This window comes from Janthinobacterium sp. BJB426, from assembly GCF_002735705.1.
Lineage (GTDB): Bacteria > Pseudomonadota > Gammaproteobacteria > Burkholderiales > Burkholderiaceae_D > Janthinobacterium.
Genome location: NZ_PDZL01000003.1, coordinates 282,868 through 338,733, shown reverse-complemented (window position 1 = coordinate 338,733; position 55,866 = coordinate 282,868). Strand labels below are relative to the sequence as shown.

The 55,866-nt window shown below is 61.9% G+C and carries 52 protein-coding genes and 1 tRNA gene (2 of these 53 cut by a window edge); 22 read left to right on the top strand and 31 right to left on the bottom strand.

The genetic code is table 11. From position 1 onward, the window contains the following. The 3 genes in view from CSQ93_RS07045 to wrbA are tightly spaced (at most 11 nt apart) and all read right to left on the bottom strand, a layout consistent with a single transcriptional unit that may run on beyond the window. Window positions 1-317, bottom strand: the 5' portion of a protein-coding gene (locus CSQ93_RS07045) for an FAD-binding oxidoreductase (RefSeq protein WP_199534294.1). It extends 1,099 nt beyond the left edge of the window; 317 of the gene's 1,416 nt are visible here — the first part of the coding sequence; its start codon is at window positions 315-317; the stop codon falls past the left edge of the window. Window positions 318-328: 11 nt separating this feature from the next. Then, complete coding sequence (locus CSQ93_RS07040) at window positions 329-739, bottom strand: DUF2069 domain-containing protein (RefSeq protein ID WP_442778303.1); 411 nt, start codon at window positions 737-739, stop codon at window positions 329-331. Then, window positions 739-1,347: an NAD(P)H:quinone oxidoreductase gene (gene wrbA, locus CSQ93_RS07035; protein WP_099377573.1), complete on the bottom strand. Its 609-nt coding sequence runs from the start codon at window positions 1,345-1,347 to the stop codon at window positions 739-741. The genes CSQ93_RS07040 and wrbA overlap by 1 nt, the downstream gene beginning before the upstream one ends. Before the next feature lie 67 nt (window positions 1,348-1,414). Here wrbA and CSQ93_RS07030 point away from each other — a divergent pair, with 67 nt between their 5' ends. Next, entirely contained in the window at window positions 1,415-2,791 is a 1,377-nt protein-coding gene (locus tag CSQ93_RS07030) for a YihY family inner membrane protein (RefSeq protein WP_099377413.1), read from the top strand. 7 nt (window positions 2,792-2,798) lie between these two features. On the opposite strand, the gene CSQ93_RS07025 is transcribed toward CSQ93_RS07030, so the two are convergent. Genes CSQ93_RS07025 through CSQ93_RS07005 form a run of 5 tightly spaced genes read right to left on the bottom strand, consistent with a single transcriptional unit; the run spans window position 2,799 to window position 8,730 of the window. Next, entirely contained in the window at window positions 2,799-3,113 is a 315-nt protein-coding gene (locus CSQ93_RS07025; protein ID WP_099377412.1) for a hypothetical protein, read from the bottom strand. Between the two features lie 21 nt (window positions 3,114-3,134). Next, complete coding sequence (locus CSQ93_RS07020; RefSeq protein ID WP_099377411.1) at window positions 3,135-5,147, bottom strand: DUF6630 family protein; 2,013 nt, start codon at window positions 5,145-5,147, stop codon at window positions 3,135-3,137. Window positions 5,148-5,176: 29 nt separating this feature from the next. Further along, window positions 5,177-6,571: a PoNe immunity protein domain-containing protein gene (locus CSQ93_RS07015; protein WP_099377410.1), complete on the bottom strand. Its 1,395-nt coding sequence runs from the start codon at window positions 6,569-6,571 to the stop codon at window positions 5,177-5,179. A 34-nt stretch (window positions 6,572-6,605) separates the two neighbouring features. Beyond that, window positions 6,606-7,418, bottom strand: a complete 813-nt coding sequence (locus tag CSQ93_RS07010; protein WP_099377409.1) for an alpha/beta fold hydrolase — start codon at window positions 7,416-7,418, stop codon at window positions 6,606-6,608. A gap of 1 nt (window position 7,419) precedes the next feature. Then, complete coding sequence (locus CSQ93_RS07005) at window positions 7,420-8,730, bottom strand: O-acetylhomoserine aminocarboxypropyltransferase (protein WP_099377408.1); 1,311 nt, start codon at window positions 8,728-8,730, stop codon at window positions 7,420-7,422. Window positions 8,731-9,014: 284 nt separating this feature from the next. Between CSQ93_RS07005 and CSQ93_RS07000 the strand changes: the two genes are divergently transcribed. Both CSQ93_RS07000 and CSQ93_RS06995 read left to right on the top strand, forming a co-directional pair. Then, window positions 9,015-9,638, top strand: a complete 624-nt coding sequence (locus tag CSQ93_RS07000) for a 2OG-Fe(II) oxygenase (protein ID WP_099377407.1) — start codon at window positions 9,015-9,017, stop codon at window positions 9,636-9,638. A gap of 128 nt (window positions 9,639-9,766) precedes the next feature. Next, window positions 9,767-10,213: a CBS domain-containing protein gene (locus tag CSQ93_RS06995; protein ID WP_010398828.1), complete on the top strand. Its 447-nt coding sequence runs from the start codon at window positions 9,767-9,769 to the stop codon at window positions 10,211-10,213. A 69-nt stretch (window positions 10,214-10,282) separates the two neighbouring features. Here CSQ93_RS06995 and CSQ93_RS06990 read toward each other — a convergent pair whose 3' ends face one another. Next, window positions 10,283-12,544, bottom strand: a complete 2,262-nt coding sequence (locus CSQ93_RS06990; RefSeq protein WP_099377406.1) for a putative bifunctional diguanylate cyclase/phosphodiesterase — start codon at window positions 12,542-12,544, stop codon at window positions 10,283-10,285. Window positions 12,545-12,978: 434 nt separating this feature from the next. On the opposite strand from CSQ93_RS06990, the gene aroC reads away from it, so the two are divergent. Further along, window positions 12,979-14,073, top strand: coding sequence for a chorismate synthase (gene aroC / locus CSQ93_RS06985; RefSeq protein WP_099377405.1), 1,095 nt, complete (start codon window positions 12,979-12,981; stop codon window positions 14,071-14,073). 151 nt (window positions 14,074-14,224) lie between these two features. On the opposite strand, the gene CSQ93_RS06980 is transcribed toward aroC, so the two are convergent. Further along, window positions 14,225-15,721, bottom strand: a complete 1,497-nt coding sequence (locus CSQ93_RS06980) for an HDOD domain-containing protein (RefSeq protein ID WP_099377404.1) — start codon at window positions 15,719-15,721, stop codon at window positions 14,225-14,227. Further along, window positions 15,718-17,457: a putative bifunctional diguanylate cyclase/phosphodiesterase gene (locus CSQ93_RS06975; protein WP_099377403.1), complete on the bottom strand. Its 1,740-nt coding sequence runs from the start codon at window positions 17,455-17,457 to the stop codon at window positions 15,718-15,720. The genes CSQ93_RS06980 and CSQ93_RS06975 overlap by 4 nt, the downstream gene beginning before the upstream one ends. Window positions 17,458-17,854: 397 nt before the next feature. Here CSQ93_RS06975 and CSQ93_RS06970 point away from each other — a divergent pair, with 397 nt between their 5' ends. The 4 genes from CSQ93_RS06970 to CSQ93_RS06955 all read left to right on the top strand — a co-directional run bounded on the left by CSQ93_RS06970 (window position 17,855) and on the right by CSQ93_RS06955 (window position 21,220). After that, window positions 17,855-19,537, top strand: a complete 1,683-nt coding sequence (locus tag CSQ93_RS06970) for an isovaleryl-CoA dehydrogenase (RefSeq protein WP_099377402.1) — start codon at window positions 17,855-17,857, stop codon at window positions 19,535-19,537. A gap of 145 nt (window positions 19,538-19,682) precedes the next feature. Then, entirely contained in the window at window positions 19,683-20,333 is a 651-nt protein-coding gene (gene upp, locus CSQ93_RS06965) for a uracil phosphoribosyltransferase (RefSeq protein WP_010398816.1), read from the top strand. A 22-nt stretch (window positions 20,334-20,355) separates the two neighbouring features. After that, window positions 20,356-20,718 carry an Hpt domain-containing protein gene (locus CSQ93_RS06960; RefSeq protein WP_099377401.1) on the top strand — a complete coding sequence of 121 codons (363 nt, stop codon included), beginning with the start codon at window positions 20,356-20,358 and terminating at the stop codon, window positions 20,716-20,718. Window positions 20,719-21,016: 298 nt separating this feature from the next. Then, window positions 21,017-21,220 (top strand): cold-shock protein, encoded by a 204-nt coding sequence (locus CSQ93_RS06955; protein ID WP_010398811.1) that lies wholly within the window; start codon window positions 21,017-21,019, stop codon window positions 21,218-21,220. A gap of 219 nt (window positions 21,221-21,439) precedes the next feature. Here the strand turns inward: CSQ93_RS06955 and CSQ93_RS06950 are convergent, their stop codons facing one another. Continuing rightward, window positions 21,440-22,351 (bottom strand): LysR family transcriptional regulator, encoded by a 912-nt coding sequence (locus CSQ93_RS06950; protein WP_099377400.1) that lies wholly within the window; start codon window positions 22,349-22,351, stop codon window positions 21,440-21,442. Between the two features lie 216 nt (window positions 22,352-22,567). On the opposite strand from CSQ93_RS06950, the gene aceB reads away from it, so the two are divergent. Continuing rightward, complete coding sequence (gene aceB / locus CSQ93_RS06945; RefSeq protein WP_099377399.1) at window positions 22,568-24,166, top strand: malate synthase A; 1,599 nt, start codon at window positions 22,568-22,570, stop codon at window positions 24,164-24,166. 79 nt (window positions 24,167-24,245) lie between these two features. On the opposite strand, the gene gloB is transcribed toward aceB, so the two are convergent. After that, window positions 24,246-25,055 (bottom strand): hydroxyacylglutathione hydrolase, encoded by an 810-nt coding sequence (gene gloB, locus CSQ93_RS06940; RefSeq protein WP_099377398.1) that lies wholly within the window; start codon window positions 25,053-25,055, stop codon window positions 24,246-24,248. Between the two features lie 19 nt (window positions 25,056-25,074). Between gloB and CSQ93_RS06935 the strand changes: the two genes are divergently transcribed. From CSQ93_RS06935 to CSQ93_RS06920, 4 genes are all read left to right on the top strand, one after another. Continuing rightward, window positions 25,075-25,851: a class I SAM-dependent methyltransferase gene (locus CSQ93_RS06935; RefSeq protein ID WP_099377397.1), complete on the top strand. Its 777-nt coding sequence runs from the start codon at window positions 25,075-25,077 to the stop codon at window positions 25,849-25,851. Then, entirely contained in the window at window positions 25,844-26,293 is a 450-nt protein-coding gene (rnhA, locus tag CSQ93_RS06930; RefSeq protein WP_099377396.1) for a ribonuclease HI, read from the top strand. Before CSQ93_RS06935 ends, rnhA begins: the two co-directional genes overlap by 8 nt. A gap of 87 nt (window positions 26,294-26,380) precedes the next feature. Beyond that, entirely contained in the window at window positions 26,381-27,097 is a 717-nt protein-coding gene (gene dnaQ / locus CSQ93_RS06925) for a DNA polymerase III subunit epsilon (RefSeq protein WP_099377395.1), read from the top strand. Between the two features lie 81 nt (window positions 27,098-27,178). After that, window positions 27,179-27,253: transfer RNA gene (locus CSQ93_RS06920), tRNA-Val, on the top strand. A gap of 103 nt (window positions 27,254-27,356) precedes the next feature. Here CSQ93_RS06920 and CSQ93_RS29395 read toward each other — a convergent pair. Then, window positions 27,357-27,515, bottom strand: a complete 159-nt coding sequence (locus CSQ93_RS29395) for a tyrosine-type recombinase/integrase (RefSeq protein WP_233516087.1) — start codon at window positions 27,513-27,515, stop codon at window positions 27,357-27,359. Window positions 27,516-27,532: 17 nt separating this feature from the next. Next, window positions 27,533-27,799, bottom strand: coding sequence for a hypothetical protein (locus CSQ93_RS29390; protein ID WP_233516086.1), 267 nt, complete (start codon window positions 27,797-27,799; stop codon window positions 27,533-27,535). A gap of 150 nt (window positions 27,800-27,949) precedes the next feature. Here CSQ93_RS29390 and CSQ93_RS29385 point away from each other — a divergent pair, with 150 nt between their 5' ends. Next, window positions 27,950-28,651, top strand: coding sequence for a major capsid protein (locus CSQ93_RS29385; protein ID WP_324847114.1), 702 nt, complete (start codon window positions 27,950-27,952; stop codon window positions 28,649-28,651). 16 nt (window positions 28,652-28,667) lie between these two features. Here the strand turns inward: CSQ93_RS29385 and CSQ93_RS29380 are convergent, their stop codons facing one another. Next, window positions 28,668-29,330: a PEP-CTERM sorting domain-containing protein gene (locus CSQ93_RS29380; protein ID WP_233516084.1), complete on the bottom strand. Its 663-nt coding sequence runs from the start codon at window positions 29,328-29,330 to the stop codon at window positions 28,668-28,670. Window positions 29,331-29,432: 102 nt separating this feature from the next. Here CSQ93_RS29380 and CSQ93_RS06900 point away from each other — a divergent pair, with 102 nt between their 5' ends. Continuing rightward, window positions 29,433-29,945 carry a DnaT-like ssDNA-binding protein gene (locus CSQ93_RS06900; RefSeq protein WP_099377394.1) on the top strand — a complete coding sequence of 171 codons (513 nt, stop codon included), beginning with the start codon at window positions 29,433-29,435 and terminating at the stop codon, window positions 29,943-29,945. A 678-nt stretch (window positions 29,946-30,623) separates the two neighbouring features. On the opposite strand, the gene CSQ93_RS06895 is transcribed toward CSQ93_RS06900, so the two are convergent. The 8 genes from CSQ93_RS06895 to CSQ93_RS06855 form a co-directional block, all read right to left on the bottom strand. Then, the gene (locus tag CSQ93_RS06895; RefSeq protein WP_099377393.1) at window positions 30,624-31,013 is read right to left on the bottom strand and encodes a hypothetical protein; all 390 of its coding nucleotides are present in this window, start codon (window positions 31,011-31,013) and stop codon (window positions 30,624-30,626) included. 693 nt (window positions 31,014-31,706) lie between these two features. After that, window positions 31,707-31,973 carry a PEP-CTERM sorting domain-containing protein gene (locus CSQ93_RS29660; RefSeq protein WP_099377391.1) on the bottom strand — a complete coding sequence of 89 codons (267 nt, stop codon included), beginning with the start codon at window positions 31,971-31,973 and terminating at the stop codon, window positions 31,707-31,709. Further along, window positions 31,891-33,054 (bottom strand): MFS transporter, encoded by a 1,164-nt coding sequence (locus tag CSQ93_RS06880; RefSeq protein ID WP_099377390.1) that lies wholly within the window; start codon window positions 33,052-33,054, stop codon window positions 31,891-31,893. Before CSQ93_RS06880 ends, CSQ93_RS29660 begins: the two co-directional genes overlap by 83 nt. Window positions 33,055-33,145: 91 nt before the next feature. After that, complete coding sequence (gene vioE / locus CSQ93_RS06875) at window positions 33,146-33,727, bottom strand: violacein biosynthesis enzyme VioE (RefSeq protein ID WP_099377389.1); 582 nt, start codon at window positions 33,725-33,727, stop codon at window positions 33,146-33,148. A 10-nt stretch (window positions 33,728-33,737) separates the two neighbouring features. Further along, on the bottom strand, window positions 33,738-34,856 hold the full coding sequence (locus CSQ93_RS06870; protein WP_099377388.1) for a tryptophan hydroxylase: 1,119 nt from the start codon (window positions 34,854-34,856) through the stop codon (window positions 33,738-33,740). Next, the gene (locus tag CSQ93_RS06865) at window positions 34,856-36,145 is read right to left on the bottom strand and encodes an FAD-dependent oxidoreductase (protein ID WP_099377387.1); all 1,290 of its coding nucleotides are present in this window, start codon (window positions 36,143-36,145) and stop codon (window positions 34,856-34,858) included. Before CSQ93_RS06865 ends, CSQ93_RS06870 begins: the two co-directional genes overlap by 1 nt. A 1-nt stretch (window position 36,146) precedes the next feature. After that, complete coding sequence (gene vioB, locus CSQ93_RS06860) at window positions 36,147-39,164, bottom strand: iminophenyl-pyruvate dimer synthase VioB (RefSeq protein WP_099377386.1); 3,018 nt, start codon at window positions 39,162-39,164, stop codon at window positions 36,147-36,149. After that, window positions 39,161-40,471, bottom strand: a complete 1,311-nt coding sequence (locus CSQ93_RS06855; protein WP_099377385.1) for an FAD-dependent oxidoreductase — start codon at window positions 40,469-40,471, stop codon at window positions 39,161-39,163. The genes vioB and CSQ93_RS06855 overlap by 4 nt, the downstream gene beginning before the upstream one ends. Here CSQ93_RS06855 and CSQ93_RS29370 point away from each other — a divergent pair. After that, window positions 40,452-40,721 carry a hypothetical protein gene (locus CSQ93_RS29370; RefSeq protein ID WP_233516083.1) on the top strand — a complete coding sequence of 90 codons (270 nt, stop codon included), beginning with the start codon at window positions 40,452-40,454 and terminating at the stop codon, window positions 40,719-40,721. The two genes, CSQ93_RS06855 and CSQ93_RS29370, sit on opposite strands and share 20 nt — an antisense overlap. Window positions 40,722-41,002: 281 nt before the next feature. On the opposite strand, the gene CSQ93_RS06850 is transcribed toward CSQ93_RS29370, so the two are convergent. Further along, window positions 41,003-43,156 (bottom strand): TonB-dependent receptor, encoded by a 2,154-nt coding sequence (locus CSQ93_RS06850; protein ID WP_099377384.1) that lies wholly within the window; start codon window positions 43,154-43,156, stop codon window positions 41,003-41,005. A 364-nt stretch (window positions 43,157-43,520) separates the two neighbouring features. Here CSQ93_RS06850 and CSQ93_RS06840 point away from each other — a divergent pair, with 364 nt between their 5' ends. Next, window positions 43,521-45,752, top strand: a complete 2,232-nt coding sequence (locus CSQ93_RS06840) for an NADP-dependent isocitrate dehydrogenase (protein ID WP_099377382.1) — start codon at window positions 43,521-43,523, stop codon at window positions 45,750-45,752. Window positions 45,753-45,845: 93 nt separating this feature from the next. Here the strand turns inward: CSQ93_RS06840 and CSQ93_RS06835 are convergent, their stop codons facing one another. The 3 genes from CSQ93_RS06835 to CSQ93_RS06825 form a co-directional block, all read right to left on the bottom strand. Continuing rightward, window positions 45,846-46,289 carry a DUF411 domain-containing protein gene (locus CSQ93_RS06835; RefSeq protein ID WP_099377381.1) on the bottom strand — a complete coding sequence of 148 codons (444 nt, stop codon included), beginning with the start codon at window positions 46,287-46,289 and terminating at the stop codon, window positions 45,846-45,848. 70 nt (window positions 46,290-46,359) lie between these two features. After that, window positions 46,360-46,746, bottom strand: a complete 387-nt coding sequence (locus tag CSQ93_RS06830) for a hypothetical protein (RefSeq protein WP_099377380.1) — start codon at window positions 46,744-46,746, stop codon at window positions 46,360-46,362. 49 nt (window positions 46,747-46,795) lie between these two features. Next, window positions 46,796-48,139, bottom strand: a complete 1,344-nt coding sequence (locus CSQ93_RS06825) for a sensor domain-containing protein (protein ID WP_099377379.1) — start codon at window positions 48,137-48,139, stop codon at window positions 46,796-46,798. Between the two features lie 256 nt (window positions 48,140-48,395). Between CSQ93_RS06825 and CSQ93_RS06815 the strand changes: the two genes are divergently transcribed. Further along, window positions 48,396-50,018: a hypothetical protein gene (locus CSQ93_RS06815; RefSeq protein ID WP_158301157.1), complete on the top strand. Its 1,623-nt coding sequence runs from the start codon at window positions 48,396-48,398 to the stop codon at window positions 50,016-50,018. Window positions 50,019-50,096: 78 nt separating this feature from the next. On the opposite strand, the gene CSQ93_RS06810 is transcribed toward CSQ93_RS06815, so the two are convergent. After that, the gene (locus tag CSQ93_RS06810) at window positions 50,097-51,461 is read right to left on the bottom strand and encodes an amino acid permease (RefSeq protein WP_099377376.1); all 1,365 of its coding nucleotides are present in this window, start codon (window positions 51,459-51,461) and stop codon (window positions 50,097-50,099) included. 153 nt (window positions 51,462-51,614) lie between these two features. Continuing rightward, window positions 51,615-52,055, bottom strand: coding sequence for an acyl-CoA thioesterase (locus tag CSQ93_RS06805; RefSeq protein ID WP_199534293.1), 441 nt, complete (start codon window positions 52,053-52,055; stop codon window positions 51,615-51,617). Between the two features lie 136 nt (window positions 52,056-52,191). Here CSQ93_RS06805 and CSQ93_RS06800 point away from each other — a divergent pair, with 136 nt between their 5' ends. Further along, on the top strand, window positions 52,192-52,914 hold the full coding sequence (locus CSQ93_RS06800) for a GntR family transcriptional regulator (protein WP_099377374.1): 723 nt from the start codon (window positions 52,192-52,194) through the stop codon (window positions 52,912-52,914). Then, the gene (locus tag CSQ93_RS06795) at window positions 52,901-53,668 is read left to right on the top strand and encodes an SDR family NAD(P)-dependent oxidoreductase (RefSeq protein WP_233516082.1); all 768 of its coding nucleotides are present in this window, start codon (window positions 52,901-52,903) and stop codon (window positions 53,666-53,668) included. Before CSQ93_RS06800 ends, CSQ93_RS06795 begins: the two co-directional genes overlap by 14 nt. Before the next feature lie 41 nt (window positions 53,669-53,709). Here the strand turns inward: CSQ93_RS06795 and CSQ93_RS06790 are convergent, their stop codons facing one another. Continuing rightward, complete coding sequence (locus tag CSQ93_RS06790; RefSeq protein WP_099377373.1) at window positions 53,710-54,183, bottom strand: heme-degrading domain-containing protein; 474 nt, start codon at window positions 54,181-54,183, stop codon at window positions 53,710-53,712. Between the two features lie 94 nt (window positions 54,184-54,277). Here CSQ93_RS06790 and alkB point away from each other — a divergent pair, with 94 nt between their 5' ends. Both alkB and folE2 read left to right on the top strand, forming a co-directional pair. Then, window positions 54,278-54,940: a DNA oxidative demethylase AlkB gene (alkB, locus tag CSQ93_RS06785; RefSeq protein ID WP_099377372.1), complete on the top strand. Its 663-nt coding sequence runs from the start codon at window positions 54,278-54,280 to the stop codon at window positions 54,938-54,940. 90 nt (window positions 54,941-55,030) lie between these two features. Beyond that, window positions 55,031-55,866, top strand: the 5' portion of a protein-coding gene (gene folE2, locus CSQ93_RS06780) for a GTP cyclohydrolase FolE2 (protein ID WP_199534292.1). 85 nt of this gene lie beyond the right edge of the window; only the first 836 of its 921 coding nucleotides appear in the window; its start codon is at window positions 55,031-55,033; its stop codon lies beyond the right edge, outside the window.

Below are 55,866 nucleotides of genomic sequence, written 5' to 3'. Positions count from 1 at the left end.
ACGGGATCGAGCGCGCGGATGCTGTTCAGGCGCGCCAGCGACAGCACGACGGCCGTGCCAGCGGCGTCCGGGATGCTGCCCAGGACCAGGCCCGTGTTGCCGCCTTGCGGCACGACGGGAATCTGCCATTGCGCGCAGGCGCGCAGCACGCCGGCCACCTGCTCCACCGTGGCGGGGCGCAGCACGGCCAGGGCCTTGCCCGTAAACCTGTCGCGCCAGTCGGTGAGGAAGGGCGCCGTGTCGGCGTCCAGGGTGAGTACGTAGGCGTCACCGAGCAGGTCGCGGCAGGCGGCGAGAAAATCTGTTTGGTCAGTCATGGACTTGTCGCTCATTTCTTGATGCTCACTTTCGTCACTTTTTCCAGCAGTTCCCTGGCCATGCGCTTGGCCGCCTTTTTATACGGGCGCAGATACAGCACGGCGCAGACAAAATAGATGCAGACGATGGCCGCTTCGCCCCAGGCCATCAGGGCCGAGGTGGGGTTCGTGTCGCTGTAGCCGCGCACCACGCCTTCCGTGAAGTACAGCAGGATCACCATCGACGACCATTGCAGGGTGTAGACGTCGCGCTTGATGACGCCGTACAGGGGAATGAGCAGGGGCGCGGCCTTCAGGACGACCCAGGAGCCGCCCGGCTGCAGCGGGGCGACGACGGTTTCCCACAGCACGCACCAGACGATCAGGGTGACGAGGCTGGCGATGGCGCCCCAGTGAAAATACTTGTGCAGTACGCCGTGCATCATGCGCCTGCCAGTTTCGCGGCGTTTTCCGCCAGGCGCCGGCCCAGGGCGATGGCCAGGCGTTTTTCATCCTCGCTCAAGGCCTTGTCGCCATCGATTCCCGACCAGTGCGTGGCGCCATAAGGCGAGCCGCCAGTCGATGTTGTCATCAGTTCAGGATGCGTGTAGGGCAGGCCCATGACCAGCATGCCGTGGTGGAAAAGGGGGATCATCATCGACAGCAGGGTCGATTCCTGGCCGCCATGCAGGCTGCCCGTGGACGTGAACACGCAGGCGGGCTTGCCGGACAGGCTGCCGGCCAGCCAGTCGCTGGCCGTGCCGTCCCAGAAGTACTTCATGGCGGCGGCCATGTTGCCGAAGCGCGTGGGCGAACCCAGGGCCAGGCCTGCGCACTCCTGCAAGTCTTCCAGTTCCACGTAGGGTGCACCGTCAAGCGGCACTTCCGGCGCCGTCGCCTCCGTCACCGTCGAGACGGCGGGCACGGTGCGCAGGCGCGCATCGCAGCCCGGCACACTTTCCACTCCCTGGGCTATCAGCTCGGCCAACTGGCGCGTGGCGCCATGGCGTGAATAAAACAATACGAGAATAATCAGATTGGTTGGCTTCATCATTGGTATTATAGGGCGCTTTACAGCCTGATACGACTGCTGTCATGGCGCCGTTCTGATTTTGCACATGTTTTCAAAATATATATTCCCGTTCTTCCAATACCTGTGGCGCGCCCTGAGCATCGGGCTGGCCGTCGTGCGTGGCCTGACCTGGTCCGAAACGCGCGACCTGCTGCAGTTCGCGCGCCGCCGCGTGCGCGAGGAAAGCCTGCCGCAAGTGGCCGGCAGCCTGACATTTGCCACCGTGTTCGCGCTGGTGCCGCTGCTCACCCTGGCCCTGGCCATCTTCACCACTTTCCCGCTATTCAATACCTTCCGCCATGCGCTGGAAGATTATTTCGTGCAAAGCGTGATGCCCAAGGGCATATCGAACACCATCCTCGATTATCTGACCACGTTCGCCTCGAAGGCCACGCGCCTGTCGGCCATCGGCGCGGGCGCGCTGATCGTCACGTCGGTGGGCATGATGGGCTTGATCGAACGCGTCTTCAACCGCATCTGGCGCGTGCGCCAGGAGCGCCGCTGGACCAAGCGTCTGCTGGTTTACTGGGCCATCGTCACCCTGGGGCCGCTGCTGGTGGGCGTGTCGCTGACGGTGACCTCGCGCCTCTTCATGGCCACCAGCGGTGTGGTGGGCGCCGTGCCATTCCTCGGCGCCGTGTTTTATACCCTGGTGTCGATCGGCCTGACCATGCTGGCGTTTACCTTGCTGTACATCGCCGTGCCGAACCGCGACGTGGACTGGCGCGATGCGGCCTGGGGCGGCTTGCTGGCGGCGCTGGCGTTCGAGGTGGCCAAGCGGGGCTTCGGCGAATTCATCCAGGAATTCCCCACGTATTCGCGCATCTACGGCGCACTGGCCGCCTTGCCGCTGTTCCTCGTATGGATTTACCTGAGCTGGATGATCACCCTGGTGGGCGCCTTGCTGGTGGCAGCCTTGCCCGTCGTGAAATACGAGCGCTGGTGGTACGAGGCGGCGCCCGGCAGTGAATTCGTCGACGCGGTCGCCATCCTGAAGGTGCTGCACCAGGCCTGTCACTGCGCCGATTCGGCCCTGGTGGGCGCGGCGGAAATTCGCCGCAGCACGCGCCTGGGCTTCGAAGAGATGGAAACCCTGCTTGACAAGATGGTGCAGCAGGGCTGGGTGGGACGAGTGAACGTGGATGGCGCCGTGCGGGTCCAGTGGGGCAAGCGCGTGGCCGACAGTTCCGACCACTGGGTCTTGCTGGGCAACGTCAGCCGCATCAGCCTGGCCGATGTCTACCGCTTGTTCGTCTTCGGCGGCATGCGCGTGAACTCCGGCTACCCGGCCGGCTCGACGAATGAACGCGACATCAAGGCGGCCGAAGAAGCGGCCGCCCTGGCGGCGCAGGTGGAAAACGCCGTGGAGCAGGGGCTGGGCTTGACCTTAGCCCAGCATTTTGGGGACGTGCGCTGCGCCTGACGGGCAATCAGGGGTTGAGCCGCTCGTACAGCAGGGCATCGAGCGCGCCCGTCAGCGTATTCCCCTCTTCGTCGAGCAGCGTGTAATCCTGCTGGCTATCGCCGAGCGAGGCGCTGCCCTCGATGCCGCACACCAGCTGGTACGTCGCGTCATCGATGGCCAGCTTGATCAGGGCCAGGATTTGCTCGCGCTGGCCCTCGGCCAGTGCCAGCCCGTCGAGCAGGGCGCCAAGCCGGGTCTGTCCCTCGCTTCCCTGCGCATATAGCGCCAGCAGCGACGCATTGGATGCGACGACATCATCGATGAATTTTTTCGCGTGCATGGATTCCTTGTCTTGTAAAAATCACAGCAGCACGGGCCGCAAAGCCGCCTGCAGCGCCACCTTGCTGAACGCCGCCGCATCCTGCGCCCGCACCACGCCCAGATAATACGTGTCTTCGCCGCCGTGCATGTTGACCAGGCGCAGCTGGTGCGGCGCCAGGTGGGCGGCGATGGCGGCCAGGCCCTCGGCCATCGCATCGCCATCCTCGCGTTCCTTCCAGCGGAAGTCCTGCAGCGCGGACAGCTCGATATGCTGGGCTATGCGCGGCACTTCATCGACGGCTTTCCAGTCCAGGGTGGTGCCGTGGCCCTGCGTGTGGGAGGCCGTGGACCAGAGCAGGAAGAAACAGGCCGCCTCGGGCGAGTCGCCTTCGTATTCCTCTTCCGGATCGTCCTGCGCCAGCTCTTCCAAAGTGATGTCCACGCAACGCGCGGCCAGTTCCGCATCGCCTTGCAAGAGCAGGGCGGCCATGCTGCGCAACTGCTCGCGGTCCGCCTTGGCCAGGATTTGCGCGGGCGTGAAGCTGCGGCGCTTGGCGGGCTTCTTCTCGGGATTTTTCTTGCCCAGGCCGATAGACTCGCTCAGTTGGGCCGTGATCGCCGCCTTGAAGTTTTCCATGGTGTCGAACTGTTCCAGCAACTGGCCCGTGAAATCCATGCTCCAGGCCATGCCATCCTTGACGACATATAAAAAGTCGCTTTGCACGGCCACGCCGCGCAAATGGTGGGCGGGCGGATACAGGGGCGTGAAGGCCTGTTTTCCATCGAGCGTCAGCATGCAGGCCAGCCCCTGCGCGTCGATGGCGAAGATCAGGTTCTTGCGCAGCTTGGGCGGCGACGAGGTGGTGGCGCAATCGATGGCTTCATACTGGCAGGGCGCCAGCAGCTCGCCCTGGCTATTGACCAGGCCAAACAGGAAGCGCCCGGCGATGCGCTGGCTGACGATGGCGATTTTTTTCTTCGTGCCAAAATCCTGCACGGAGCTGTAGGCGGGCGGCACCACGACCTTGCCCGTCTTGTCGAGCACGCCGTGCACATTGCGCTTGGCGTCATCGTCTGTCTGGTCTGTCTGGCGCTCGATGTCGATCAAGCCATCTTCGCGCTGGCACACGTTATCCACCCTGTCGATGAGCAGCGCACCGTCGGGCAGGCGCAGCAAGCGGCTGGCGCCGTCCGCATCGATCTGCTGCAATAAATGGGGGCTGATCACATACAGGGCGCCGGGGGCGGGCGGCAGCACCACCGTGCCGTTGAGGTCCAGCACGCCGTGCGCATCGGGGGCGTCCACCGTGGCAAAGGTGATCCAGCCATCGTCCGCATAGTACACACCCAGGTCCACATAGCGCTGCGACAGCGGCACGATCCAGCGGCCATAGGGCGTGACCAGGCCGGTGACGTCCGGTTCGCCGGCGGCGCTCACTTCATGGCACAGCACATCTTCCTCCCATCCCACCACTTCCAGGCCTTGCAGGAAAGGCAGTTCGTCCGTGCCCAGTTCCTCCACATCGGCCAGCTGCGCGACGGCCGTGGCCGACCAGTAACCGGTGGCGGGCGATGCGGCGCCGGCGGCCAGCAGAGGCGCCAGCGCTTCCCGCTCGCCGCGCAGCAGGGCAGCGTGCAAGGCTTGCGCCTCGGCGCGCAAGGCCTCGAGCCCGGCCGCGTATTCCGGCGTGCCGATATCGTGCGGGATCAGCTGCACGCAGTCGAGGATCAGCCATGGCTGGCCGCTCGCCAGCAAGGCGCTGATGGCGCTGCGCGCGACGATGGCGGCCGCGTCGCGCGGCCTATCCATCAGCGCGGACAATGCTTGCCAGCTGGCCTGCGCCTGCGCCATCGGCGTGGCCAGCACGCAGGCGCAGTCTTCGCCATCGCCATAGATGGGCCAGGCGACAGCTTGCGTACCGGCGCCGATGAGCAGCTTGAACAGCGTAGGTACGTCCAGCCGCCATTCGGCCAGGCCCGTGATCGTCTCGGTGTCGAAGCCGGCCTGGCCGGGCAGGAAGGTGGTGCTGAACAGGGCTGCGGTATTGATCATTGATATTTGTCTAAAAGTGAACGGGGGATTCAGGGCGCTGGCGGCATGACCCAGTGCGCCAGCGCGCTGCGATCGAGGCCCAGCTGTTTGGCCGCGGCAGCCGCTTCGAAGGCCCACAAGCCGTAGTAGCCGCCCAGGCCGTGTGCACGCAAATGGCCGTTGAACCAGTCTTCGCGCACCAGCGCGCCATGCCAGCTGGCCAGGTACTGCCGCAGGTGTTCCAGCTGCTGTGCGGCATCGTCCGTATCCAGGCACTCGAACAGGGCCGAGTAGGGCTCGGCGAAATACCATTCGTCGACGGCGGGACGCTGGGGATCGATGGTCGACAGCAGCGCCTCGTACACGGCGTCTTCGCCATCGAAGGCCGTCTGCAGGGCGGCCAGGCGGGCAGCCAGGTCGTGGCGGCCGAACAGCAGGGCGGCGCCCAGCAACTGCAGGGTGCGCGCGTAATCCGTCAATTGTTCGAAATCAAAGGCGGGCAAGGCATCGTCATCGTAGGCTGCGGCCAGGGCGGCGCGCGCCGTTTCGCAGGCGGCGACGGCCGTTTCCAGCGCCGGTTCCACGTCAGGCAAGGGCAAGCCTGCCGTGTAGCGCAGCGAGAAGACCTGGTAAGCCGTGCTGGCGGCGGCGCACGCCCAGTAGGCATCATCGCCGCCATCGATTTCCGCCTGCGCCTGCGCGCGCCCGTAGGCGGCCAGCAGGGCGTCGAGGTAAGCGAGATTGCGGCTAAAGTCGAACGGGGCGGGCGGCACCTGGCGCGGCGCGTGGGGCCAGGGCGTGGATGAAACCGGGCAGGTGGCGGCGCATTCGCGCTGGATGGCCCAGTCGGCGAAGATTTGCTGCATATACTGCGCCGTTTCGTCGTCGTGGACGATGGCGCCGACGCCCACAAAGGTCGTGCCCAGCAGGGTGTAGCCAGGGAAGCGGCTGCTCTCGTAGGCGATGGTGGTCACGCTCTGGATGGTCCTGCCGTCGCTCAGGTCGCGCACGCGGAAGTACACATCGTCCCAGCCGGCCAGCGGTGCCGCTGGCGGTTCATTCGGCAAGGTCGCCCAGCTGCCGTCCTCCTGCTCTTCATAGGCGTCGAGCAGTTCGTCGAGGCCGCCGGGGCGGTCGATGCGGTTGTTGGCGTCGTATTGCAGGTCCAGTTCGGCCGCGAAGGCTGCCGCGTGGCGGCCCTCGAAGACCAGGTACTGGGAGCTCGTGGTGCCGACCAGCAGATCCGTGTGCTGGCCCGCCACGACGAGCGCCTGCGGCAGCCGGCACCATTGGTAGTATGGAATGCCGGCCATGGGACCGCCTTCGTCCGCCAGCGGGTTAGTGAAGCGCAGCTGTTCCAGCCATTTATAGCGTTCGTGCCGCTCCGCTTCCGTGCCGCTGCCGCGGCCAGTCAATTCATCGTGCAGGGTATTCAACAACATCATTCGTCTATCCTAAAAAAGTCCGCGTGGCGGGTGCTTATGCTGCTGCCGTTTGCGCAAACGCAAACAACGCGTCGAGCACGGCGTCCGGCTGCTCGGCCATCAATTCGTGCCCGCTGTCGACCTGCACCACCGTGCCATGCGCGATGGCAGACGTGAGCAAGCGGGTCGATTTGGGCGGCGTCATCATGTCGCGCGCGCCAAAAATAAATAAAGTCGGGCAGTGTACCGAAGCGGCGGCGATTTCGCCGTTCGCGTAGGCATTGCAGGCGAAAAAATCCGTGTGAAACACGTGATCGGGGTTGAGGGCGGCGATGCGCTGTTTCAGACGCCGCGCGCCGCCCATGGCATAAAAGCCGGGGCCGGGGAACGACGGCTTTTGCGCGATCGACGAGTGCGACCAGATATTGACCATGTCGATGGCTGCCTGTTCATCGTTGAGTGACGTTTCCAGGAGGGCCGGCGAGACCTTCATCGGGTAGGTGGAGCCCAGCATGGCCAGGTGGCTGGCGCGCCCGGGCGCCAGGAATGCTGCTTCCAGCGCGATCAATGAACCCATGCTGTGGCCGATCAGCATGGCCCTGGCCGCGCCGGCCGCATCCAGCACGGCCAGTATCCAGCGCGCCAGCTCTTCCACCGTGGTTTTCGCCGCGCCCAGGCTGCGGCCGTGGCCCGGCAAATCGACGGCCAGCACGTTCCAGCCGTGGTGGGCAAAATAGCGCGTCTGCAGGGCCCACACGGAATGGTCATTCTGCGCGCCGTGGATGAAGACGGCCGTCGGCTGGCCCGGGTTGAATGGTTTGCCGCCCGTGTAGCAGTAAGCCGTGGTGTTCTCGATGGTGAGCAGCATCTCAGGCGCCTTTCTGCGACAGTTTCAGGCCACGGGCCAGGTCTTCGATCAAATCATCCGCGTCTTCCAGGCCGACTGACAGACGCATGGTGCCCTGCGTGATGCCCGCCTGTTCGAGTTGATCGTCGGGCACGCGGAAATGCGTGGTGGAGGCGGGGTGGATGACGAGCGACTTGGCGTCGCCCACGTTGGCCAGGTGCGAGAAGATCTTCAGGCTGTCGACAAAGCGCTGGCCGGCCGCGCGGTCGCCGCGCAGCCTGAAGGTGAACACGCCGCCCGCGCCTTTCGGCAGCAAGGTTTTCGCCAGCTCATAGTCGGGATGCGACGGCAGTTCGGGGTAGGACACGGATTCGACGGCTGGATTGGCCAGCAGAAAATCGATCACCTTGCGCGTGTTGGCCACGTGGCGGTCCATGCGCAAGCCCAGGGTTTCGATGCCTTGCAGGATGGCGAAGGCATTGTGCGGGCTCATGACGGCGCCGAAATCGCGCAAGCCTTCGCGCCGCGCGCGCAGGGCGAACGGCGCCACCGTCGATTCCTCGGCGAAGACCATGCCGTGAAAGCCGTCATACGGCTCGCACAGTTCGGCGAAACGCCCCGTCTTGTCGTATGCCGCCTGCCAGTCGAAGGTGCCGCCATCGACGAGCAAGCCGCCGATGGCCGTGCCATGCCCGCACAGGAATTTGGTGGCCGAGTGGAACACCAGGTCGGCGCCATGCTCGAAGGGGCGCAGCAGATACGGGGTGGTAAACGTCGAGTCGAGCATCAGCGGCAGTTGGTGTTCGTGCGCCAGGGAGGCAATCTGGGGGATGTTCAGCACGTCGAGGCCGGGATTGCCCAGGGTTTCCGCAAACAGCACGCGGGTAGAGGGCCGGATGGCGGCGCGCCAGGCGTCCACGTCGCGCGGGTCGACGAAGGTCGTCTCGATGCCGAAGCGTTTCAAGGTGTAGGCCAGCAGGTTGTGCGAGCCGCCGTACAGGGCGCGCGAGGCCACGACGTGCGATCCGGCGCCGGCGATGGTACATAGGCCAAGGTGCATGGCGGCCTGGCCGCTGGCCGTGGCGATGCCGGCCATGCCCCCTTCGAGGGCGGCGATGCGCTCTTCCAGCACGGCATTGGTGGGATTAGAGATGCGCGAGTACACGTGGCCGGCCCGCTCCATATTGAACAGCGAAGCCGCGTGTTCCGAACTCTTGAAGGCAAACGAGGACGTGAAATGGATGGGCGTGGCGCGCGCGCCCGTGGCCAGGTCGGGCGCCGCGCCCGCATGCAGGGATAAAGTATCGAAACCGGGGTATTTCGGGCCGCTCATGGTGTCTCCGCCAAGTTTTATAGTGGCAAGATCGTAACCTGATTTGCAGCTGAGCAAAAGGGCTCCTGTGCAGGGCGCATGGCGCCGTGCTGGCGGGCCGCGCGTGTAACCTGCAGTGTAAAAAAAGTGACCGGCACGGTGCGGCGGTGGTAGGATACCGGATCAGCGATATTCGGGCTGTTTGACTTGTGCGCGTGCGCCGCGCCGCAGGGAAGGCTGCTACGTTCCAGCGAAATCCTGGGCTTCAGGCGAACTCTCATCGCATGTCCACCAGGAAAGATTTTATGCCCGCAATATCGTTCGACGGCGCCCTTGCCGTACCCGGACCTTCTATCGTCGACGGCCTGTGCCACGCAGGCTGGCTCATGCAAGAGCATTTCATCTCCCCTGAACTGAGCCGCCAGCTGGCCGCCGAATGCGTGCAATCCATGCTCAGCGGCAAGATGAAGGGCGCCGGCGTGGGCAGCGGCCATGCACCGCTGCTGCAGCCGGACATCCGCGGCGACCATATCGAATGGCTGGAAACGGGCCGCTCAGCGGCATGCGACCGCTACCTGGAACACATGGAAGCGCTGCGCTGCGTGCTCAACCGCGAGCTGTTCCTGGGGCTGGAAGAGTACGAAAGCCATTTCGCTCTGTATGCACCGGGCGCCTTTTATCGTGCCCATCTGGACCGTTTCCGCGATGACGACAAGCGCACCGTGTCCGTCGTGCTGTACCTGAACGACGACTGGCTGCCAGAGCACGGCGGCGCCCTGCGCCTGCACCCGCAAGGCGGGCCCGTGGTGGACGTCTTGCCGCAAGCGGGACGCATGGCCATGTTCATGTCGGGCGAGATGCTGCACGAAGTGTTGCCGACAGCGCGCGAACGCCTGTCCATCGCCGGCTGGTTCCGCCGCAGAGCGTAACGAAAAGGTGCGCGCAATCCCCCTCGATTTGATTGCGCGCAAGGCTGGATTTTTCCGCAGGCATAGGCTACAGTCGCAGTAAGGGCTAGAATAACTAAAATACCAATCACGCGGACAGGACGGCCAATATGAAAGTATCTGAAATTCTCCAAGTCAAGGGCAATATCCTCTACACGGTCACGCCTGACCAGCCCCTGCTTGACGCGGCCAATACCATGGCTGAAAAGGACATCGGTTCGCTGGTGGTCATGGAATTTGGCGACCTGGTCGGCATGCTGACCTTCCGCGAAGTACTCAACGCGCTGCATGAAAACGCGGGCCAGATCGGCGGCGGCACCGTGCGCAAGCACATGGATGACCACCCGATCACCGTGACCCCGGATACGGAAGTCAACGAAGTGCGCCGCATCATGCTGGAAAAACACGCGCGCTACCTGCCCGTCATGAACGCCAAGACCTTGCTGGGCGTCATTTCCTTCTACGACGTGGCGCGCGCCGTGCTCGAAGCGCAAAGCTTTGAAAACCAGATGCTGAAAGCGTATATCCGCGACTGGCCGGCCGAAACCACTGATTAAGCTTCGCTCATCCAGTAAAAACAACGCCGGCAACTGCCGGCGTTTTGCATTGCGTATGCAAGGTGACGTCTATGCCGCGCCCTGCAGCGCTTCGTTGTTCAGCCAGGTACCCAGCGCCGTGGCCGTCATCGGGCGGGCGAACAGGAACCCTTGCGCCATGGGGCAGCCCAGCGCCTGCAAAATTTGCGCCTGCCGCTCGTCTTCCACGCCTTCCGCGATCACGGCCAGGCCCAGGTTGCGGCCCAGCTGGATGACCATTTCGGCGATGCTGCTGCCGCGCGCGGAACCCGTGATCTCGGTGACGAAGGCGCGGTCGATCTTCAGGCGGTCGACTTGCAGGCGCTGCAAATAGGACAGCGAGGAAAAACCTGTGCCGAAGTCGTCGATGGCGATGCTCACACCCGTTTGCTTGATCTGCCACAACATCTTGATCAATAAATCGGGCTCTTCCATAGCCATCGATTCCGTGATTTCCAGCTCGATGAATTCGGGCGGCGCCTGCGTCTCTTCCAGCGCCGCGCGCAACATTTCCAGGAACAGCGGGTGGCGGAACTGCACCTGCGACACGTTGACGGACATGACGAAGTTGCGGTGGCCCTGCTCGCGCAGCAGCACCAGTTCGCGGCATGCCGTGCGCAGCACCCATTCGCCGAGGTCGATGATGATGCCCGAATACTCGGCAATCGGGATGAAGCGGTCGGGCGAGATGAATTTGCCGTCCGGCGTCTGCCAGCGCAGCAGCGCTTCGGCGCCCACGGGGCGGCGCGTGGTCAGGTCGATCTGCGGCTGATACACGACAAACAGCTGGCCCTGGCTGAAAGCCGTGCGCAGCGCGTGCATCATGCGCACTCGTTCGCGGATTTCGATGCCCATGCTGCGCGAGAAGTAGAAATGCCCGGCGCGCTGCTGGCTTTTCGCCCGTTTCAGGGCGATATCGGCATCCTTCAGCGCATCGGCGCCCGTGCCCGCGTGTTCGCCCAGCCGCACCAGGCCCAGGGTGGCGGACAATTGCACGTCCTGGCCATCGATGCTGAACGGCGCCTGGAACAGGGCCAGGATCTTGGTCGGATTGACTTGCGACGAGTCGCCCAGCACGCAGAAGATGTCGCCGCCGAGGCGCGCCACCGTCAGTTGCGGGCCCAGCTGGGTTTGCAGGCGTCCCGCCACGGCCACCAGCAGCATGTCGCCGAACTGGTGGCCCAGCGCGTCGTTGGTTTCGGCAAAATGGTCGAGGTCCACCAGCGACAGGGTGGCGTCGTCGCGCGCGGGGCCGGCCAGGGTGGCGTCGAGGATTTCCACCAGGCGCGTGCGGTTGGGCAGCTTCGACAATTGATCGTAGAAGGCGGCGTTGTGCAGGTGCGACACCAGCTCGACGTTGTCCAGGCCCACGGCGACATTGCTGCAGAAGACTTCCAGCAGGCTTTCATCGATGGCCGACAGGGGGCGCGGCAGCACCAGGTAGGCGGCCGCGTCGCGGCTGGCCTTGCCCGCGAAGTACAGCGTGGCATAGTCGTGCGCGTACACATTGCGCCGCTGCGCCAGGGTGTGCTCGATGGCGGCCATCACGCGCGGGTTTTGCAGGCCGCACAGGGCGCTGTGCGGCAAGCTGGAAAAGCTGCCCGTGCAGGCCGAAACGAGCAGTTCCCGTGCGCCATTGTCCTGCAGGTCCTGCACGCACAGCACGCCGTCGGCGCGGATGCCCAGCAGGTCGGCGATCTGCGCCAGCACGCCGGCCGAGAAGTTCTGCACGCCGTGCAGCGCCATCAGCTGCGTGCTGGCGTGGACGATACGGTCCAGGCCGCGCCGGCTGCTGCTGATCGAACGGATCTGCTCGTACGAGCGGATGGCGGCCGTCACCGTAGTAAACAGCTTGATGCGCGTCAGTTCGGACTTGGTCTTGTAGTCGTTGATGTCGAAATCGCGGATGGCGTCGATTTCCGGGGCGTAGCCAGGCTGGCCCGTGCGCAGGATGATGCGCACGTCCGTCATTTTCAGGGTTTCGCGGATGTAGCGCACCAGGTGCAGGCCCGCGTCATCCTGTTCCATCACCACGTCGAGCAGGATGACGGCGATGTCGTCTTCATGCTTGAGCAGTTCGCGCGCCTGGCCGGCTGAATACGCATGCACGAATTCCAGCGGGCGGTGCTGCATTTCCAGGTTGCCCAGGGCGAAAGTGGTGGTGGAGTGGACGTCTTCATCGTCGTCGATGATCATCACCCGCCAGACGCTGCGCGGTGCGACGGCCAGCGGCGGCGCTGGTTGCTCATCGAGGAATACCAGGTCGTCGTGATCGTCCTTGTTGGCGTCAAGGGGGATGATCGGTGCGGGCATGTATAGCTTCTCCAGGATGACTCGGAACGAGATGTGAGCACATCAGAAATGTCCATGGCGTTGTTGCAGCGCCTCGCCGTACTTGCGTACTGTCTTCGGCGCCGCGCCTAGCCCTGACCATTTCTGATGCACTCAGGGCGCATCGAAAATGTAGCGCTCAGGTGCTGCCGAGGTTCGCACATTTTCTGATGGTCCATCGTCCAAGTATATAGCTATTTAATAAGCAAAATGTTTTTTTAAGTCTATTCCGTCGAGCAATATTTCTTGTATTGCATGATTGCAACTCATATTTGGTATTTTTTATATGAAAAAATACGCGGGATTTTAAAATGGCGAGGCGGGTGGGGGAATATCGGTCCCTGGCGGGGCATTAGCGGCATGGCATGCCCCGCAGGCTGGTAGAATTGAGTTTTCCAGTCCTCACACTTCCTACTATGTCCGGCAATTCTTTTGGCAAGCTGTTTACTGTTACCACTTTCGGCGAATCGCATGGCCCGGCCATCGGCTGCGTAATCGATGGCTGTCCTCCGGGATTGGTCCTGTCGGAAGCCGATATCCAGCCCGAGCTGGACCGCCGCAAGCCGGGCACGTCGCGCCACGTGACGCAGCGCCAGGAATCCGATACGGTCGAGATTCTGTCCGGCGTGTACCAGGGCGTGACGACGGGTACGCCCATCGCGCTGCTGATCCGCAATGAAGACCAGCGCAGCAAGGATTACGGCAATATCGCGGAAAGCTTCCGCCCTGGCCATGCCGACTACACCTACTGGCATAAATACGGCGTGCGCGATCCGCGCGGCGGCGGGCGCTCCTCGGCGCGCCTGACGGCGCCCGTGGTCGGCGCAGCGGCGATCGCCAAGAAATGGCTGCTGCAGCAGTACGGCACCACCTTCAAGGGCTGCATGAGCCAGCTGGGCGACATTCCCGTGCCGTTCCAGTCGTGGGAGCACGTGCATGCGAACCCGTTCTTTGCCGCCAGCGGCGATGCGGACCTGATCGCGCGCATGGAAGAGGCGATGGACCAGTTGCGCCGCGACGGCGATTCCATCGGCGCGCGCATCGACGTGATCGCGCAAAACGTTCCCGTCGGTCTGGGTCAGCCCATCTACGACAAGCTTGACGCCGACATCGCCTACGCCATGATGGGCATCAATGCCGTGAAAGGCGTGGAAATCGGCGCCGGTTTCGATTCTGTGGCGCAAAAGGGTTCCGAGCATGGCGACGAACTGACGCCGGAAGGCTTTATCGGCAATAACGCCGGTGGCGTACTCGGTGGCATCTCGACGGGGCAGGATATCAGCGTCTCGATCGCCATCAAGCCGACCTCGTCGATCCGCACGCCGCGCCGTTCGATCGATAAGGAAGGCAATCCCGTGATGGTGGAAACGTTCGGCCGCCACGACCCGTGCGTGGGCATCCGCGCCACGCCGATCGCCGAAGCCATGCTGGCGCTGGTGCTGATCGACCACGCCCTGATGCACCGCGCGCAATGCGGCGATGTGTCGGTGAGTACGCCGAAGTTGAAATGATTAATTTTGTCGCTTAACAAAGACGCTTGCGACACCTGACAAAACCGTAGCGAGCGGAAGGGAGAGGTGGCTAAGAAGCGCAACCGTACGAAGGTACGGTGAGCATCGCAGGCCGCCTATACCGACGCGCAGTAGGTTTGGTCAGGTGTTCTCATGCCACCTTATTCGCCACCAATTCCAATTGATGGCGCATCTCCACCGACTGCACCAGCAACGCCCGGATATCGTTTATCAGGTTGAATTCCGTCTGATTCAATTGAATCGGCGGGAAGCTGTCGTCCCAGTCGCCATATAAAAATCCCGTTGGGTGGCCGTTGGCCGACAGGGGCAGCACGACGAAGCTGCGCGCTTCCGACAATGTCGCTTTCCACCATTGCGGCAGCTTGGCGGCAAATTTCGGGTCGCGCGCGTTGTCGATGAAGATCACGCGGTCGCTGTTGAGGGCCGCGTGGAAGACGTTCGGTTCATACGCATCGCCAAACACCATCAGGTCCTGCAGGTCGGCCATGCCTTCGCCCATGCTGATGCGCGCCGAATACAAATGATCCCTGTGGTTGCGCACGAACGCCACCGAACGCGAAAAATCGAAGCCCTGGTGCAGCGTTTCAAGCGCCATCGAGACCATCTGGCCCGGACTGGCGCTGCCGATGGCGCCGCGCAGGTCGGCCAGGCCGCCGATCAATACGCGGTTGCCTTCGGCGCGCATGCGTGTCGAGGCCAGCTGGCGCGCGCGCCGTTCGGCCGGTTTCGACAGGGGCGCGATCGACAGATCGGCCGCCGCCATCGCCTTGGCCTTGTCCACCGCCACCACCAGGTCCGTCGCGGTGATACCCAGGGTGCCCGCGTAGTCGTCGATCAGCGCGTGCACTTGCGCCGCGCCGGCAGCATCGTCATGCCACAGCGAGTCGGCGCAGCGCGCCGCCATCGTTGACAGTCCGGCCATCCAGTCGGCGCCGCTGACGGGAGAATTGTCCGGCGACGGGTCCATCGGACGCATGCCGTTGATCAGGTGCTGCGGCAAGCCCCAGTGGGCGGCCGTGGCATAGCCCACTTCCGGCAGAGACAGGCCGAGGATTTCGCGCGCGGCGGCTGCCTCGTTGCCGGGACCCGCGTGCGCCTGCATGCGCGCCCAGAAGTCCGTCATGTAGAACGTCACCATCATGCGGCCCAGGGTGTGCAGCATCGAGCAGACGACGGCCTGCTCCGCCTGCAGGCTGCCGGCGCTGGTGGCCACCTGCTGCGCCACCATCCCGGCCAGCACGGCCTTTTCCATTTCCACGTGGGCGCTGACGGAATCGGGCGACGCCTGCGACAGTTCCTCGATCAGTTTCAGGCCCAGCGCCAGGTGGCCGATGGCGTCGATGCCCAGCACCAGCACGGCCTTCGAGACCGTGTTGACGCGCTGGCCGAAGGCCGAATACATGCCGCTGTTGGCCAGCCGCAGCACCTTGTGCGTGAGGACAGGGTCGGACAGCACCGTTTGCGTGATGTCGAATTCGTGGTCGTCCTCGCCGCGCATGGCGCCCAGGATGGCGCTGATGGCTTTCGCGAAGCCGGGCATGTCGCCCTGCTGGCGCGTGCGCGCCCACAGCAGGTCCAGGGTGTTTTTGCCGAGCTGTGTCGGCGCCGTGAAATGACCTGGATTCATTGCACCCCTCCGCGCGGTTCATTGGCAGACGGCGCAGGCACCAGCGCCGCATAGGTTTTGTCGCTCAAGGCCGATAGCGCGGCGTGGGCGGGCATCGGTTTGCCCGTCAGGTAGCCTTGCACATACTGGCAGCCGCGCGACTCCATGAAGTGCATCTGCTCTTCGGTTTCCACGCCTTCGGCCACCACGGACAGGTTCAAATGCTTGGCCAGGTCGAGAATGGTGTTGCAGATGGCCGCATCCTTGCTCGATTCGGGCAAGTCCTTGATGAAGGTGCGGTCGATCTTCAGCACGGAAATGGGGAAGCGCTTCAGATACGCGAGCGAGGAATAGCCGGTGCCGAAATCGTCGATGGCGATGCGCGCGCGGCGCTCCGTCATCTTGACGAGGATGGTTTCCGCATGCACGGGGTCGATCATCAGGGTGCCTTCCGTAATTTCCAGCACCAGGTGTTCGCCGGACAGCCCCGAAAACGCGATGGCGTCATCGAGCACGTCGAGGAATTTGTCGTTGCGGAACTGGCGCGGGCTGATGTTGACGGAGATGTACAGCGGCCGCTTGGCCATTTCCTGGAATTGCTTGAGCTGCACGCAGGCCGCTTTCAGCGCCCAGGCGCCCAGCAGGTTGATCAGGCCATTGGCTTCGGCAATCGGGATGAAGCGCACGGGCGGCACCAGGCCCAGGGTCGGGTGCTTCCAGCGCATCAGGGTTTCGAAACCCTGGATTTGCCGCGTGTGCGCATCGACGATGGGCTGGTAAAAGAGTAAGAACTCGCCTTCACGCACGGCCTGGAACATGGCCGCTTCCAGCGAAATATCGTGTTCCGACGGGCCGTTCAGGCGCGGGCTGTAGACCAGGCAGCGGGCCTTGCCCGTTTCCTTGGCGCGCGACATGGCCGCATCGGCCAGCGCCACCAGGCGCACTTCATCTTCCGCGTGCAGCGGATAGATAGCCACGCCGACCGAGGCGCCCACGTAGATCGTGTGGCCATCGACTTCGAACGGCGCCTGCAGGGTGGCCAGCAGGCGGCCCGTCACCAGCTTGATCTGCGCATCCGTGGCGCTGCCTGGCAGCACGGCGACGAATTCATCGCCGCCCACGCGGGCCAGGGTGTCGCTGTCGCGCAGGGTCTTGCGCAGGCGCGCCGCGGCCAGGCGCAGCACGGCGTCGCCGACCGGGTGTCCCAGGCCATCGTTGACCTTTTTGAAGCCATCGAGGCCGATGGTGGCGACGGAAAAGCCCTGGCCCGAACGCGCGGCCTGGGCGATCACCATGCGGATGCGGTCCGACAGCAGCAAGCGATTCGGCAAGCCCGTGAGCGCATCGTGCGTAGCCATGTGGCGCAGCCGTTCTTCCGTATTGTGCTGGGCCGACGTGTCGCGCCCGACCACCAGCAATTCGGCTACGCCGGCCGCGTTCATATAAGAAGACAGGCGCAGTTCGAACCAGATTTCCTGATCCGGCGTTTGCAGCCGCACTTCCAGGCGGCCCGGTTCTTCCAGGGCGTCTTCCAGCGCCGCTTGCAGCGCCGCGCGCGATGCTTCGGCGGCCAGCGGCAGCAGCAAATGGCCGGACAGGCCCGAAGGTGCGCCAAACAGGGTGGCCGCGCGCTTGCTGGCGAACAGGATCAGGCCGTCCGTATCGAGCCGGAACACGACGTCGCCTGCCTCTTCCATGAGGTTGTCCAACTCGTGACGAGCCTCGCGGTGGGCGGCGGATGGGGTACTGGAAAACATCGTGCTGGCTTTTACCTTTTTTGTTATCAGTGCCGGCGCTCGCTGCAGGGCAGGGCGCCAACGGAAAGAGTGCATCGTGCATGATGCGTGCCATAGGGGCCGAAAGGGCGGCTATCGGAACGCGATCCACACGAAATGTATCATTGAAAAGCACCCGATTACATGAAATAGAGCAACATTGCTTCAGGTTTTGTAAATATTCCTGCCTTCCATGAAAAAAATCATGTCGCGCGGGGCATGTGGGCATTTTCATTCCACATGGAAACATTTATCTGCGCCTGCTTCCACTGGCGCGCTTGCCCCGCCATGCGCTTTGCGCTAGTCTGGCTGGCAGACGGTGTTGACGGTGCGCCAGCGACGGCAAGGGCGCCATGATAACAAATCGCGGGAGACTCCCATGAATGCCTTTGACACGCATGAAGTTTTCAATCAGGCCACGCCCTTTGAAAACGTCAATCTGTTCGCCTGCGACCCGGCGCTGATCGAAGCGCTGCTGCGCGAGGGCGGCGGCGCGGCGCTGCAGGAACTCGACGCGCTGGGCGAAAAGCTGGGCCGCGCCGAAACCTATGCGCTGGCGCGCCTGGCGAATATCCACACACCCGAGCTGCAGCAGTTCGACCGGGCCGGCCGCCGCATCGACGAGGTGCTGTTCCATCCGGCCTGGCATGAACTGATGGCCATCCTCGTGGGCGCCGGCGCGCATGCTTCGCCCTGGGCCTCGCCCGGTCCCGGCGCCCAGGTGGCGCGCGCGGCGGCCTATCTATTAGTGGGGCAGGTGGAAAACGGCACACAGTGTCCCGTGACGATGACGTATGCCTCGGTGCCGGCCTTGCGCCAGGCCATTGAGCTGCCGCAAATCGCGCAGCGCTGGCTGCCGAAAATCCTCTCGCGCGACTACGATCCCCGCTCCCTGCCCGTGGAGCAGAAGCGGGGCGCCCTGGTCGGCATGGGCATGACGGAAAAGCAGGGTGGCTCGGACGTGCGCAGCAATACCACGCGCGCGACGCAGGTGCCGCCGGCCGAGGCGCGTACCCTGTTCGGCGGCGAGGCCGGCGGCGCCTGGCGCATCGTCGGCCACAAATGGTTTTTTTCGGCGCCCCAGTGCGACGCCCATCTGATCCTGGCGCAGGCGGACGAGGGGGGATTGTCGTGCTTCTTCCTGCCCCGCTACCTGCCCGACGGCAGCCGCAACGCCATCCGCGTGCAGCGCCTGAAGGATAAGCTGGGCAACCGCTCGAATGCCTCGTCGGAAGTGGAGTTCACCAATGCCTACGGCTGGCTGGTAGGGCAGGCGGGGCGGGGCATACCCACCATCCTGGAAATGGCCAGCCACACGCGCCTCGATTGCGTGCTGGGCAGCACCGGTATCATGCGCGCCGCCCTGACGCAGGCGCTGCACCACGCGCGCCAGCGGGCCGTGTTCGGCAAGCCGCTGGCCGAACAGCCGCTGATGCAGAACGTGCTGGCCGACCTGGCGCTGGAATCGGAAGCTGCCACGGCCTTTGCACTGCGCCTGGCCCGCTGCTTCGATGAAAAGGAGGATGCAGGGCAAGCCATGCTGGCGCGCGTGCTCACGCCGGCCGGCAAGTACTGGATCTGCAAACGCGGTCCCGGTTTCGGCTTTGAAGCGATGGAAGTGCTGGGCGGCACCGGCTATGTGGAAGACGCGCCGCTGGCGCGTTTATATAGAGAGCTGCCCGTCAACTCGATCTGGGAAGGCTCGGGCAACGTCATGTGCCTTGACGTCTTGCGCGCCTTCGGCAAGTCGCCGGCCGCGCGCGACGCCCTGGCTGTCGAGCTGGCGCTGGCCGGCGATGACGATGCCATTTTCGCGGGCTACCGCGCGCGGCTGCTGGCCGACCTGGACGGGCCGCAAACGGATGAATTTGGCGCCCGGCAATTATCCGAACGCATCGTGCTGGCCGTGCAGGCCGGCTTGCTGCTGCGCCATGCGCCACCGTTTGTTGCGCAAGCGTTCCTGCAGTCGCGGCTGGTGCAAGCGCCGGGCGGCGTGTATGGCCGCTTGCCGGCCGGCACCGACTGCAAGGCCATCCTGGCGCGCGCGCTGCGCGAGTATTGATTTCAATAAATCCGATTATTTCGAAAATTCCGGCCACAGGCGGGCTGGGGGCTGGGATAATGCTGCAATCCATCATTTTATCGATACACAGCGCGCTTGCGGCCCAGGCTTGCCGCCGCGCCAGCTACAGAGAAAGAAAAACAAGATGAAACAAGATCCACGCTTCCCGAATTTGTTCATTACCGATCACCCTTTGATCCAGCACAAACTGAGCCACATGCGCGAGCACGACACGTCGACGCGCACCTTCCGCGAGCTGCTCAAGGAAATCACTTTGCTGATGGGCTATGAAATCACGCGCGACCTGCCGCTGACCACGCGCGAAATCAAGACCCCGCTGGTCACCATTGATGCGCCTGTCATTGCTGGTAAGAAACTGGCCATCGTGCCCATCCTGCGCGCCGGCATCGGCATGAGCGATGGCTTGCTGAACCTGGTGCCATCGGCACGCGTGGGACACATCGGCGTGTACCGCGACCCGGCCACGCATATGCCCGTGGAATACCTGGTGCGCCTGCCTGACCTGAACGAGCGTACCTTTATCCTGTGCGACCCGATGGTAGCGACCGGCAATTCGGCCGTGTATGCCGTCGATGTGCTGAAAAAACGGGGCGTGACGGATGAACAGATCATCTTCCTGGCCCTGGTTGCCGCACCGGAAGGCGTGACCGTGTTCCAGAATGCGCATCCGAACGTCAAGATGTTCTGCGCCTCGCTCGATTCGCACCTCGATGACCACGCCTACATCGTGCCAGGCCTGGGCGACGCCGGCGACCGTATCTTCGGCACCAAGTAATCCACGTCAGGCGAGTATTGCGATGGCAACCTTGATCGACCCGGATTTCCGCGCGCGTTTGCGCGCCCTGAACGAAAAATATGCGGCCGGCGTGCCGGCCCTGTTGCAAACGATTGCGCAAGCAAGCGGCCGCTGCGACAGCGAAGGCCCCCGTCTGGAGCCGTTGACGGAACTGCACCGCGCCCTGCACGCGGTGGCCGGCTCGGCCGCCACCTTCGGTTTTACCGCGCTGGGCCAGGAATGCCGGTGCATCGAACAGCTGGTGCGCGCCATGCTCAACACCCCTGCGCAAGCGGTGGCGGATTGGCCTGCCGTGCGGGCGCAGGTGGTGGCGCTACTGGATTGGGCGCGACGCGATGCTGCCGCCACCCATTTCACCGCGTAAATGACCGCGTCATAGTAATGTGGTTGCAATGATTCATTTGATACAACGCAAAGCACCCGCGTCGCAGATTAGGATATAGTGTCTCCATGCCGCTGGTACAGGGCGCCGCAAGACGGGGATTTGGCTATTAAAGTAGTGTTCGCAAGTTTATTTTGCGAAAGAATGGTTTTTCTCAGTTTTGTTGGTATAATTGGGCATCGTTGGATTCGAGGTAGTAGTGCAGTTTGTCTGTCATTTCTTTCTTGCTTCAAACGATATAACGGGCGCAAGCCCAACTTAACTGAAATAGGAAATTGTAATGGCAACTGGCATCGTAAAATGGTTCAATGATTCGAAGGGTTTCGGCTTTATTACCCCTGACGAAGGCGGCGAAGATCTGTTCGCTCACTTCTCGGCTATCCAGTCGAACGGCTTCAAGTCCCTGCAAGAGAACCAACGCGTTTCTTTTGAAGTGACCGCTGGCCCTAAAGGCAAGCAAGCTTCGAACATTCAGCCAATCTAATACGCTGGATCAAACGAAATAAAGAAATCCTCGGTCTCCGAGGATTTTTTTTCGCCTGAATTTCCGTGAAGCATGGGTTTTGCCTGCCTTATGCGTGTGGTTTTTAGCTTGCATGGCCCTTGTTCTGCGCGCCTTGAGGCAGCGTAGGTCGCGGGTGAGTCCTGTTCTGGACCGTCACGGCGCCGAGTCAGACCGTAGCGAGCGGCAGTGAGGGCGTCCTTAGATAGCCCGTTCGCGCCAGTAATCCGCTTGAGAATAGCTGTGGCGCAAGAAATCCACAAACGCCCGTATGCGCAGCGGCAAGTGACGGCGCTGGGCGAACACGGCATAAATGTCATTGCCCGGCGCTGCGAACTGGTCCAGCACCGTCACCAACTGGCCCGAGGCGATCTCGGCGCCCACTTCCCACATCGAGCGCCACGCCAGTCCCTTGCCGGCCAGTGCCCAGTCATGCAGCACTTCGCCATCGTTGCAGACCATATTGCCGGCCACCTTTAGAATCACATTCTTGCCGTTTTCGCGGAAGGTCCAGCCCCGCTGGCTGCCTTCGCTGCTGATCGCCAGGCAATTGTGCTTGGCCAGGTCGGCCGGGATGCGCGGCGTGCCCGCCCGTTTCAGATAGGTGGGTGAACCGACGAGCACGCGCTGGTTGTCCGCCAGTTTGGTGCTCACGAGCGAGGAATCGGACAGGCTGGCGATGCGGATAGCCACGTCGATGCCTTCGCCGATCAGGTCGACGAGGCGGTCGTTCAGGTTCAGCGACACCGTCACGTCGCGGTGCTCGGCGACAAAGGAGGGGATTAATGGCGCCACGTGCTGGCGGCCGAAGCCTGCCGGCGCGGAAATGAGCAAATGGCCGCTGGCTTTGACGCTGCGCACGGCCACGGCCGCTTCAGCTTCTTCCAACTCGCCGAGGATGCGCTGGCAATCTTCCAGGAAGGCGGCGCCTTCATTCGTCAGCGCCAGCTTGCGCGTCGTACGCTGCAGCAATTTGACGCCGAGGCGCTGCTCCAGTGCATCGAGGCGCCGCCCTATCATGGCCGGGGCGATGCCTTCCGCGCGGGCGGCCGCCGACAGGCTGCCCTTGGCCACCACTTCCACGAAGGTCGATATTTGTCTGAACTGTCCCATGTCGTGCTCCCGCGATGCCGTCACTTGTGATAAAAACGCATAGATGAAGTGATTTTTAATCTCGTTTCCATGCCTTATAGTGCAATACTATAGAACAAACGCGCCGCCAGGCAGAGTGTTTTTGCGCCTCTGCCCAGCTTGCCAGCGCAGTCGTTCGGCTTATACTTGGATCACCAGATTACCTTTGCTTATATTTATTAAAAACCGGAGAACTTCATGACGCAGAACACGATCGCACTTCCAGAAGGCATGCAAATCACGGGGGAAATCCAGCCCGGCTACGAACAGATCCTGACCCCGGCCGCACTGGCCCTGGTGGCCAAGCTGACGCGTGCATTCGAACCGCGCCGCCAGCAGTTGCTGGCCGTGCGCGTGGAACGGGCCAAGCGCCTCGACGCGGGCGAGCGTCCTGATTTCCTGCCTGAAACCGCGCATATCCGCGACGGCGACTGGAAGATCGCGCCGATCCCGAAGGCGCTGGAATGCCGCCGCGTGGAAATCACGGGTCCCGTCGAACGCAAGATGGTCATCAACGCCTTCAATTCCGGCGCGGACAGCTACATGACGGACTTCGAGGATTCGAACACGCCGAACTGGGATAACCAGCTGACGGGCCAGATCAATATGTTCGATGCCGTGCGCAAGACGATTTCGCTGGAGCAAAATGGCAAGTCCTACAAGCTGAACGACAAGATCGCGACACTCGTCGTGCGCCCGCGCGGCTGGCACCTTGATGAAAAGCATGTGCTGGTCGATGGCAAGCGCATTTCCGGCGGCATCTTCGACTTCGCCCTGTTCATGTTCCATAACGCCAAGGAACAACTGGCGCGCGGCGCCGGCCCGTACTTCTACCTGCCGAAGATGGAATCGCACCTGGAAGCGCGCCTGTGGAACGATATTTTCGTCATGACGCAAAACGAATTGGGCTTGCCACAAGGTACGATCAAGGCGACCGTGCTGATCGAAACCATTTTGGCGGCCTTCGAGATGGATGAAATCCTGTACGAACTGAAAGAGCACAGCTCGGGCCTGAACGCGGGCCGCTGGGATTACATCTTTTCGTGTATCAAGAAATTCAAGCTGGACAAGGATTTCTGCCTGGCCGACCGCGCCAAAGTCACGATGACGGCACCCTTCATGCGCGCCTACGCCTTGCTGCTGCTGAAAACCTGCCACAAGCGGGGTGCACCAGCCATTGGCGGCATGGCAGCCTTGATCCCGATCAAGAACGATCCGGAAAAGAACGACATCGCCATGGGCGGCGTGCGCAACGACAAGGCGCGCGATGCCACCGACGGCTACGACGGCGGCTGGGTTGCCCATCCGGGCCTGGTGGAACTGGCTATGGGCGAATTCACCAAAGTGCTGGGCGACAAGCCGAACCAGATCGAGAAGCAGCGTCCCGACATCGACGTGAAAGCGTCGGATCTGCTGAACTTCCAGCCGGAAGCGCCGATTACGGAAGCGGGCTTGCGCTACAACATCAACGTGGGCATCCACTACCTGGGCAGCTGGCTGGCTGGCAACGGTTGCGTGCCCATCCACAACCTGATGGAAGATGCGGCCACGGCCGAGATCAGCCGCTCGCAAGTGTGGCAGTGGATTCGTTCCAGCAAGGGCGTGCTGGAAGATGGCCGCAAGGTAACGGCCGAGATGGTGCGCGCCATGATTCCGGAAGAGCTGGCCAAGGTGCAGCGCGATGCGCCAGGCGGCAACGGCCCGACCTATGTGCGTGCCGGCCAGATTTTCGAGGAAATGTCGACGTCGGAATCGTTCGCCGAATTCCTGACCTTGCCGCTGTACGAAGAAATCTGATCCTGATCAAATAGCAGCATAAAAAATCCCGGCGATGCCTTAAGCATCTGCCGGGATTTTTTATTGTGGAAGAGTTTGCTTAAAAATTATTCTTCCACATTCGCAAGGCTGCAAACGCTTCCACGGGCGAGGCGTCTGCCGCCAGCTTGCCTTCCACCTTCAGGCTGCTCAAGATCGCCGGTTCGCGATAGCGCAGGAAAGGATTCGTGGCTTTTTCCAGGGCAATGGTCGACGGCACGGTCGATAAACCCTGCTGGCGCTTTTCCGTGTCGATGGCGATGCGTTCCTGCAAGGCCACATTGCCCGGCTCGACAGCGTTGGCGAAGCGCAGATTGGACAAGGTGTACTCATGCGCGCAAAATACCTCGGTATCGTCGGGCAGGGCGGCCAGCTTGCCCAAGGAATCGGCCATCTGGCCCGGCGTGCCTTCGAACAGGCGGCCGCAGCCGCCCGCAAACAGGGTGTCGCCGGAAAACAGCCATGGTGCGCCGCTGCGTTCGTCGCGCTGGCGCACATAGGCAATATGCCCCTTCGTGTGGCCGGGCACGTCGATGACGGTCAGCTGCAAGCCGAGCTCGGGCACATGGGCGACATCGCCTTCGGCAAGCGGTTCCGTGATGGCTGTGATAGCCTCATTGCGCGGGCCGAAGACGGGGATGGCGAAATGCTGCAACAATTCAGGCACGCCACCCGTGTGGTCGGCGTGGTGATGCGTGAGTAAAATGGCGGACAAGGTCAATTGATGGGCTTGCAGCGCATCGAGGATGGCCGTCGCGTCGCCGGGGTCGACCACGGCGGCATGGCGGCCGTCATGGATCAGCCACAGGTAATTGTCGGCAAAGGCGGGCACGGCAAGTACCGATAAAGCGTGTTCAGGGGATTGTGTCATGAGCAAAAGAGAAAACTGAATGGACAGTGTGGCATCCGAAAAATCCATTATAGCGCTTGACGGCTGGCTGCAGACGCCGGCCGGTCTGTATGTGCGTGCCTGGGAGCAGCAATGCCTCGACAGTCTGACGGTCGATATCTTCGGTTTTAATGCCGTGCAGATCGGCTTGCCCCAGCTCGATGCGCTGGCGGCCAACCGCATGCCGAACAAATGGTTGCTCGATGCGCGCCTGCCGTCGCGTCCGTCACAAGAGAGCCGTTTGACCCTCGTGTCGGCCTTCGACGAGTTGCCGTTCGACTCGCAAAGCCTGGACCTGGTGGTCTTGCCGCACGTACTCGAATTTGCCGCCGAGCCGCACCAGGTCTTGCGCGAGGTCGAGCGCGTGCTGATCCCGGAAGGGCGCGTGATCGTCTGCGGCTTCAATCCGGCCAGCCTGTGGGGCATGCGCCAGGGGCTGGGACGGGTCACGGGACGCCATTACCTGCCGCAGGCAGGCGAGCTGATCTCTATGCCGCGCATGAAAGACTGGTTAAAATTGCTCAACATGGGCGTCAGCCAAAGCTACTTCGGCTGCTACGCACCTGCCTGCAGGACAGAAAAATGGCTGCGCCGCAACGCCTTCATGGACAAGGCCGGTGCGCGCTGGTGGCCATATCTGGGCGCAGTGTATATAGTGCAGGCGATCAAGCGCGTCAAAGGGATGCGTTTGATCGGTCCGGCGTGGACCAAGAAACCGGCGACGGCGCCCGCAGGCGCACCGGTTACGAATAAAAGGCGGGAACAGCAAGATGGCTAAGTTTGAAGATAAGGTAGAGATTTACGCCGATGGCGCATGCAAGGGCAATCCCGGCACGGGCGGCTGGGGCGCGCTGATGGTGGCCGATGGCGCCAAGAAAGAAATTTACGGCGGGGAACTCAATACGACGAATAACCGCATGGAATTGAAGGCCGTGATCGAAGCCTTGACGGCGCTCAAACGTCCCTGCCAGGTGGTGCTGTATACCGATAGCCAGTACGTGCAAAAGGGCATCAGCGAATGGATCCACGGCTGGAAGGCGCGCGGCTGGAAAACGGCGGCCAAGGCGCCCGTGAAAAACGTCGACCTGTGGCAAGCCCTCGATGCGGCCCAGGCCGTCCATGAAGTGGAATGGCGCTGGGTGCGCGGCCACAATGGCCATCCGGGCAACGAGCGGGCCGATCAGCTGGCCAACCTGGGCGTGGAAACCGTGCGCGCGTAAGAACACCCAAGGTCGCTAGTTGTAATCGCAGGGCACAGGTTTGCTATACTGTGCCCTTCGCTTTTTGCTTTTACGAATGAATCCGCCATGCGTCAAATTGTTCTCGATACTGAAACCACCGGCCTGAACCCGCGCACGGGCGACCGCATCCTGGAGATCGGCGCGGTCGAACTGAACAACCGCATGTTGACGGGGAATAATTTCCACCATTACATCAATCCCGAGCGCGACTCGGAAGAGGGCGCATTGGCCGTCCACGGATTGACGACGGAATTCCTCAGCGACAAGCCGAAATTCGCGGAAATCGCCGAGGAGTTTCGTGCCTACATCGCTGACGCCGAACTGATCATCCACAACGCCCCGTTCGATATTGGCTTCCTGAACGCGGAATTCAAGCGCCTGAACCTGCCGCCCGTGCATGAGCAAGTGGTTGGCGTGATCGACACCCTGGTGCAGGCGAAGGAAATGCATCCGGGCAAGCGCAACTCGCTGGACGCCCTGTGCGACCGCTATGGTGTCTCGAACGCCCACCGCAAGCTGCACGGCGCGTTGCTTGACTCGGAATTGCTGGCCGACGTCTACCTGGCCATGACGCGCGGGCAAAACAGCCTGAGCATGGAAGAGGAAGTGGAAGTGGCCGCCGATGGCGCCGCCCTGGAAATCGTGCCGCTGGCCGAAGTCATCTTCCAGAGCGCCACGGCCGACGAACTCGCCGCCCACGAAGCCACCATCGCCGGCCTCGACAAGGCCGCCAAAGGCCAGTGCATCTGGACCGCCGTCATGGCCCCGCCAGCGGCCGCCTGAGAAAAAGCGCGGGTATGGTAAATTTCCTCTCGCCAGCCCTTGCAGATGCCGCAACACCTATGCGATAATTCGCCTCGCTTCGGGAGGTTAGCTCAGGGGTAGAGCACTGCATTCACACTGCAGGGGTCGCAAGTTCGAAACTTGCACTTCCCACCAAGAATTCGCAATACAATCAAGTACTTATATTAAAGCCGACACATTTATGTAGTCGGCTTTTTTATTGGGTGTAATTTACTTCGCCACCACCAGCGCCGATAGCTTATCCAGCGCCAGGCGCTGAGCATCCACACTGCAAGTGTGCGTAACGCTGGGTTGTTTGCACATTGGCATGACCGAGAATTTTGCTGATGGTGTACAGGTTCACGCCCAGGCCCAGCATGATGCTTGCGCAAGAATGGCGCAGGTCGTGGAAATTCACGTGAGGTATGCCTGCCTTCACGCGCGCGCGGCGCCACGACGACTCGCACACCGTACAAAGTCATATTCAATGGAAAATACTTCAGCCATGGCCGCCAACGCCGGAATGATCGGCACCACGCGCATACGAAGTGTTTTAGTATTGCTGGCAGGGAAGGTGGTCGAATCCTTCCCAATATGCTCACGCTGAATCTGGAACAGTTCTCCGCGGCGCGCACCGGTCAGTAGCGCCGCCCATATCGCAGCCTGCGCGATCGGCGTGCAGAAGGCGGAGATCTTCCTCACTTGCTCACCTGTGCCGCCGCAGGAGCTGCATAGCGCGCGCATTTCGGCGCAGGTGTCGGTACCGATGGTTCCGACATCATCAGCAACCTCAACACGATCAACGGCAAAGATTGCATCGAAACGACGATGCAGGTCGACTAAACCTTCGGCCTGGGCTTGAAGGGCTACACCTGGGACGAAGCTTCAGGCGGCAAATCGCCATCCGATGCTGCGCTGGGCACCGGCGCCAACTGGGACCAGGTGGCCACCAGCGACAAGCATACGGCTGGCGTGATCACCATCGGCGACGCGACCAAGTTAGCCACCGCCGCGCCTTTACACGGGGCGCGGCTTCTTCCATCAAGAAAAAGAACTGAGTTCCAAATGGAAAAAGTGCCGGCAAACATCTGGTATTTGGCAGGACCGATGTTTCAGTACAACGAGGACGTCAAGGCGCTCGCACGCCAGGCTGGCCTCAAAATCATCGATGCAAACATGGCTGTTGGCCGCGCCAATGCCGCTGAAGACATGCAGGAAGTCACGATTAAGGCTGAATACACTGATCAGGGCGCGGGAGAGCGCATGCCGACCGCAGCCGAGTTAACGGCTGCCCGTGCTGATCTGCTGGCCGCGCACGATGACCTGCAGCAACGTGAACGAGAGCTAGCAGCCGAGAAAGAGCGCGTTGCCAAGCAGGCGCATGAAAATGAGCTTGCCGCGACCTGCAACGCGGAGCAGGCTGCAGCGAACGAAGCCGAAGCCCAGCGCCTGCGCGACGAAGCCGTGAGTCTTCAGGCCGCCAAGAGCGCTGCGGCTACTGCCACTGTTGCTGCTGCCTCCGCCGAAAAGCCAGCTAAAGCGGCCAAGAATTAAGTTTTGGCCGTCACCATCAAGCCGACTTAAGCCTGCGTCGGCCAGCGAAACCGACTATGCCCAAGCCGGCCAGTAACATGGCGTAGGTTTCTGGCTCAGGAACAGGAATGGTGTTATTTGTGAAATTTGCCGTAAATCTCATGTAAACCGTCTTGTCCACACCCCAAGGCTGACTCGCGTTAAGGGGATCCTTGGCATTCGAATAAACGTGGTTCCCTGTTAAACCGCCATTGTTGTTGGATCCTTGCGGCCTAATGAAATGAACTGGATTCTCGATGCCTGCAACTGTTAAGTATGCTACGTATTCTTTATTAAGTGGCAATGCCAGATTGAGTCCAGTTGCTTCAAATGCTGCATTTTTGCCACTGTATGGCATTGGAGCACTCGTGTACAAGGCGGGACCGACGGCTTTGGTTCCGTCCCATGCTGCAATCCCGAATCCGATATAGCCGGTGCCATAATTTGAAGTGCCATAACCTGAAGACGCATAGAGGGTGAAATCGTTCAGCACTCCGCCCGGAGAAGTGAAAGTTTCTCCATAAGTAACCACACCTATTGCGCCCAAGTAACCTAATTCGCCAGAGTTGAACTCGTTGGAAAAGGTTGTTGCTTGCACGTGGAAGGAGGCGCACAAAGCAATGTTCGTAAGTGCAATTTTGATAATTGTATGTAAGCTCATCATTTTCCTTATATTGATGCAAAAAAGATATGAAAATTAATTATACGATAATTTTTTCTAAATTGCAGCAATTGAATATTTATTAAAAATGTAGGATTTCTTATGCTTACGATTGAAACTGGCGCAGGTCTGGCCGAAGCCGAATCCTATGCCAGTGTCGCCGCAGCTGATGCGCGTTGCGCCAGCCTGGGCCTGACCGCTTGGGCTGCGCTGACCGAGGCCGATAAAGAGATCGCCTTGCGCAGGGCTACGCTGTTCATGGCGACCTACCGCACGCGCTGGGCCGGCCGCCGGGTGTATCAGCACCAGGCGCTGGACTGGCCGCGTTACAACGTGGCAGTCGACGGCTTCATCGTGCCCAGCACCATCGCGCCGCTGGACATCGTCAATGCCTGCATCGATCTGGCCGTGCGCGCCGGCAGCGGCGAGGATCTGCTGCCCGACCTCGACACTGGTTCCAACGCCATCAAAAAAGACAAGACTGGCCCACTGGAAACGGAGTATTTCCAGAACACCACTGACGCACGCGAGCGCTTCGTGGCAGTTGATACGTTGCTCGCGCCTTATTTGGGCTCGGCCGGCTGCGGCAACGCGATGAAGTTGATACGAGCATGAGCGCATACCCCGCCGTGAAGATCGATGGCTGTTTCGTCGCCGATAACACATACAGTTCCGATGGAAAGGTATGGAACGTCACAAACCCGATCGCGCGCGCCATGAATTTGGAGCCGTTCGACCTGCCACTGGCGGCGATCTACTCCGCGAGGTCTGGACTCCTGTCGGTTCGGCCTAAGGCATCGCGCACGACCAGCAATTGCTGCTGTTGCCGTTGCAGCGAAAGGGGGCGCCAATGCCGGCACCGACGGCGGCCGAGGTGCTAGATCGCACCTTTAGAGCGTTTTTTTGAGGGGAGAGGTGATCCGGCTTACTCTGCAGCAGGCGGTGCGCTTGGTGCGGGCTGAGCGGCAATGCATGGCGGACGAAGAATTCAGGCGCTCGGCTTGCAGGCGCTGGACTGCTCCAAGGTATGAGTCTTGGCCAAGATCGAGGCAGGTATATCCGTGCTTCCGTTTCAGTTAATGATGCTTACTCTGCTTATGAATTCTTTAGAAGAGTCAGAGGCATCACATCTTGATCAGCTGCCAATGGAGAATATTTTATTTTGGAAATAATTGCTATAGGGTGGTAAGTTAATCATCACTAAATATAACGATTTTTTATGCGACTGATATTGTCTATCTTGGCTGAGCAGTTACATAAAATAACTACTTTATTTCGTTCTGCCGCTGCTAATTAGCCGATTGCGAAACGCAAGGTACCCAGGCTGCGTACCTGGACCACGCCATCTTGATTGACGAATGAACGAACGCCTTCTGCAAGGATGCTATTGTCGGTCTGGTATGCCCCGTTCCACGCATCGCTGATGCAATATGGCCGACCGTTAGGACGAGCACTTCCGCCAAAACTGATAACGAATGGCGCCACGCCATCCTTGCCTTGGGCCTTGTTAAATACCCATGAATAGTGTCCGATATTGCCTTCGGCGGTCAGTGGGCCGACAGGACTATAGCTTGCGTTATATACGCCGCTGATGACGCCATTCGAGGAATCGGCCGAACTGATTTTAAATGTAAAATTCTTATCTTCAGAAACATAGTTTCCGGGTACTGGTACATTGCTCATGATAAATTACCTTTCAATGTAAAAGAAAAGAAATGTAACTGCTCAGCTGAATGGAATGCTACACCACATTATTGTTGAAAAACATTATTTTTGAAAATAATTATATTTATTACTGATGCGTTTCTGAAAATGTCACGTAAATACTCGCTTTGTCACCAAATATAACTGCCACAGCTTAAAATTATGTCCAGTGATGCGGAATAATCCGGATGATAGTATTTTGCATGATAATCTCCAGCGCCTGATGAGGTTCCCGAACGTTCTTGTTCCAATGCATCAGAGTTTCTTTACTATTGAAACCAGGCTTGAGATTGCTAGTGCACGCTTTGATAATCTTTCCGCTTATCAACTCGGCGCTGAATGTGCGAATCTTGTGTCTGGCACATATTGAAGATTGTGTGTTTTCGCTAAACGCGAAGTCCGACAACGGCACGCTTAACTGCATGTAAGAGGGCAAGCAACAGAATCTGGCGCAGCTGGACTGTCGAGGCGATCGAGTGCGGCCGGGAAGTCGCTGGCACACCGGCTGGACGGCAAGTGCAAGGGCTGCGCTTCGCGCCACCGATAGCTGAAACTCGCGACAGTACGGGGACCCAGCATTGGATCTGCTCGCCCTGCATGTGCCGTTCACCACGCACTATGGTCGTGGCAGCAAAAAAAAAAGAAGCCACCTTTTGGGTGGCTTTGCCATTGTTACGCTTGATTCTTGCTACGCCGTAGTATGAAGCCCAGCAGGCCTAGGCCCGCCAGCAGCATGCCGTAGGTTACTGGTTCTGGGACGGGGGTAACAGTGCCATCGTCGACGTTAAATGCCTGAATCAGCGTTATCGGATGGGTTTCCCCAAAGAAAATGAATCTGGCCCAACCGCCCCAACGATCAATGCGACAGCACCGAACCGCGCGACCTGTGGCCGAGGTAGGGCAGCAAGCTGATGAGGCCAAGCACGGCCAGCGCGACACCGACCCACAACGGGGAGCGCAAGCCGTAGCCGGCGGCAATGCCGAGGCCGCCGAGCCAGGAGCCGGCGCCCAGGCCGATGTTGATGACGGACGTGTGCACCGTGTTGACCAGCGGCCCTGGGTGGGCGGTCTTCATCACGCGGGCGATGATGGCGGGATTCATCGACATGCCGACCAGGCCCGTGACGACCAGCAAGGCGACGCTGATGGTTTTGTCGTGCGCGAAGACGGCGAATAGCGCCAGGCTGATGCTCAGGATGATCATGCCCCAGACCATGATGACGGTGGTGTAGCGGTCCGCATAACGGCCGACTACGCCATTGCCCACCACGTTGGCGACGCCGTAGATACCCAGCAGCCAGGGGATGTCGGAAGCTTGAAATCCTGTAATTTCCGTCAGGATGGAGGCGAAGTAGCTGAAGGCCGCGAAGATCGCGCCGATGATGAGACCGCTGCTGGCATACGCTGCCCACAGGTGACGGTTGCGGAATTCCCCCAGTTCATTGCCGAGGCTGACGACTTCGGATGGCTTGGCGCGCGGCACCAGTACGGTGATGAGTGCCAGGCACAGGAGCGCCAGCAGCACCACCAGCCAGAAGCTGGCGCGCCATCCCAGATGCTGGTCGATCAGCGTGGCGACCGGCACGCCCACCACGGAAGCGAGCATGAGGCCGCCGATCACGACGGCGGCGGCGCGTCCGCGCGCATTGGGAGCGACGATGTCGGCACAGATCGCCAGGGACAGGCCAAAGCAGGTGGCGGCGACCACGCCGGTGACCACCCGCGCGATGGCCAGGATGTCATAGCTGGTGGCGGACGCGGCAACGGATTGGGCAAGGACATAAAAGCCCAGCAGCCACAGCAGTCCCTGCTTGTTCGGCACGCGCAGCTTGAGCAGGGCGATGGTGCTCAGCGGTCCGCCGATGACCATCCCCATGGCGTAGAGCGAGATCAGATAGCCGATCCGTGTCACCGGTTCGTCCATGGCCAGGGCCAGCGACGGCATCATGCCCGCCACCATGAATTCGGAGGTGGTTAACGAAAAGATCGTCAACCCCAAAATGTAAACAACCAGCGGCATAGCAATATCCTTCGAGAGTAATAACAAAAACGCCAGCCAGGCGTGGCGCGGGCCTCGGCCTCATGCGGCCCTTGCGCGCGCCACGTCCTGGTCAGGTGTTGCAAGACGTAAAGACGCTGTCCGGAATATCACCGACAAACAGGTTGGGAAAGTCTCGTACCGACCGGTGCTGCGGGTCGTTGCCTGTGACCATGCGCAGCAGGCGGTTGCCACCGGCCTCCAGGTAAAAGACCGATGGCGGCTTGCCCGTCCGCTCCACTACCCAGGCGTCCGCTTCCCGACCCAGCACGCTGTGGAGGCCGTCGTGACGGGCACCGCCGTCCAGCAGCACCGCTTGCGGCAGGAACAGGTCATGGAACGGGATCACCTCATCGGCCAGTGCCGTGCCGTGCAGCTGCTCGCCACTGGCCTCCGCCTGCCTTGTGTAGGCCACTTTCTGCTTGCGGCTTTGTTCGCGCCTGGCGTCACCGATTTCCGACATCCACAGCAGGTGTCCATGTTCCTTTTCCGGCCAGGGATTGAACAGACCATCGATGCGGCAGATGTTGCGCGCATAGTCGAACCAGCAATAGCCGGACGTGACCTGATCGTCCTCCCGCATCGGCGTCCAGTAGGAAATATAGGCGCTGCTCCATTGCAGCGGCAGCAGCGGCGGGGCGAGGTGTGTCGGCATGGTATCTCCCTTAGCGGCCCAGTGCGTAGCCAAGGCTGGCCATCAGCGCTTCTTGCAGCGAAGGCAAGTCCTTGCGGCGGGCGTCGAAGCTGGCGGTCAGCTCTTCATTGCTCAGTTCGATACGTTCGCCCACGCTTTCAAACCACAGGCGGCTGCTGTTGGCATGCTCCTTGAATAAGTGCACCAGCGGCACGGCGCGGGCATTGAAGCTGTCCAGGGCGGCGGACGTGTTGGCTTCGGTATCGAGGACTTTGACCAGCAGCAGGGCCGCCACCACGGCCATGGTGGTGCCATGGCCGATGGAAAAATGCCCCGATTGCAACGCATCGCCGAGCAGGACGAACTTGCCGTCGCAGGCCCGGTCGCGGCTGAGGGTCATGAAGTTGCGCCAGCCCTGGCCCGGTTGGCTCTGCAGTCCGTGCTCGCCGAGTTCGGCTTTGAACGTCTTGGCGATATACGCGGCGGCGTCGTGCTCGGACAGCGCCTCCAGCCCGACCTTCGCGTACGTTTCTTCGCTGCATTCGACGATAAAGGTGCTCATCGTGTCCGAATATTTATAGGCATGGCCGATGAAAATGCCGTGTTCATTGCTGCGGAACACCAGGTTCATCTGGTCGAACAGCTGGGTGGTGCCGTACCAGATGTATTTGTTGCGGCCGAAATCGATGTGCGGCGCCAGTGCTGGCGGCAAGTCCAGCGATTTGTAATTGACGCCATTCGACACCACCACCAGGTCGTACTCGGCTTCCAGTTGCGCCTTGTCCGCCGGCGGCGTTTCGTAGCGGATATCGATGCCGGCTGCTACGCACTTGGCGCGCAGGGCCTGCACGAGGGCCTGGCGTCCGACGCCGCACAGCGTCACGCCGGTGCCCATCAGGTTGGGCTGCTCGTGGTGCACGAGCTTGAATTCTTCCAGGAACTGCGGATTGAGCCGTTCCGGCTGCTCCAGGTAAGAGAGCGGATTGGCCGGATGGCGCGGCGGCCGTCCCGGCAACACCACGCCCCAGCCCAGCACTTCTTCCGGGGTATTCTTTTCCGTAATGCGGATATTCCAGCCGGGCTGGGCCTGTTTCATCTGACTGGCGAAGAGCAGTCCTGCGGGACCGGCGCCGATGACGAGAATGTTCATTAATTTACCCTCCCAAGTTTGTACCAAACGTTTTGTTTTTTCTGAATTTGCTGCAGTTCATCGTAAGGAATCGATGTAAAGAACAATTTATCCGCCATGTCGGGTGGATAAATACGGGGGAATTTCTGGTGCATAAAGCGGTTGTAGCGCGTCTGCAGGAAGAAAATCAGATTGGGGTTGCTCAGCGCTTCGTAGTTGGCGATCGCCATATCCTGCATGGCGTCGGCCTGTACTTTGCGCTGCTGCGTGAACTCGGCCAGGGCGGGCGCCAGCGCATTGCCGTGCTTTTCCAGCAAAGTGACGAAGATATAGGTGTCTTCCAGCGCCATGTTCATGCCCTGGCCGAGGAAGGGGGCGGTGGCATGCGCCGCATCGCCGATCAGCAGGACATTGCCCTTGTAATGGAAGGTGCTCGAGCGGACATTGATGAGGTCGTTGCTGGGCAGGGCGATGAACTGGTTCACCATCTCTTGCCGGCTGGCCGCCGGCAGCTTGTCGTAATAGCGGTCGAAGAAGGCCGCCATGGTTTCCCGGTTCAGCGTGTTCAGGCTGGGCGTGCCGGAGTAGGGCAGGCAAATGACAAAGCTGACGCTGCCGTCCGGAATGGTGGCTGCGCGGCCGGCAAACTGGCCCTTGGAAGCCATACCGAAGAAATACAGCAAATCCTTCCTGAAACCCAGGCCCTCCGCATTCGGTAACACGAGGGTCTTGTAGCCATGGCGGAAGAAGCTCTGCTTGAATTCAAAGCGCCGCATGCCGCTCTGCATGGCGCGCCGCACGGCGGAATGGGCGCCGTCGGCGCCGATGATCAGGTCGCCATCCAGGTGCTGCAGGGCGCCGTCCGGGCCCTGGATCAGCACGACTTTTCTTTCCAGGTCGACATCCAGGCATTTATGCTCGAAGTAGTATTTCACTTCGTGCCTGGCGGCGTAGGTGTTTAACAGGCGCTGGAAGGCGGACCTGTCCAGCGATAGTGGGAACAGGCCTTCGCGCTGTTCCAGTTCGCGCACCTTGAATGTACCGCCGACGGAAAACGCCATGCCAAGGATGCGTTCGCCGCACAACTCCAGCTCTTGCCTGCTGATGCCAGCCGCCAGCACCGCCTTGACGCCGCGTACGGTCATGGTGACGCCGATGGCGCGCGAGTTGACCGGATCGGCGTTGGCGTAAGCTTGCTGCAGCGGATCGCCGCGTTTTTCGACAACGTGGACATCGTGTCCCCGTTGCGCCAGATAAATGGCGCTGAGGCTACCTGCCAGGCCTCCGCCGACGATAATGATTTTATGCATTTCAGGCCTCTCTTGACATCTTTCCCCGAGATAAATCGGTAAGTTGCTGATTAAAAAACTCCAACATTTCTATCGGCGCCATGCCGATGACATCGCTCTCAAGGCCGCGCGCGTACCGCGCCAGCGCCAGGCATTTCTGCGCCAGCATGTCGCAACCCAGGCTGTAGTCGCTGCTGACCCGGCTGCTGACCGGCTCGGGCACGGGCGGTCCCGCATGGCGGCCGGGCACGCCCGATGGCATGTTCATCAGGGCGGCCGACAGAGGGCGTAACAGGCCGGTCATGATGTCGATGGAGGCGTTCATCAGGCGCGAGCGGCGCAGGCTGCCCAGCGGCTGCTGCGCAAAATGGTGCGCCATCATCAGGAAGGTCAGTTCGTAGCAGCCCTGATACAGCTGCATCAGCGCGCGCGCCTTTTGGTCGGTTACCACCGTGCAGTCCGCGCGTGCTTCCAGCACGGGATTCTTCAGCGCCGGCACGGCCGGCTCGAACGGCTTGCCGCAGGCTGCAAACCTGCCGGCGATGGTGCGCAGCCGCTGGAAGTGCGACGAGGCGAAATGCGGCGAATCGACGGCCACGCCTTCGCCCTGTTCCGTGACGAAGTCGATGGCGAACAGCGCGCTGTCGCGGTCCGACACTTCCAGCTGGTAGCCGGGATAGGCGCGGTTGGTCAATTCTTTCAGGAACAAATGGTGCTCGCCGCCGCGCTTGCCGCCGCCGCTCTCGAACAGGCCGGGCAGCTCGGCCACGGCCTGGCGGATCGCAATATAGAAGGTGGCAATCGATTTGCCCGGCGTGGGAAGGTAGTCGGGCCATTCGAAACGCACGAAGCGGGCCAGCACGTGTTCGGAAAATGGTTCGAACGCAAATTCCGTGTCCAGGCCGAAGCGCCGGCGCGCCTGCAGGCCCAGCAGCGGGGTACCGCTATAAAACGCTTCGCCTAGCGCCATCAGCACATTGTTGACTAATAAGTAGTGAATCATTTCTTCATGCGCGATTTCCAGCAATGCGCCGCGCGTGCCACTGTTGCGGCGCCGGTCTTCGGCGCCGCAGGCCAGTTCCAGCTCAGCCGGCAGCCAGCGGCCGGCCTGCACCAGCGCCGCACCCTGCGCGTAATTGGGAATCGAATACGCGGCATACAGGTATTGCAGCATCAGCGACAGTTCCAGGTCGATGGCCTTTTTCAGCTCGTCGATCAACTCCGCCTTGCAGCCGATGACATGCGGCGTGGCCGCTTCCGGCACCGCCGCTTTGGCCGCGGCTGCCGCCTCGACCTGGGTCAGGTATTTGAGGAACAGGCGCGACTTTGGCAGCGACAGTTCGCGGGTGCTGGGCATGTAGTAGCTCTTTTCGCGGTTCTGCGGATCGCACATCTGCCACATCAGGCGCGAATACGTTTCGCACTTGCACTGGTCCGCCAGGCTGAAGACCTTGTCCGACATGAAGGGATACACGAGCTCGTAGTAGCTCATCACATGCCTGTAGAGGAAGGCGTAGTCGACCTGTTCGGCCGGTACGTCGTCGAGGTCCCAGTCGTCGGGCAGTACGCGTACGCCGAGGTACTGTTTGTCGTTGCCAGCCCCCAGCACGACACGGGTCGCGCCCGGCTGGCTGCCAGTCAGGGTCAGCGTCGTGTAGCCATGCCCGAGCGGCGACGGCTGCTGCTGCACGGCCAGCAGCGTGCCGTCTTCCGCTTGCGCCAAGGACGGGGGCGCCGCCAGCTCGCCGCGGAAGCGGCTTTGCACGGTGATGGTCTGCGGAAATTGCTCGTGCTTGTTCCGGTTCGGCGCTTCCAGATACAGCTGGTTGCTGTCCGATTGCAGCACCCAGTCGGCTTCATCCCACTGCGCCTGCGCGCTGCCCAGGCTGAGGGAACCCGAGGCGCCAGCGTGCAGCAGCGGCACGTCGAAGACGCCGTGGTGGCGCCAGTAGTCGCGGTACAGCGATTCCGGAATCCGTGCCAGCAAGGTGCCTGTGTCATCATGCAGCAGCAGGTCGCCGAGTGCCTGCTTGCCGCCCAGCGCATGCGTGGGATGCTGTTCCGAGACGGCGCCCGCGTCGCGCATGGTGAAGGGGATGGCGGTCGGCATGTTGAACGCGACGCGATCCGGATGCAGCTTTACCAGCACCGGCCCCAGGCTGGCCTGGCGCGGCTGCAGCAGGCGGCCGGCCGGATAGGTGGCCAGCTCGTCGCGTCGCCACAGGCCGATGCTGCCGGCCAGGTCATAGAACACGGGCGAGTCGGGTTTTTGCGGCGTCGACATATTGAACAGGCAATACTGCACTGTCAGGCCCAGCACGTCGTCATCTGCCAGGGCTTGCTGCAAAGCACGCATACTTGCCGGCAGCGGCAGGTCCGCATTGAACAGGAAATGCGGGTCTTGCTTGGCCACGGAAAACTGGAACAGCCTGGAGCGACCGAATTCCTCGTCCAGGAAATGCCCGCTGCGTTCCGTGATATGGCCGCTGCCGAGCCAGCGCACCGAGTGCGCCTGCGCGATGTCGGCGGTAAACAAGGTGGGCGTGTTGGGCGTGGCCAGCTTGTCGCTCAAGGTGAACTGGCCGGCGTAGATCAGCGTGGTGTCCGGCTGGGCCGGGTTGTTGTCGATCCACCTGGCGCGGTTGAACGTCGTGCGCAAGTACTCGTTGTAGTGGCCCCACAGGCCCAGCTTGGCGCCCACCAGCGGATCCTGCGTATCGACCTCGCCATGACGCAGCTGGACGCCCGTGATCCTCGCGTTTTCCCAAGAGAAATGATTATTCCCGCCAAAATTGTGACCTGCCGCCAGGCTGAAGATACCGTCCGGATCCGGCTTGCCCGCCGCATTGAAGCGGGGGGCAAGCTGTTTCAGGTGTGCATGGAATTCGGCCGGCGGCCGGCTCAGGTCGACAGCTTCGCCCGCCATCGATACCGCATTCGTGGCGATATCGATGTTGCCGTGCGTATTGCGATTCCCGGTCGGCACATTGGCGCGGGCAAAACCCCGAAAATGCAGGCGGGGGAAGTCAAGTAGGCTCATGCGCGCTCGGTCGAGGAAGTGATGAAGGTATCGTTGGCGGCGGCGACCAGGTCTTCCCGTTGATCGAGCCGCTGCAGCAGCAGGCCGCTGGCGTGCTGGGCGCTGATCAGGCTGCCTTCCATCCAGCCGCAGTGCGCGGTATACGCATCCGAGCAGGAAATGATGCCGTCCTGGTGCAGCAGGACGGCCGGGTGCTCGGCTTCTGGCTCCACGCAAAACTCGACGCCATGCGGCCAGAACTTGTGGAAATGCGCCTTGATCGGCGGCAGCGGCTGGCCATCGAGCGGCAGGATTTCTTCCAGGTGGCTGCGGACACGCGCCAGGTACACGTCTTCACCGAGTTCCAGGCTGTCCCGCCAGTAGGTGGCGCTTTTGCTGTCGGTGTAGAACAGCACATATTTGTCGCTCTTGAAGTAAACCTTGCGCAGGGGATTTTCCGCCATCAGCACCTTGTCGGTCAGCCCCAGCGCATCCCACCAGGCCGTGTCGAAGGTGAAAAATCCCTTGAACAGGGGCAGCGAGTCGTACTGGAACGGACTCCAGGCGGCAGGAAAATCCAGGTTCAGGCGCGGCATGGCGGACGGCGGAATGGTCATCACCAGATGGCGTGTGCGGTGCATATGCGTGTCGCCGTGGTGGCTGAAGGCAAGCACATGCTCGGCGCCCGATTTTTCAACGGACAGCAAGCGATGTTCGAGCCGGAATTCCACCCCGGCGGCCTGGGCCTGGTGCTGCAACTGGCATAGCAACGCGTGGTAGCCATCGGTGGCGTAGTGCCACTGGTTGGCGGCGTTCTCCGTAAAGTGCTGCGTTTCCGGGTGTTTCTTGATGATGTCGTAGGCCATGGCCGCCGACACCATCGGCAGCAGCAAGGCGTCATAGCCGGTCGCCTTGATGATGTGGGTGGCCTTGGCGGCGCCCAGGTAATGGCTGACGAACTCGAGGAAGGAGTCGTTCGGATGCTCTTTCAGCATCGGGCTCAGGTCATCGAGCGTTGCCTTCAGCTCTTCCAGCACGCTGTCGTGCGAGATGACCTTGGTGAACGGGTAGACGGCATGCGGCAGTCCGCTGCCCTGCATCAGTTGCTGGAAATGCGGATGCAGCTGCGGCGAGTAGCGGGCGGCGCCGAGTTCGGCGATTTCCTCGCCATCTATTTTTCGCGACTGGATGCGGCCGCCGACGGTGGGATTCAGGTCGAAGACCCGGATGCGCAGCTTCCTGCTGGCGGCGGCGTCGATCAGTTGATTGGCGCAAGTCAATCCGCCTATGCCGGCGCCAACGATGCAAATGTCAGAATACGTGCTCATACGAAATTCCTTTTTAACGTGCATTAATCAAAAAGCTGCAAAATCGCTAGCAAAAGTTTCCCCGGCACGTACAGGCAAGGGAGGGGGAACGCTGGGTGTTACCGCACTTGGCGAGCGTTATCGGCTGGGGAATGAAGAGCCTGGCGAGAACTGGCGTTGTGTCTGGAATGGTCGATTCTTGGCAGCAGAGTTTCTGTTTCAAATCAAAGATGGCACCGACAGTAGCCCACGCATCGGGCAGTCAATTTGATAAATATCAATGTAGTTGTCGTTCGTGGCTGCACCGCTGCTGATGCGGCGATGCATGCGCGATGGCGGCGGCAGTGTGCCGGGCGGTAGCCGGGAGGACTGGAATGCGGTGTGGTGCGGCTTCTCCGGCCACTGCCCTGGTCTGTTAGACCGCAGTCATGCGGGGAGTTCCGCCGTGTGTGCGATGGCGACAGGACCAGCAGTGGGTCCTGTCGCCATCCATGGTGAGATGGTCTGCTTTTTGCTATTTTTTGCTGTTTTTTACTTTGCTGCCGGTGCCCGTCAAAAATCCACGGCGGCCGACAGTTGCACGCTGCGGGGTGCTGATTGCGAGACGGTGCCATACGAGGCCACGCCGGCCCAGTAGTGGCGGTCAAACGCGTTCATCAGGCCGCCGCGCAAGGTCGCCGCCTTGCCGGCGATGGCCGTGCGGTAGCGCAAGCCCAGGTCGACCTTGGTCCATGACGGCACCGATTGCAGATTCGTCTGGTCGACAAACTGTTTGCTCGTGTAGTTGACGGCGCCCGTGGCTGTCAAGCCCGGCCAGTACGGCATATCCCATTCGCCACCCAGGTTGGCCATGGACGTGGGCACGCCGACGGGACGCTTGCCCATGGTGGCGGCGTTGTTGGTCTTTACCAGGCGGCCGTCGAGCAGGGTGATGCCGGCCAGCAGGCGCACGGCCTTGCTGGCGGCGCCGGACAGATTCAGTTCCAGGCCCCGGTTGCGCTGTTCGCTATCCATGCTGTACACCTTGCCATACAGCTGGCCGCTGGGTTTACTCACCTGGAACACGGCCAGGGTCGCCAGCACCACGCCGAAATCGGCCTTCGTGCCCACTTCATATTGCTTGCTCTTGTAGGGCGCGAAGACCTGGCCCGCGTTGTCGGCGATGTTCGGCGCGATATCGCCCTTGCTCAAGCCCTCGATATAGTTTGCGTACAGTGACACGTGGCGCAGCGGCTTGACGACGATGCCGGCCAGCGGCGTCAGGGCGCCCTGTTTGTAATGCGTGGTGAGCGCGCCGCTGGTGGCGTGGTAGTTTTTCGATTCGACCAGTTGGCGGCGCACGCCCAAGGTCAGTTGCACGCGCTGGTCCAGCATGTCCAGCGTATCGGCCACGGCCAGGCTGGAAAGCGTGGAGGCCGAGAGTTTCGGCGCGCGGACCGGAGCGGGAATGCCGGGGTCGGCCACGGCGACAGGGTGGTAGATATTCGAGGTGATGAGTTTGCCGGAATTGCTCACGCTGCCAAATTCATCGCGGTAGACATTGCCCATCACGACCAGCGCATGCTCGATGCCGCCCGTGCGAAAACGCGTGCGTACACCCGTGTCGCCGCTGGCGCGCCGCACGCGGAATTTCCAATTCATGGGCGTGACCGTCATGTCGCCCGCCGCGCTGGTGATGGTCGGCGTCTGGTCCGAATAGCGCGACACGTCGGAGCGCGTGCCGCCCACGTCGGCGAACACGGTGACCTTGTCGTTCAGGTCATATTCGAGCTTGCCCAGGGTGGCCAGGTCGTTCGACTTCCACCAGCCCCAGGATTGGGCGATGTTGCGCCGGCCATCGGGCGCTGCCGGCACCGGCAGGCGCGCGGCCACGAGGAAGGGGCGCGTGGGCGCGTCGATCCACTGGTATTGCTCGATCACGTCGAGCGAGGCGCGCAGCCGCTGTCCCTGGTAGTCGAGGGCGATGGCCGCCACTTCCGCGCGCGAGGTTTGGTGGTCGAGCGGCGTGTGGCCCTGGCGGTGCAAGCCATTGACGCGGATGCCGAAACGCCGCTCGTCGCCGAAGCGGCGGCTGACGTCGATGGCCGCGCCAGCCTGCGAGCCCGAGCCGTAGTCAAAAGTCAGTCGCGTCAGGTCGCGCGGCAGCGAGCGTTTCGGCACGGCATTGACGACGCCGCCCACGCCGCCATTCGGCGACATGCCGTACAGCAGCGCGGCCGGTCCCTTGAGCACTTCCACGCTCTGCAGGTATTCCGTAAACAGGTGGTAATTGGGCGACACGCCATACACGCCGTCGAACGCCACTTCGCTCAGATTGCCCTCGTTGAGGGGAAAGCCGCGGATGAAGAAGGAATCCGTGACGCCGCCGATCTGGCCCGTGAAGCGGGTGGACGGGTCTCCGCCCAGCACCTCGGCCAGGGTCAGCGCCTGCTGGTCTAGCATGCGCTGGCTGGTGTAGCTGTTGACGCTGAACGGCGTATCGAGCAAGTCTTTTTCGCCCAGCATGCCGGCGCGCGCGCTCTTGGCGATCTGTCCGCCGGCGTCCGCTTCGGCCTGGCCATTCACCAGCACGGTGGCGAGCGGGGTCGATGCATCGGCCGCGGCCTGGGCGATCGCCTGCGGCGTGACGCTGGCAACGAGCAGGCCGGCGAGGATCAGCCGGGTGGTGAGGTGGGGATGGGCGAGTGGGGAATGTGGAATGGGCATCAAGGGCAGCGTATAAAGTCAGTAGGGAGGAATTGCATGCACGACATTATAAATGAGAATCATTACGATTTATAATGATTAAAATAGTCGCTGCTGCCACGCTCATGACCATGCCGTGCGCGTGCCTGGAGGGTATTTCAGCGCGGAAAATGGCCATCCTGGGCCTTCAGATCCCGATATTTGCTGTCTTATATAAGATTCGTCGCCATCGGATACACAAACAGCGGCAGGACAGTCTAAAATACGTGGTGGGCAAGCACGGCGTCACCGCCGGCACACTAGCCGTCCAAAGCAAGGCTAACCGTCCTGTGTTTGGAATGAAGAAAGTTAACCACCAGGCATCACCGCATACAAGGGAATGAACATGGCAACACAAAAATCCAAAATCATCTACACGCTGACTGACGAGGCGCCGCTGCTCGCGACGTATTCCCTGCTGCCAATTATCAAAAAATTCACCGCGCCGGCTGGCGTGGACGTGGTCGCCAGCGATATTTCGGTGGCGTCGCGTGTACTGGCTGAATTTCCCGAATTCCTGACGGACGCGCAAAAAGTCCCGAATACGCTGGCTGAACTGGGCAAATTGACCCAGAATCCGGACACCAATATCATCAAGCTGCCGAACATCAGCGCTTCCCAGGGCCAGTTGATCGCCTGCGTGCGCGAATTGCAAGGCCGTGGCTACAAGCTGCCGGACTACCCGGAAGATGCGAAGACGGACGAAGAAAAAGCCCTGAAAGCCCGCTACGGCAAGTGCATCGGCAGCTCGGTCAACCCGGTCCTGCGCGAAGGCAATTCCGACCGCCGCGCACCGAAGGCTGTCAAAGAGTACGCACGCAAGCACCCGCATTCGATGGGCGAGTGGAGCCAGTCGTCGCAGACGCACGTGTCGCACATGCACCATGGCGACTTCTACCATGGCGAAAAATCGCTGACCCTGGAAAAAGCGCGCGACGTCAAGATGGAACTGGTCACGGCCTCGGGCAAGACCATCGTGCTGAAACCGAAGGTTTCCCTGCAGGCGGGCGAAATCATCGACAGCATGTTCATGAGCAAGAAAGCGCTGCTGGAGTTCTACGAGAAAGAAATCGACGACGCCTTCAAGACGGGCGTGATGTTCTCGCTGCACGTCAAGGCGACCATGATGAAGGTCTCGCACCCGATCGTTTTCGGCCACTGCGTGCGCATCTTCTACAAGGACGCGTTCGCCAAGCACGCTGCCCTGTTCGACAAGCTGGGCGTGAATGTCAACAATGGCATGAGCAACCTGTACGACAAGATCGAGACCCTGCCGGCGTCGCAAAAAGATGAAGTGCTGAAAGACCTGCACGCCTGCCACGCGAACCGTCCGGAACTGGCCATGGTCGATTCGGCCAAGGGCATCACCAACTTCCATTCGCCGAACGACATCATCGTCGACGCGTCGATGCCAGCCATGATCCGTATCGGCGGCAAGATGTGGGGTGCCGATGGCCGTCCGAAAGACGTCAAGGCAGTCATGCCGGAATCGACTTTCGCGCGCATCTACCAGGAAATGATTGGCTTCTGCAAATGGCATGGCAACTTCGATCCGAAGACCATGGGCACCGTGCCGAACGTGGGCCTGATGGCGCAGCAAGCGGAAGAATACGGTTCGCACGACAAGACGTTTGAAGTGCCTGAAGGCGGCATCGCCAACATCACCGACCTGGAAACGGGCGAAGTGCTGCTGACGCAAACGGTGGAAGAGGGCGATATCTGGCGCATGTGCCAGGTCAAGGATGCGCCGATCCGCGACTGGGTCAAGCTGGCCGTCACGCGCGCGCGCAACTCGGGCATGCCTGCCGTGTTCTGGCTCGATTCCTACCGTCCGCACGAGAACGAAGTCATCAAGAAGGTACAGGTTTACCTGAAAGAGCACGATACCAAGGGCCTGGACATCCAGATCATGTCGCAAACGCGCGCCATGCGTTACACCCTGGAACGCGCCTTCCGCGGCCTGGACACCATCTCGGTGACCGGTAACATCCTGCGCGATTACCTGACCGATTTGTTCCCGATCCTGGAACTGGGCACGTCCGCCAAGATGCTGTCGATCGTGCCGCTGATGGCCGGTGGCGGCATGTACGAAACGGGCGCCGGCGGTTCGGCACCGAAACACGTCAAACAGCTGGTGGAAGAAAACCATTTGCGCTGGGATTCGCTGGGCGAGTTCCTGGCCCTGGCCGTGTCGCTGGAAGACATGGGCATCAAGACGGGCAATGCGAAGGCGAAAATCCTCGCGAAAACCCTCGACGAAGCCACCGGCAAGCTGCTGGACAACAACAAGTCGCCATCGCCACGTACCGGCGAACTCGACAACCGCGGCAGCCATTTCTACCTGGCCATGTACTGGGCGCAAGCCCTGGCTACGCAGAAGGACGATGCGGAACTGGCAGCGCATTTTGCGCCAGTGGCCAAAGCCCTGGCTGACAACGAAGAAAAGATCGTTGCCGAGCTGAAAGCAGTACAAGGCAAGGAAACGGATATCGGCGGCTACTACCTGCCCGATCCGGCGAAGACGGAAGCGGTCATGCGTCCTAGCGCCAGCCTGAATGCCGTGCTGGACAGCATCTGATGCAGTCATGAAGGCAGTCAGTTCTTGACTGCTGCCTGATAAAAAAACGCCGCCGGAAGCGATTCCGGCGGCGTTTTTCATTGCCCTTCAGTGTTATTGGTAGTGCTTGTAGACACTGGTGCTGCCATTGTTCTTGACCAGCAAGACGTCATACGCATCCTTGCGCGGTCCTTCCATGCCTGGCGAGCCCATCGGCATTGCCGGGACGGCCAGGCCCTTGGCCTTGGGTTTCTCGCGCAGCAGCTGCTTGATTTCGCTGGCCGGCACGTGGCCTTCGATGGCGTAGCCGTTGACGAGGCCCGTGTGGCAGGAGCCGAGCGCGTCGGGAATGCCGGCCAGCTTGCGGTATTGCGCCGGCATCTCGACATTTTTCGCGCGCACCGTAAAGCCGTTCGTTTCCAGGTGCTTGATCCAGTCGGCACAGCAGCCGCAGGAGGCGCTCTTGTAGACTTCGATGACGGGCAGGGCCGCCATGGCGAACGTGGGCAGGCCCAGCATGGCGGCGCAGGCGCCGCGCAGCAATAAATGTTTGATCATGGTGTTGCTTTCAGACGAATAAGGTCTATCGTGGCCACTTTGGTGGCCTGCTTGGTATTTAAACTGCTAGCTAAGCGGAAAGCGGTCTCGGCGGCCGGCGCGGGCCGTCGGGAATGAATCCCGTCAGCAAGGTGGCCGTTGCGATGGTGACTTGTTGCGCGCCGCTGCAGGACGCGGCGGGCGGGGTAATGCCAGGTGGCATCAGCGCGCCCAGGCAAAAGCTGGAGCAGGCGCCGCATGCGGGATGCTTGGCTGGGGTCTTGTTTTCTTCCGGTGTGCTGGCGCTGTCCGGAACGGCGGAGGATTGCGTGGCGTCATGCTGGCAAGCCGCTGTCATCGCGGCGGCAGGCGCGGCAGCGAACGGCGCGCACGCCAGCATGGCGCCCGCAGCGGCCGCCTGCAGCGGCACCGCCGTGATCAACAGCAGGATCAGCCATGTTTTGAAGAGTCTCAGCATCGCCGGAAAGTATAGCATAGGGGAAACTGTCGCCAGGAGCGGGCGTCCGTTAGCGCGAGGCGGCCGCCAGCACTTTCGAGGCGTACATGGCCCGGTCCGCATGGCGCAGCAGCAACTGCATGGTATCGCCATCTTCCGGATAGTGGGCCACGCCGATGCTGACGGCGATCTGCAATTGCTGTCCGTTGCCCAGGTGCAGCGGCGCAGCCAGGGCCGCGTGGATCTTTTGCTCGATCAGGCTGACGTCCCCCGGCGTGGCATTGCTTTCCAGAAGCACGACGAATTCATCGCCGCCCATCCTGGCCAGGGTGTCGGTTTCGCGCATGCAATCGCGCAGGCGGCTCGCCACCGTTTGCAGCAGCAGGTCGCCACAGGCATGGCCGTGCTCGTCGTTGACCCGCTTGAAGTTGTCGAGGTCGAGGAACAGCAGCGACAGCCGGCCTTCCTGGCGGTGTGCGCGGGCGAACGCCGTATGCAGGCGGTCGTGGAACAGGCGGCGGTTCGGCAATCGGGTCAGCTCGTCGTGCATGGCCATGAACTGCATTTGCGTCTGCAACTGGCGGCGCTCGATGGCGGTGGCAAGTTGCTTGGCGACAAATTGCAGCAAATCCTGGTCTTGCGCCGAGCCGATGACGGCATCCTGGCCCCCTTGCAGGGCCAGCGCGCCGATGCTGCCCAGGGACGAATACAGCGGCACGGCCAGCCAGCACGAGGACAGGGCGCAGGCCGCCGTTTGCAGCGCCGCCGGCAGGCCGGCCAGTTGTCCCGATTGCAGCAGCAGGGGACGGCCGCTGCGCAGGACTTCGTCGCACAGCAGGCTGGCCAGGGACGATGTTGGCTGGGGCGCGCTGTCGTCGGCATGCGAGGTCATGGGAGCCTGGGCGCCGTGTTCGTCATGCAGCAGCAAGGTCAGGCTGCGTGCCGGCAAGTGATCGCCGATGATGTGCTGGATGCGGTGCAGCAAGGCGGGCAAGTCTTGCGTCGCCTGCATGGCTTCGGAGATGGCGTACAGCGCGGCCTGCTTGGCCTGCGCCTGTTTCAGCAAGGTGACGTCGCGCGCCACGGCCACGCGCAGCTGGTCGGCGGCGGACCAGCGGGCCGACCACATGATGTGCGCCAGGCTGCCATCCTTGCGCAGGTAGCGGTTCTCGAAGTGCGTCTGCGCATGGCCATCCATGATGGCACGCGCGGCGGCCAAGGTGCGCGCGCGGTCGGCGGGGGCGACCATGTCGAGCATGAGCTTGCCGATCATTTCCTGCTGCGTGTAGCCGAAGATGCGTTCGCAGGCGGCGCTGACGAAAACAAAGCGCCCCTCCACGTCGACCATGCACACGGCATCGAGCAACAAGTCGGTAAAGCTGGCCAGCGGCGCGCGCAGAATCTTGTGTTCCATAGTGGCATTTTAATGGACATTCCCGGCTGTGATTCAACTTGTTGGGGCAGGCGAGGTCTGCGGCATGAAAATGTTTCATTTCCCCGACGCTCATGCTTTTCCGTTTCTTGCCGTTAATGCAGTATTGCCATGCAGTACTTGCCTTCACGCCAGATAACGTGAGGCCAGGTTTGCCTGGCGCCAGGAAATTGCAAAAAAACTAACCATATCGAACTTTTATGATGCATCTTCTCTCCATTTGCAAGGTGACAGCGCCATGACCTCCATTTCTCCACTGTCCAGCTGGAATAGCGCCCCGTCACGGGCTTCCTCCGCCGCGTCGAACCGCACGGAGGCGCCGTCCCCGTCGCCCGCATCCACGCCGTCTGCCATCGTTGCGCTCAGCCCGGAGAGCGTGAGCGACAGCAAGCCGGCAGCGTTCGTGAAAGCGCCCATGGTGTGGGAAAGCGCTACGCGCGACAAAGTGAGCGAGGCGATGACGAAGAGTTTCTCTTCGTACGCGTTTGGCGGCCGCTTCAGCGGCCTGGGCGCGGCCATGCTGGGACAGGCCAAGCTGGGAAACTATAATTTCTCGCAGGCGATGCGGCAGCCGCCGCCAAGCACCACGCCGAATATCTATGGCGCATCCGGCATCGCGCCCGGCAGCCTGCATGGCAATGGCGAAGACCGGGTGTCCCTCAGCATCACCACCAGGAGCGGCGTGGAAGTCAAGCTGTCGCTCGACAGCCAGGGCGACGGCCTGGCCGTGAACATGACGACCAGCGGCGAGCTCAGCGACGCTGAGGCGAGCGCCCTGGGCGAACTGGCGAAAGGTTTTCAGGAAGCCATCGATGGCATGGGGCAGAGCACGCCGAAAATCAAGCTGGAAGGCTTGATGCAGTTCGACCAGCAGGTGCTCGAGTCGGTGAAGCTGCATGCGGAAGTGAAGGTGCGCGGCGAGCCGGAAAGTGTTCAAACCCTCGATTTCCAGGCAGATGGCGCGCAGCGCAAGGTCAGCTTCAGCGGCGAGGCCGGCAGTCTGGACCTGAAGGTCGACGCCAGCCAACTCAATACCTTGGGCAGCAAGGAAAAGCAAGCCAAGGCGCTGGACAGCTACATGAAGCAGTTCGACCAGGCGGCGTCGCGCGGCCATGGCGACGCGGGCCTGGTGTCCATGCTCAAGGATAGCTTCACTGCCTTGCACAGCAACGCCGCCGCGCCGCAAGTAGCCACGGACAATCCCGCGACGGGCAAGTGGCGCCTGGCGGCCGAGGACAAGTCCATCCTGACGGGACTGGCCGATTTCAGCGCCTCCGTGTCGCAAACCGTGAAATTCAGCAATCCCATGCGCAGTGCGGAAAGGGATGGCTTCAATTATGAAGTGTCGCAAAAGACGGAGCAGGCCGGCGCCAGTCAGGACGAACGGTCGATCAGGCAGCAGCAACAATCGAAGCTGAGCGCCAGCTTCCATGAAACGCTCGTCCCCGGCGTGCCGCTGCGCCTGCTGGACAATACGGAATCGCAGAACTACACCTATCACCAGATCGAGGATACGGCCAGCAGCGATGCGCAAGTGGCGTACAAGGATGGCAAGATGGTCAAGGCGAGCTTGCGGCAGGAGGGCAACCAGTCCGAGCGCGTCATGAAGTATTTCCTGGGCAAGCTGGAATCGGACAAGACCACGCCGGGCAACTATTCCGTGCTGCGCGACCTGCTGCCCGTGCTGGGGCCGTACAAGTCGGGCGAGAAGGAGATGACGCCGGAGGCGCGCCTGGAACAGCGCAAGCAGGCGTTGCTGACCTTGAACGACGATGTGCTGCTGCAGTCGTATGCGGGCCGGACCATCAGCCTGTGGCAAGCCGATGTGCTGCCGGAGCGGGACAAGGCCGTCGTCGCTTAGCGATTGAGCACGCTCAATGCAAAAAGCCCGCCTTCCTGCGAAGACGGGCTTTGTGCTTTTGATGCGGCGCAAGACAGTCTAGGCCTTGGCCCTGCTTTGCTTGATCCAGTAACCGACGCCCAGCGCGGCGAGCCACACGGGTATGAGGTAGACGGAAATCCGCAGGCCCGGCGTCAGGTACATGATTACCAGAATGCCGGCCAGGAACACCAGGCACAGGTAGTTGGTGAACGGGTAGCCCAGGCTCTGGAACAGGGTCGTCTTGCCTTCGATTTTTTTCTGTGTGCGGAAGCGCAAATGGATCCAGCTGATCATGGCCCAGTTGATGATCAGCGCCGACACGACGAGCCCCATCAGCACTTCGAACGCTTCGCCCGGCATGAAGTAATTGACCACCACGCAGGCGCCCGTCGCCAGGGCCGAGACGCCCAGTGCCACCAGCGGCACGCCGCGGCGGTTCAGGTGCAGCAGCGCGCGCGGCGCATTGCCTTGCTTGGCCAGGCCGAACAGCATGCGCGTGTTGCAGTACACGCCGCTGTTGTAGACGGACAGGGCGGCCGTCAGCACCACCACGTTCAGGGCCGTGGCCACCAGGTTGCTGTCGAGCGCATGGAAGATCAGCACGAAGGGGCTGCCGCCGGTGACGACGTTTTGCCACGGGTACAGCGACAGCAAAATGCCCAGCGCGCCGATGTAGAAAATCAGGATGCGGTAGATGGCCTGGTTGGTGGCGCGCGGAATCGTCGTGCTCGGGTCATCCGCCTCGGCCGCCGTGATGCCCACCAGTTCCAGGCCGCCGAACGAGAACATGATGACGGCCATGGCCATCACCAGTCCCTGCCAGCCATTCGGGAAGAAGCCGCCGTGCTGCCACAGGTTGGCTACCGAGGCTTGCGGACCGGCGTCGCCGGAGGCCAGCAGCCAGGCGCCGAAGACGATCATGCCGATGATGGCGACCACCTTGATCAGGGCGAACCAGAACTCCATCTCGCCGAAGGCTTTGACATTCAACAAACTGATGGCGTTGATGACGCAAAAGAAGATCAGCGCCGAAACCCAGGTGGGCACGCCGGGCCACCAGTATTGCACGTAGATGCCGACGGCCGTCAGTTCGGCCATGCTGACGAGCACATACAGCACCCAGTAATTCCAGCCCGACAGGAAGCCGGGCAGGTGGCCGCAGTATTTGTCGGCGAAATAGCTGAAGGAGCCGGCGACGGGTTCGTCGACCACCATCTCGCCCAGCTGGCGCATGATCAGAAAGGCGATGACGCCGGCGATGCCGTAGCCCAGCAGGACCGAGGGGCCAGCCATCTTGATGGTTTGCGCGATGCCCAGAAACAGGCCGGTGCCGATGGCACCGCCCAGGGCGATGAGCTGGATGTGGCGGCTTTTCAGGCCGCGCTTGAGCTCTTGTGGTTCGGTATTCCCGACTGCCGTCATATGTTTTATCCTGTTTTTACGGGGCTGAGGTCGCTGATTCTAAAGCATGCACGGGCAAAGCAGGAGCGAAATGCATGTTGCACTGCGGAGGCGCAAGAAAAGCCCCGCATCTTCGCCGAACGGCGTGCAAAACGGCGCTCCAGGCGTCCGCTTTTACGCGCCGGCCGCGACGATGGCTGGTTCGTACACGGCCAGAAACTCGGGCGGCAGGCGGCGTGCGCGGCCGCTGCTCAATTCGATGCAGATCAAGTCCCAGCGTCCGCGCACGACGGTGGCGCCGTCGCTGTCGCGGATCAGCTGGAAACGCCGTTCCATGCTGGAGCGGCCATCGCTGGCGCACAGCCAGGTGGCCAGGGTCAGCGCTTCGCCGGCCCGCGTCGGCAGCAGGTAGTCGTATTCGCCGCGGCGTATCGCCATGGCCCGGTCCAGACGCCGGTAATCGTCGAGGTCCAGCCCCAGAGTGGCCGAGTGGTGCCAGGCGATATGCTCGCACCAGCGCACGTAGACGGCGTTATTCGTGTGCTGCAAGCCATCGATGTCGCCCGCTTCGGGCGTGACGGGCAGGGTATGGGCGTACGGATAATCCCAGTTCAAGTGCATTCCTTTCGAGACGGTGGCGGCTGATTGTACGGTCTGGCAGCGCGTCCTGTCTTCTGTGCACGCCAGGAAAAACACTGTTTTTCACATTGATGTATGATGCATCATAATTTCTCAACGATCAAGAACACGTATGAACCATCAATTGGACAGTCTGGTGCACGTCAATCTGGGCAAGTCCGTGTACGCCATGCTGCGCGAAGCGCTGGCGGCCGGGCGCTTCCAGCCGAATGACCGGCTGCGCATCCGCGAACTGGCGCTGCAGCTGGGCACCAGCGTTACGCCCGTGCGCGACGCGATGCTGCAACTGGTGCAGGAAGAGGCGCTGGTGCTGCGCTCGCCACGCGACTTCCGCGTGCCCGTGCTGAGCGTGGCGCGCTACCTGGAAATCCGCGCGCTGCGCCTGGAACTGGAAGGCTTGGGCGCGTTTGAAGCGGCGCAGCGCATCGACGCCACCACCCTGGCCGACCTGGAGCGCCTGCTGCAGGCGAATGAAGAGGCCATCGCGCGCCACGACCTGGCGGCGGCCCTGCAATGCAACCAGGCGTTTCACCTGGGCCTGGCGCAGGCAGCCGGCATGCCGACCTTGAAACGCTTCGTCGACCACCTGTGGATGCAGACGGCGCCCCTGATCGCCGCCGGCTACGCTAGCTTTTCGCCCGACATGCGGGTGGGTCATCACCACGCCATCATCAGCGCGCTGCGCCAGCGCGACAGCGCGGCCGCGCGACGCGCCATCGAACAGGACATCCTCGACGGCGGCACGCAGATGCTGGCCTATGTCATGCGCCAGGAGCGCATCCACGCCGGCGCAAGCGAACAAGAACAGAACGAGGAAGAACATGACGCACATTGAGCACAAGATTGAACAGAAAATGGAACAGAAAACCGCCATCGTCACGGGTGCCAGCCGCGGCATCGGCCACGCGGTCGCGGAACGCTTCCGCAGCCTGGGCTGGCGGGTCATCACCGTCTCGCGCAGCCCGATTCCCGGCGGCTGCCCGCGCAGCCAGGAGCACAACACGCATGTGTGTATGGATTTGTCGGACCTGAGCCAGATCGGGCAGATGGTCGAGACGCTGCGCCCCATGCTGGGCGACTCGAAACTGCACGCGCTGGTCAACAATGCGGGCGTGTCGCCGAAAGGACCGGGCGGCTCGCGCGTCAATTCGCTGACCACCGACATGCAGACGTGGCAGGAAATGTACAACACCAACTTTTTTGCGCCGCTGGCCCTGACGCGCGGCTTCGCGCAGGAATTGTCGAACGCGCGCGGTTCAGTCGTGAACCTGTGCTCGATCGCCGGCTACCGCGTGCACCCGTTTGCCGGCTCGGCCTATGCCAGTTCGAAGGCGGCGCTGGCGTCGCTGACGCGCGAAATGGCCAACGACATGGCGCCGCTGAATGTGCGCGTCAACGCGATCGCACCGGGCGAGATCGACACGGCCATCCTGTCGCCTGGCACTTCGCACATCGTCGACACGCAAATCCCCCTGCGCCGCCTGGGCACGACTGCCGAAGTGGCGGATTTGGTGGAGTTTTTGTGCAGCGAGCGCGCTTCGTACATCACGGGGGCGGAAATTCCCATCGACGGCGGCCAGCGCATTTAGAGCCTGTCCCGGTAGCCGGCGCGGATGGCGCTTGCGAGGCGTCAGTGCGCGTCCAGCTGCGCCTGCAGCGCGGCCACCACCAGCGCGTGGTCGTCCGCCTGCGCCAGGCCGGAAACGGTGACGGTGCCGACCAGTCCCACGCCGCGTATCAGCAGGGGAAAGGCGCCGCCGTGGCCCGCGTATTCGATGTCATCGAGGTATTTCACGTCTTCGAAGGTGCTGCCGCGGCTTTTATACGAGATGCCCATGTAGTAGGAGCTGCGGCAAAAGCGCTGTACCGTATTGTTCTTGCGGCGTATCCAGTCCGCCTGGTCCGCCGTGGCGCCCGTCATGGCGTGGTGGAACAGCACTTGGCCATTGCGCGTGATGTTGACGGTGACGGCCTTGCCCCGCTTGCGCACTTCTTCGACGAGCCACAGGCCCAAGGCCAGTGCGGCGTCGTTGTCGAAGCGTTCGAATTGCAGGGTTTCTTCCTGCTGCGCCAGGGTTTGCAGCAAATCGGCGTAATGATCCATCGTCAGGGAGTCGGGTAGTGGCTGGAAGCGCTACTGTAGCGCACCATGGGGCGGTCGCGCGCGCTTTTTCCATGGCGCGGCTAAAATAGGCGGCATGAACCTGTCCCTGTTCGCCGATGAAGAACAAGTCCCGGCCGGCCCCGTGCCGCTGGTGCCGGGTTCGTGCGCGTCTATCCTGCTGCGCGCTTTCGCGCTGCCCTGCCTGGACGAACTGCTGCCGGCGCTGGACGCCATCGTGCTGGCGGCTCCCCTGCGCCACATGGCCACGCCGGGCGGCTTGCGCATGTCGGTTGCCATGAGCAATTGCGGCTCCCTGGGCTGGGTCACGGATGGGCGCGGCTACCGCTATGCGCGGCGCGATCCGGACAGCGGTCTTCCCTGGCCGCCGATGCCGCCCGTGTTCCTGCGTCTGGCGCAGGAGGCGGCGCTCGCGGCCGGCTATCCGGGCTTTGTTCCCGACGCCTGCCTGGTCAACCGCTATGCGCCCGGCGCGCGCATGGCCCTGCACCAGGACCGCGACGAATGCGATTTCAATGCGCCCATCGTTTCCGTCTCGCTCGGTTTGCCCGCCACCTTCCTGTTCGGCGGTGCCGGGCGGGCCGACAAGGCGGCGCGCATCGGCCTGCTGCACGGCGATGTGGTGGTGTGGGGCGGCGCCGACCGCCTGCGCTTCCACGGCGTGGCGCCCCTGAAGGAGGGTGAACACGCGGTGCTGGGCGCGCAGCGCATCAATCTGACGTTTCGCAAGGCCAGCTGACCCGTCAATATGCTCCATTAATGCAAGTTTCTTGCAAATGCGAGGATTTTTCTTCATGATATGCAACTTGTTTGCATATGGAGTATCACCATGAAGCGCGATTCCCTATCCTCGCCGCTGCCCGATGTGGCGGCCGGCCCCCATCTGGGCAGCCCCTTTCCGCTCGAGTGGGTCGGCATGCAGGGCATCGCCTTGCCCCTGTGGCTGGAAGAGGGCGGGCAGGCGCAGCAAGTGCATGCCTGGGCCGACGTGCAAGTCGATTTGCCCGACCCGCACGTCAAGGGCATCCACATGTCGCGTTTGTATTTGCTGCTCGATGCGTTTGCCGCCGCGCAGCCGCTCGACGCGGGCGCCCTGGCCGCCGTGCTGCGGCGCATGGTGGACAGCCACGCCGATTGCGGCAGCACGCAGGCGCGCCTGGCGCTGGCCTTTCCCCTGCTGCTGCGCCAGCCGGCGCTGCTGACGGCGGGGCTGTCTGGCTGGAAATCGTATCCCGTGCGCCTGCAAGCCAGTGTTACTCCGCAGGGCTTTGCCCTGTCCCTGACGGTGGAGGTCGGCTACTCGTCGACCTGTCCATGTTCGGCGGCGCTGTCGCGGCAATTGCTGGCCGACGCCTTCGCGGCGCAGTTCGGTGCGGGCGGCATCGAGGGCGCGGCCGCGCGCGCCTGGCTGCAGGAACACGCGAGCCTGGCCACGCCGCACAGCCAGCGCAGCACGGCGACGGTCACCGTGCCCTTGACGGAACAGGCGGAGCTGGAGCTTTTCCCCCTGATCGATTTGGTGGAGGCGGCGCTGGCGACACCGCTGCAGACGGCCGTGAAACGGGCCGACGAGCAGGCGTTCGCGCGCCTGAATGGTGCTAACCTGATGTATGTGGAAGACGCGGCCCGCCGCGTGCAGGCGGCGCTGGCGCCACGCCATCCGCA

Coding starts and splice junctions, on each gene's coding strand:
- CSQ93_RS07040 (WP_442778303.1), bottom strand. CDS start 739: ATGCACGGCGTACTGCACAAGTATTTTCACTGGGGCGCCATCGCCAGC.
- wrbA (WP_099377573.1), bottom strand. CDS start 1,347: ATGAAGCCAACCAATCTGATTATTCTCGTATTGTTTTATTCACGCCAT.
- CSQ93_RS07030 (WP_099377413.1), top strand. CDS start 1,415: ATGTTTTCAAAATATATATTCCCGTTCTTCCAATACCTGTGGCGCGCC.
- CSQ93_RS07025 (WP_099377412.1), bottom strand. CDS start 3,113: ATGCACGCGAAAAAATTCATCGATGATGTCGTCGCATCCAATGCGTCG.
- CSQ93_RS07020 (WP_099377411.1), bottom strand. CDS start 5,147: ATGATCAATACCGCAGCCCTGTTCAGCACCACCTTCCTGCCCGGCCAG.
- CSQ93_RS07015 (WP_099377410.1), bottom strand. CDS start 6,571: ATGATGTTGTTGAATACCCTGCACGATGAATTGACTGGCCGCGGCAGC.
- CSQ93_RS07010 (WP_099377409.1), bottom strand. CDS start 7,418: ATGCTGCTCACCATCGAGAACACCACGGCTTACTGCTACACGGGCGGC.
- CSQ93_RS07005 (WP_099377408.1), bottom strand. CDS start 8,730: ATGAGCGGCCCGAAATACCCCGGTTTCGATACTTTATCCCTGCATGCG.
- CSQ93_RS07000 (WP_099377407.1), top strand. CDS start 9,015: ATGCCCGCAATATCGTTCGACGGCGCCCTTGCCGTACCCGGACCTTCT.
- CSQ93_RS06995 (WP_010398828.1), top strand. CDS start 9,767: ATGAAAGTATCTGAAATTCTCCAAGTCAAGGGCAATATCCTCTACACG.
- CSQ93_RS06990 (WP_099377406.1), bottom strand. CDS start 12,544: ATGCCCGCACCGATCATCCCCCTTGACGCCAACAAGGACGATCACGAC.
- aroC (WP_099377405.1), top strand. CDS start 12,979: ATGTCCGGCAATTCTTTTGGCAAGCTGTTTACTGTTACCACTTTCGGC.
- CSQ93_RS06980 (WP_099377404.1), bottom strand. CDS start 15,721: ATGAATCCAGGTCATTTCACGGCGCCGACACAGCTCGGCAAAAACACC.
- CSQ93_RS06975 (WP_099377403.1), bottom strand. CDS start 17,457: ATGTTTTCCAGTACCCCATCCGCCGCCCACCGCGAGGCTCGTCACGAG.
- CSQ93_RS06970 (WP_099377402.1), top strand. CDS start 17,855: ATGAATGCCTTTGACACGCATGAAGTTTTCAATCAGGCCACGCCCTTT.
- upp (WP_010398816.1), top strand. CDS start 19,683: ATGAAACAAGATCCACGCTTCCCGAATTTGTTCATTACCGATCACCCT.
- CSQ93_RS06960 (WP_099377401.1), top strand. CDS start 20,356: ATGGCAACCTTGATCGACCCGGATTTCCGCGCGCGTTTGCGCGCCCTG.
- CSQ93_RS06955 (WP_010398811.1), top strand. CDS start 21,017: ATGGCAACTGGCATCGTAAAATGGTTCAATGATTCGAAGGGTTTCGGC.
- CSQ93_RS06950 (WP_099377400.1), bottom strand. CDS start 22,351: ATGGGACAGTTCAGACAAATATCGACCTTCGTGGAAGTGGTGGCCAAG.
- aceB (WP_099377399.1), top strand. CDS start 22,568: ATGACGCAGAACACGATCGCACTTCCAGAAGGCATGCAAATCACGGGG.
- gloB (WP_099377398.1), bottom strand. CDS start 25,055: ATGACACAATCCCCTGAACACGCTTTATCGGTACTTGCCGTGCCCGCC.
- CSQ93_RS06935 (WP_099377397.1), top strand. CDS start 25,075: ATGGACAGTGTGGCATCCGAAAAATCCATTATAGCGCTTGACGGCTGG.
- rnhA (WP_099377396.1), top strand. CDS start 25,844: ATGGCTAAGTTTGAAGATAAGGTAGAGATTTACGCCGATGGCGCATGC.
- dnaQ (WP_099377395.1), top strand. CDS start 26,381: ATGCGTCAAATTGTTCTCGATACTGAAACCACCGGCCTGAACCCGCGC.
- CSQ93_RS29380 (WP_233516084.1), bottom strand. CDS start 29,330: ATGAGCTTACATACAATTATCAAAATTGCACTTACGAACATTGCTTTG.
- CSQ93_RS06900 (WP_099377394.1), top strand. CDS start 29,433: ATGCTTACGATTGAAACTGGCGCAGGTCTGGCCGAAGCCGAATCCTAT.
- CSQ93_RS06895 (WP_099377393.1), bottom strand. CDS start 31,013: ATGAGCAATGTACCAGTACCCGGAAACTATGTTTCTGAAGATAAGAAT.
- CSQ93_RS06880 (WP_099377390.1), bottom strand. CDS start 33,054: ATGCCGCTGGTTGTTTACATTTTGGGGTTGACGATCTTTTCGTTAACC.
- vioE (WP_099377389.1), bottom strand. CDS start 33,727: ATGCCGACACACCTCGCCCCGCCGCTGCTGCCGCTGCAATGGAGCAGC.
- CSQ93_RS06870 (WP_099377388.1), bottom strand. CDS start 34,856: ATGAACATTCTCGTCATCGGCGCCGGTCCCGCAGGACTGCTCTTCGCC.
- CSQ93_RS06865 (WP_099377387.1), bottom strand. CDS start 36,145: ATGCATAAAATCATTATCGTCGGCGGAGGCCTGGCAGGTAGCCTCAGC.
- vioB (WP_099377386.1), bottom strand. CDS start 39,164: ATGAGCCTACTTGACTTCCCCCGCCTGCATTTTCGGGGTTTTGCCCGC.
- CSQ93_RS29370 (WP_233516083.1), top strand. CDS start 40,452: ATGTCAGAATACGTGCTCATACGAAATTCCTTTTTAACGTGCATTAAT.
- CSQ93_RS06855 (WP_099377385.1), bottom strand. CDS start 40,471: ATGAGCACGTATTCTGACATTTGCATCGTTGGCGCCGGCATAGGCGGA.
- CSQ93_RS06850 (WP_099377384.1), bottom strand. CDS start 43,156: ATGCCCATTCCACATTCCCCACTCGCCCATCCCCACCTCACCACCCGG.
- CSQ93_RS06840 (WP_099377382.1), top strand. CDS start 43,521: ATGGCAACACAAAAATCCAAAATCATCTACACGCTGACTGACGAGGCG.
- CSQ93_RS06835 (WP_099377381.1), bottom strand. CDS start 46,289: ATGATCAAACATTTATTGCTGCGCGGCGCCTGCGCCGCCATGCTGGGC.
- CSQ93_RS06830 (WP_099377380.1), bottom strand. CDS start 46,746: ATGCTGAGACTCTTCAAAACATGGCTGATCCTGCTGTTGATCACGGCG.
- CSQ93_RS06825 (WP_099377379.1), bottom strand. CDS start 48,139: ATGGAACACAAGATTCTGCGCGCGCCGCTGGCCAGCTTTACCGACTTG.
- CSQ93_RS06815 (WP_158301157.1), top strand. CDS start 48,396: ATGACCTCCATTTCTCCACTGTCCAGCTGGAATAGCGCCCCGTCACGG.
- CSQ93_RS06810 (WP_099377376.1), bottom strand. CDS start 51,461: ATGACGGCAGTCGGGAATACCGAACCACAAGAGCTCAAGCGCGGCCTG.
- CSQ93_RS06800 (WP_099377374.1), top strand. CDS start 52,192: ATGAACCATCAATTGGACAGTCTGGTGCACGTCAATCTGGGCAAGTCC.
- CSQ93_RS06795 (WP_233516082.1), top strand. CDS start 52,901: ATGACGCACATTGAGCACAAGATTGAACAGAAAATGGAACAGAAAACC.
- CSQ93_RS06790 (WP_099377373.1), bottom strand. CDS start 54,183: ATGGATCATTACGCCGATTTGCTGCAAACCCTGGCGCAGCAGGAAGAA.
- alkB (WP_099377372.1), top strand. CDS start 54,278: ATGAACCTGTCCCTGTTCGCCGATGAAGAACAAGTCCCGGCCGGCCCC.